This window comes from Sphingomonas jaspsi DSM 18422, assembly GCF_000585415.1.
GTDB lineage: Bacteria > Pseudomonadota > Alphaproteobacteria > Sphingomonadales > Sphingomonadaceae > Sphingomicrobium > Sphingomicrobium jaspsi.
On the sequence record NZ_KK073876.1, the window covers coordinates 1032444 to 1088573 of the forward strand.

Annotated in this window: 56 protein-coding genes, 1 tRNA gene and 1 other annotated feature (2 of these 58 running past the window's edge); of the genes, 36 read left to right on the forward strand and 21 right to left on the reverse strand. The window is 66.6% G+C overall.

What is annotated here, in order from left to right; genetic code table 11:
- The 3 genes in view from G570_RS05255 to aroF are tightly spaced (each overlapping or abutting the next) and all read right to left on the reverse strand, a layout consistent with a single transcriptional unit that may run on beyond the window.
- Positions 1-205, reverse strand: partial view of an anthranilate synthase component II gene (locus G570_RS05255; protein ID WP_037499859.1) — the 5' end (the start) only. The gene continues 410 nt to the left of window position 1, outside the view; 205 of the gene's 615 nt are visible here — the first part of the coding sequence; it begins with the start codon at positions 203-205; its stop codon lies off the left edge, out of view.
- Positions 202-1713, reverse strand: a complete 1512-nt coding sequence (locus G570_RS05260) for a chorismate-binding protein (protein ID WP_051504055.1) — start codon at positions 1711-1713, stop codon at positions 202-204. The genes G570_RS05255 and G570_RS05260 overlap by 4 nt, the downstream gene beginning before the upstream one ends.
- Positions 1710-2723, reverse strand: coding sequence for a 3-deoxy-7-phosphoheptulonate synthase (gene aroF / locus G570_RS05265; RefSeq protein ID WP_037499862.1), 1014 nt, complete (start codon positions 2721-2723; stop codon positions 1710-1712). Before aroF ends, G570_RS05260 begins: the two co-directional genes overlap by 4 nt.
- 28 nt (positions 2724-2751) lie before the next feature.
- Positions 2752-2856, reverse strand: a sequence feature (Trp leader region).
- Between the two features lie 161 nt (positions 2857-3017).
- Between aroF and G570_RS05270 the strand changes: the two genes are divergently transcribed.
- The 16 genes from G570_RS05270 to G570_RS05345 all read left to right on the forward strand — a co-directional run bounded on the left by G570_RS05270 (position 3018) and on the right by G570_RS05345 (position 22760).
- Positions 3018-3332, forward strand: coding sequence for a YerC/YecD family TrpR-related protein (locus G570_RS05270; RefSeq protein ID WP_037499866.1), 315 nt, complete (start codon positions 3018-3020; stop codon positions 3330-3332).
- Positions 3329-4222 (forward strand): ATP phosphoribosyltransferase, encoded by an 894-nt coding sequence (gene hisG, locus G570_RS05275; protein ID WP_037499869.1) that lies wholly within the window; start codon positions 3329-3331, stop codon positions 4220-4222. The genes G570_RS05270 and hisG overlap by 4 nt, the downstream gene beginning before the upstream one ends.
- On the forward strand, positions 4222-5484 hold the full coding sequence (gene hisD / locus G570_RS05280; RefSeq protein WP_037499872.1) for a histidinol dehydrogenase: 1263 nt from the start codon (positions 4222-4224) through the stop codon (positions 5482-5484). The genes hisG and hisD overlap by 1 nt, the downstream gene beginning before the upstream one ends.
- Positions 5481-7109 carry a histidinol-phosphate transaminase gene (gene hisC, locus G570_RS13925; protein WP_051504057.1) on the forward strand — a complete coding sequence of 543 codons (1629 nt, stop codon included), beginning with the start codon at positions 5481-5483 and terminating at the stop codon, positions 7107-7109. The genes hisD and hisC overlap by 4 nt, the downstream gene beginning before the upstream one ends.
- Positions 7106-7696, forward strand: coding sequence for an imidazole glycerol phosphate synthase subunit HisH (gene hisH, locus G570_RS05290; protein ID WP_037499875.1), 591 nt, complete (start codon positions 7106-7108; stop codon positions 7694-7696). Before hisC ends, hisH begins: the two co-directional genes overlap by 4 nt.
- Positions 7693-8421, forward strand: coding sequence for a 1-(5-phosphoribosyl)-5-[(5-phosphoribosylamino)methylideneamino]imidazole-4-carboxamide isomerase (locus G570_RS05295; protein ID WP_037499878.1), 729 nt, complete (start codon positions 7693-7695; stop codon positions 8419-8421). The genes hisH and G570_RS05295 overlap by 4 nt, the downstream gene beginning before the upstream one ends.
- Positions 8408-9175: an imidazole glycerol phosphate synthase subunit HisF gene (hisF, locus tag G570_RS05300; protein ID WP_037499881.1), complete on the forward strand. Its 768-nt coding sequence runs from the start codon at positions 8408-8410 to the stop codon at positions 9173-9175. Before G570_RS05295 ends, hisF begins: the two co-directional genes overlap by 14 nt.
- On the forward strand, positions 9172-9771 hold the full coding sequence (gene hisIE / locus G570_RS05305) for a bifunctional phosphoribosyl-AMP cyclohydrolase/phosphoribosyl-ATP diphosphatase HisIE (RefSeq protein WP_037499884.1): 600 nt from the start codon (positions 9172-9174) through the stop codon (positions 9769-9771). Before hisF ends, hisIE begins: the two co-directional genes overlap by 4 nt.
- A gap of 242 nt (positions 9772-10013) precedes the next feature.
- Positions 10014-10889: an AfsR/SARP family transcriptional regulator gene (locus tag G570_RS05310; RefSeq protein WP_084607536.1), complete on the forward strand. Its 876-nt coding sequence runs from the start codon at positions 10014-10016 to the stop codon at positions 10887-10889.
- A gap of 111 nt (positions 10890-11000) precedes the next feature.
- On the forward strand, positions 11001-11237 hold the full coding sequence (locus G570_RS05315; RefSeq protein WP_156930330.1) for a hypothetical protein: 237 nt from the start codon (positions 11001-11003) through the stop codon (positions 11235-11237).
- Positions 11238-11252: 15 nt separating this feature from the next.
- Positions 11253-12503 carry a hypothetical protein gene (locus G570_RS05320; protein WP_037499891.1) on the forward strand — a complete coding sequence of 417 codons (1251 nt, stop codon included), beginning with the start codon at positions 11253-11255 and terminating at the stop codon, positions 12501-12503.
- Complete coding sequence (locus G570_RS05325; RefSeq protein ID WP_037499892.1) at positions 12496-13083, forward strand: hypothetical protein; 588 nt, start codon at positions 12496-12498, stop codon at positions 13081-13083. The genes G570_RS05320 and G570_RS05325 overlap by 8 nt, the downstream gene beginning before the upstream one ends.
- Positions 13080-13664: a hypothetical protein gene (locus G570_RS05330; protein ID WP_037499893.1), complete on the forward strand. Its 585-nt coding sequence runs from the start codon at positions 13080-13082 to the stop codon at positions 13662-13664. Before G570_RS05325 ends, G570_RS05330 begins: the two co-directional genes overlap by 4 nt.
- A gap of 42 nt (positions 13665-13706) precedes the next feature.
- The gene (locus G570_RS05335) at positions 13707-14291 is read left to right on the forward strand and encodes a hypothetical protein (RefSeq protein ID WP_037499894.1); all 585 of its coding nucleotides are present in this window, start codon (positions 13707-13709) and stop codon (positions 14289-14291) included.
- Positions 14292-14303: 12 nt separating this feature from the next.
- The gene (locus G570_RS05340; RefSeq protein WP_037499896.1) at positions 14304-20411 is read left to right on the forward strand and encodes a S8 family serine peptidase; all 6108 of its coding nucleotides are present in this window, start codon (positions 14304-14306) and stop codon (positions 20409-20411) included.
- Between the two features lie 24 nt (positions 20412-20435).
- On the forward strand, positions 20436-22760 hold the full coding sequence (locus G570_RS05345; RefSeq protein ID WP_037499899.1) for a peptidoglycan-binding protein: 2325 nt from the start codon (positions 20436-20438) through the stop codon (positions 22758-22760).
- A 6-nt stretch (positions 22761-22766) separates the two neighbouring features.
- Here G570_RS05345 and acs read toward each other — a convergent pair whose 3' ends face one another.
- From acs to G570_RS05370, 5 genes are all read right to left on the reverse strand, one after another.
- Positions 22767-24731, reverse strand: a complete 1965-nt coding sequence (gene acs / locus G570_RS05350) for an acetate--CoA ligase (RefSeq protein WP_156930331.1) — start codon at positions 24729-24731, stop codon at positions 22767-22769.
- Between the two features lie 87 nt (positions 24732-24818).
- Positions 24819-24895 (reverse strand) — tRNA-Arg (locus tag G570_RS05355).
- A 46-nt stretch (positions 24896-24941) separates the two neighbouring features.
- Positions 24942-25583 carry an NrsF family protein gene (locus G570_RS05360; protein WP_037499904.1) on the reverse strand — a complete coding sequence of 214 codons (642 nt, stop codon included), beginning with the start codon at positions 25581-25583 and terminating at the stop codon, positions 24942-24944.
- Positions 25580-26101: a sigma-70 family RNA polymerase sigma factor gene (locus G570_RS05365; RefSeq protein WP_037499907.1), complete on the reverse strand. Its 522-nt coding sequence runs from the start codon at positions 26099-26101 to the stop codon at positions 25580-25582. The genes G570_RS05360 and G570_RS05365 overlap by 4 nt, the downstream gene beginning before the upstream one ends.
- Before the next feature lie 40 nt (positions 26102-26141).
- On the reverse strand, positions 26142-27314 hold the full coding sequence (locus G570_RS05370; protein ID WP_037499910.1) for an acetyl-CoA C-acetyltransferase: 1173 nt from the start codon (positions 27312-27314) through the stop codon (positions 26142-26144).
- Positions 27315-27443: 129 nt separating this feature from the next.
- Between G570_RS05370 and phaR the strand changes: the two genes are divergently transcribed.
- The 5 genes from phaR to glmS all read left to right on the forward strand — a co-directional run bounded on the left by phaR (position 27444) and on the right by glmS (position 32517).
- Entirely contained in the window at positions 27444-27968 is a 525-nt protein-coding gene (gene phaR, locus G570_RS05375; protein ID WP_037499913.1) for a polyhydroxyalkanoate synthesis repressor PhaR, read from the forward strand.
- Positions 27965-28381 (forward strand): hypothetical protein, encoded by a 417-nt coding sequence (locus G570_RS13140; protein ID WP_051504058.1) that lies wholly within the window; start codon positions 27965-27967, stop codon positions 28379-28381. Before phaR ends, G570_RS13140 begins: the two co-directional genes overlap by 4 nt.
- Before the next feature lie 308 nt (positions 28382-28689).
- Positions 28690-29247, forward strand: coding sequence for a hypothetical protein (locus G570_RS05385; protein WP_037503868.1), 558 nt, complete (start codon positions 28690-28692; stop codon positions 29245-29247).
- A gap of 89 nt (positions 29248-29336) precedes the next feature.
- Positions 29337-30692 carry a bifunctional UDP-N-acetylglucosamine diphosphorylase/glucosamine-1-phosphate N-acetyltransferase GlmU gene (glmU, locus tag G570_RS05390; protein WP_037499915.1) on the forward strand — a complete coding sequence of 452 codons (1356 nt, stop codon included), beginning with the start codon at positions 29337-29339 and terminating at the stop codon, positions 30690-30692.
- 1 nt (position 30693) lies between these two features.
- Positions 30694-32517, forward strand: coding sequence for a glutamine--fructose-6-phosphate transaminase (isomerizing) (glmS, locus tag G570_RS05395; protein ID WP_037499918.1), 1824 nt, complete (start codon positions 30694-30696; stop codon positions 32515-32517).
- On the opposite strand, the gene G570_RS05400 is transcribed toward glmS, so the two are convergent.
- Positions 32518-33417, reverse strand: coding sequence for a LysR family transcriptional regulator (locus tag G570_RS05400; protein WP_051504059.1), 900 nt, complete (start codon positions 33415-33417; stop codon positions 32518-32520).
- Between the two features lie 150 nt (positions 33418-33567).
- Between G570_RS05400 and G570_RS05405 the strand changes: the two genes are divergently transcribed.
- Genes G570_RS05405 through alr form a run of 3 tightly spaced genes read left to right on the forward strand, consistent with a single transcriptional unit; the run spans position 33568 to position 35343 of the window.
- The gene (locus G570_RS05405; protein ID WP_051504060.1) at positions 33568-33867 is read left to right on the forward strand and encodes a UrcA family protein; all 300 of its coding nucleotides are present in this window, start codon (positions 33568-33570) and stop codon (positions 33865-33867) included.
- Between the two features lie 48 nt (positions 33868-33915).
- On the forward strand, positions 33916-34302 hold the full coding sequence (locus G570_RS05410; RefSeq protein WP_051504061.1) for a GFA family protein: 387 nt from the start codon (positions 33916-33918) through the stop codon (positions 34300-34302).
- Positions 34303-34311: 9 nt separating this feature from the next.
- The gene (gene alr / locus G570_RS05415; protein ID WP_037499920.1) at positions 34312-35343 is read left to right on the forward strand and encodes an alanine racemase; all 1032 of its coding nucleotides are present in this window, start codon (positions 34312-34314) and stop codon (positions 35341-35343) included.
- On the opposite strand, the gene nth is transcribed toward alr, so the two are convergent.
- The 5 genes from nth to G570_RS05440 form a co-directional block, all read right to left on the reverse strand.
- Positions 35312-35977: an endonuclease III gene (nth, locus tag G570_RS05420; RefSeq protein ID WP_037499922.1), complete on the reverse strand. Its 666-nt coding sequence runs from the start codon at positions 35975-35977 to the stop codon at positions 35312-35314. The two genes, alr and nth, sit on opposite strands and share 32 nt — an antisense overlap.
- Positions 35974-36687, reverse strand: coding sequence for a 4-hydroxy-tetrahydrodipicolinate reductase (gene dapB / locus G570_RS05425; RefSeq protein ID WP_037499925.1), 714 nt, complete (start codon positions 36685-36687; stop codon positions 35974-35976). Before dapB ends, nth begins: the two co-directional genes overlap by 4 nt.
- Positions 36688-36768: 81 nt before the next feature.
- Entirely contained in the window at positions 36769-37209 is a 441-nt protein-coding gene (locus G570_RS05430; protein ID WP_037503876.1) for a hypothetical protein, read from the reverse strand.
- A 160-nt stretch (positions 37210-37369) separates the two neighbouring features.
- Positions 37370-37765 (reverse strand): acyl-CoA thioesterase, encoded by a 396-nt coding sequence (locus tag G570_RS05435; protein ID WP_037499927.1) that lies wholly within the window; start codon positions 37763-37765, stop codon positions 37370-37372.
- 76 nt (positions 37766-37841) lie between these two features.
- On the reverse strand, positions 37842-38099 hold the full coding sequence (locus G570_RS05440) for a hypothetical protein (RefSeq protein WP_037499929.1): 258 nt from the start codon (positions 38097-38099) through the stop codon (positions 37842-37844).
- 149 nt (positions 38100-38248) lie between these two features.
- On the opposite strand from G570_RS05440, the gene G570_RS05445 reads away from it, so the two are divergent.
- Positions 38249-38971, forward strand: coding sequence for an NAD-dependent deacylase (locus tag G570_RS05445; protein WP_037499931.1), 723 nt, complete (start codon positions 38249-38251; stop codon positions 38969-38971).
- Between the two features lie 145 nt (positions 38972-39116).
- On the opposite strand, the gene era is transcribed toward G570_RS05445, so the two are convergent.
- The 3 genes from era to lepB are packed head-to-tail and all read right to left on the reverse strand — an operon-like array spanning position 39117 to position 41505.
- Positions 39117-40010 carry a GTPase Era gene (era, locus tag G570_RS05450; RefSeq protein ID WP_037499933.1) on the reverse strand — a complete coding sequence of 298 codons (894 nt, stop codon included), beginning with the start codon at positions 40008-40010 and terminating at the stop codon, positions 39117-39119.
- Positions 40007-40669, reverse strand: coding sequence for a ribonuclease III (gene rnc, locus G570_RS05455; RefSeq protein WP_037499934.1), 663 nt, complete (start codon positions 40667-40669; stop codon positions 40007-40009). The genes era and rnc overlap by 4 nt, the downstream gene beginning before the upstream one ends.
- On the reverse strand, positions 40666-41505 hold the full coding sequence (lepB, locus tag G570_RS05460) for a signal peptidase I (RefSeq protein WP_084607739.1): 840 nt from the start codon (positions 41503-41505) through the stop codon (positions 40666-40668). Before lepB ends, rnc begins: the two co-directional genes overlap by 4 nt.
- A 79-nt stretch (positions 41506-41584) precedes the next feature.
- Between lepB and pgi the strand changes: the two genes are divergently transcribed.
- The 5 genes from pgi (at position 41585) to G570_RS05485 (ending at position 48180) form a co-directional block, all read left to right on the forward strand.
- Complete coding sequence (pgi, locus tag G570_RS05465; RefSeq protein WP_037499936.1) at positions 41585-43096, forward strand: glucose-6-phosphate isomerase; 1512 nt, start codon at positions 41585-41587, stop codon at positions 43094-43096.
- Positions 43093-43929 (forward strand): retropepsin-like aspartic protease, encoded by an 837-nt coding sequence (locus tag G570_RS05470; RefSeq protein WP_037499939.1) that lies wholly within the window; start codon positions 43093-43095, stop codon positions 43927-43929. The genes pgi and G570_RS05470 overlap by 4 nt, the downstream gene beginning before the upstream one ends.
- A gap of 49 nt (positions 43930-43978) precedes the next feature.
- A complete protein-coding gene (gene gor / locus G570_RS05475; RefSeq protein ID WP_037499941.1) occupies positions 43979-45319 on the forward strand; it encodes a glutathione-disulfide reductase in 1341 nt (446 codons plus the stop codon).
- 63 nt (positions 45320-45382) lie between these two features.
- The gene (locus G570_RS05480; RefSeq protein ID WP_037499944.1) at positions 45383-46975 is read left to right on the forward strand and encodes a phytoene desaturase family protein; all 1593 of its coding nucleotides are present in this window, start codon (positions 45383-45385) and stop codon (positions 46973-46975) included.
- Positions 46972-48180, forward strand: coding sequence for a CaiB/BaiF CoA transferase family protein (locus G570_RS05485; RefSeq protein WP_037499946.1), 1209 nt, complete (start codon positions 46972-46974; stop codon positions 48178-48180). Before G570_RS05480 ends, G570_RS05485 begins: the two co-directional genes overlap by 4 nt.
- Here G570_RS05485 and G570_RS05490 read toward each other — a convergent pair.
- Both G570_RS05490 and G570_RS05495 read right to left on the reverse strand, forming a co-directional pair.
- Positions 48177-48902 carry a hypothetical protein gene (locus G570_RS05490; protein ID WP_037499948.1) on the reverse strand — a complete coding sequence of 242 codons (726 nt, stop codon included), beginning with the start codon at positions 48900-48902 and terminating at the stop codon, positions 48177-48179. The genes G570_RS05485 and G570_RS05490 overlap by 4 nt on opposite strands.
- 11 nt (positions 48903-48913) lie before the next feature.
- Positions 48914-50128 carry a toxic anion resistance protein gene (locus G570_RS05495; protein ID WP_037499950.1) on the reverse strand — a complete coding sequence of 405 codons (1215 nt, stop codon included), beginning with the start codon at positions 50126-50128 and terminating at the stop codon, positions 48914-48916.
- A gap of 219 nt (positions 50129-50347) precedes the next feature.
- Here G570_RS05495 and G570_RS05500 point away from each other — a divergent pair, with 219 nt between their 5' ends.
- The 3 genes from G570_RS05500 to G570_RS05510 are packed head-to-tail and all read left to right on the forward strand — an operon-like array spanning position 50348 to position 52634.
- Positions 50348-51688: a pilus assembly protein TadG-related protein gene (locus G570_RS05500; RefSeq protein ID WP_037499952.1), complete on the forward strand. Its 1341-nt coding sequence runs from the start codon at positions 50348-50350 to the stop codon at positions 51686-51688.
- Complete coding sequence (locus tag G570_RS13600; RefSeq protein ID WP_037499955.1) at positions 51688-52212, forward strand: TadE/TadG family type IV pilus assembly protein; 525 nt, start codon at positions 51688-51690, stop codon at positions 52210-52212. Before G570_RS05500 ends, G570_RS13600 begins: the two co-directional genes overlap by 1 nt.
- Complete coding sequence (locus tag G570_RS05510; RefSeq protein ID WP_037499958.1) at positions 52209-52634, forward strand: TadE/TadG family type IV pilus assembly protein; 426 nt, start codon at positions 52209-52211, stop codon at positions 52632-52634. Before G570_RS13600 ends, G570_RS05510 begins: the two co-directional genes overlap by 4 nt.
- Here the strand turns inward: G570_RS05510 and G570_RS05515 are convergent.
- A complete protein-coding gene (locus G570_RS05515) occupies positions 52631-53404 on the reverse strand; it encodes an enoyl-CoA hydratase-related protein (RefSeq protein ID WP_037503881.1) in 774 nt (257 codons plus the stop codon). The genes G570_RS05510 and G570_RS05515 overlap by 4 nt on opposite strands.
- Before the next feature lie 96 nt (positions 53405-53500).
- Here G570_RS05515 and fsa point away from each other — a divergent pair, with 96 nt between their 5' ends.
- The 3 genes from fsa to G570_RS05530 are packed head-to-tail and all read left to right on the forward strand — an operon-like array spanning position 53501 to position 55677.
- Complete coding sequence (fsa, locus tag G570_RS05520) at positions 53501-54151, forward strand: fructose-6-phosphate aldolase (RefSeq protein WP_037499961.1); 651 nt, start codon at positions 53501-53503, stop codon at positions 54149-54151.
- A gap of 48 nt (positions 54152-54199) precedes the next feature.
- Entirely contained in the window at positions 54200-54763 is a 564-nt protein-coding gene (locus G570_RS05525; protein ID WP_037499965.1) for a DUF484 family protein, read from the forward strand.
- Positions 54745-55677, forward strand: a complete 933-nt coding sequence (locus G570_RS05530) for a tyrosine recombinase XerC (protein WP_037499968.1) — start codon at positions 54745-54747, stop codon at positions 55675-55677. Before G570_RS05525 ends, G570_RS05530 begins: the two co-directional genes overlap by 19 nt.
- On the opposite strand, the gene G570_RS05535 is transcribed toward G570_RS05530, so the two are convergent.
- A protein-coding gene (locus G570_RS05535; RefSeq protein WP_037499971.1) for a DedA family protein crosses the window boundary here: on the reverse strand, positions 55678-56130 show its 3' portion. It continues 159 nt past the right edge of the window; only the last 453 of its 612 coding nucleotides appear in the window; its start codon lies off the right edge, out of view; the stop codon is at positions 55678-55680. It lies immediately after the preceding gene.

A 56130-nucleotide genomic window follows, 5' to 3' on the forward strand; every position in this document is an offset into this window, starting at 1 on the left:
TGAGGTCGAGGCAGCATCCGGCGTCTTGCGGCGCACCGGGGCCGGGGGAGAGCAGCAGCGCGGCGCGATGGTCGATCGCCCGTTCCAGCGCAGCGGCGGCGGCGATGTCGTTGCGCACCACGTTGACCGTGGCCCCCGCCGTGCGGAACGCGTCGGCAAGGTTGAAGGTGAAGCTGTCGCGATTGTCGATCAGCAGGACGTTCATGCCGCGGCTCCCAGCGCGGCCAGCACCGCGCTCGCCTTGGCGCGCGTTTCGGCGGCTTCGCTCAGCGGATCGCTGTCGGCGACGACCCCGGCCCCGGCGCGAACCTCGGCGACCCCGTCGCGTACCAGCGCCGAACGGATGACGACGGCGGTGTCCATCGTCCCGTCGCCGGTAAGATAGCCGATCGCGCCGCCGTACGGCCCGCGCGCGCTCGGCTCGACAGAGCGGATCAGTTCGATCGCCTTCAGCTTGGGTGCGCCGGACAGGGTCCCGACATTCATGCAGGTGCGGATGACGTCGACCGCGTCGGTGTCGTCGGCAAGCTCGCCCTCGACGGTCGATTCAAGGTGCATGACCCGGGCGAAGCGCAGCGTGTCGAGCAGGCGCGCGACGCGGCGGGTGCCCGGCTTGGCGACCCGCGCGACGTCGTTCCGCGCCAGGTCGACCAGCATCATATGTTCGGCGACTTCCTTGCGGTCGAGGCGCAGGTCCGCCTCGTTACGGTCGTCTTCGTCCGCTGTCGCACCGCGCGGCCGGGTGCCGGCGATCGGCCGGACGACGGCAAAGCGCTTCGATCCGTCGCGGCGGATTTCGACCGCGGTTTCTGGCGATGCACCGAACAGCACGCCATGACCGCTGTCGAAGCGGAAATTATAGGCGCTGGGGTCGGCGGCCATAAGTCGCCGGAACGCCGCACCGCTGTCGTCGCACGGCGCGGTGAAGCGGCGGCTGGGCACGGCCTGGAAGATATCGCCCGCGGCCACATGCTCCTTCAGCCGCGCGACCGTGGCGGCGAACGCATCGTCGTCGAGGTCGGTGCTCGCCGATACCGGCCTCGCCGCTTCGATGATCCGGGCATCGCGGCGGGATTCGCAGCGTTCGACCGCCTTGACCAGCCGTTCGGCCGCCAGATGGTGCTGGCGATGGGCGAGGGACGGGTCGTCGCTCCCCACTGCCATCGCCAGCACCCGCGCCGACCCGTTGGGTTCGACCACGACCATGGTCTCAGGCAGCTGGAACAGGAGGTCGGGGAAATGACCGCCCGGGCGAGGGGGCAGCGCCTCCAGCATGTCCACATGGTCGAAGCCGATGACCCCCATCAGGGTCAGCGCGAAAGGTTCGTCGCCGTCCTGCGGGCGAAACGTCGCAAGGACGCCGCGCAGCAGGTCGAGCGCGGTCGACGAGGCCGCGCGCACCGCCTCGTCCGGGTCGGTGCAAAGATCGAAGGTGAAGGTCGCGCCCGTTGCGGTGTCGCTGGCGACATGGCCGGACAGGCGTTCGGCCAAGGCCGCGAGGAGGAGCGCGCCGCCTTCGCTGATCGCATCCACCCGGGCGGCTTGTCCGGTCGCTTCGATCGTCAGCGCGGTGTCGACCAGGATCAGGCTGCGGCCGCCCATGCGCCGGAAGAAGGAGGGCGATTCGAGCGCGCCCGCCAGTTCGACCGGATCGAACTGGCCGGTCAGGCGCCGCGCGACGACCGCGACCTCACCCTTGCCGGCGTGGCTCACAGCGAGCGGCCTACCACCGGCAGCAGGGCTTCGAGCTGCTTTCCAAGCGCCAGCAACTGTTCGGGATAGAGCGATTGCGGGCCATCGCTCAGCGCCTTGGCGGGGTCGATATGGACCTCGATCATCAAGCCGTCGGCGCCCGCCGCCGCGCCCGCCAACGCCATCGGCGCAACCAGGTCGCGCTTACCCGTGCCGTGGCTGGGGTCGACGACGACCGGCAGGTGGCTCTTCTGTTTCAGCACCGGGACGGCGGCGAGGTCGAGCGTGTTGCGGGTCGCGGTTTCGAAGGTACGGATACCGCGTTCGCACAGGATCACCTGGTCGTTGCCGGCGGCTAGAATATACTCGGCTGCCAGCAGCAGGTCCTCGACCTTGGCCGACATGCCGCGCTTCAGCACGACCGGCTTGCCTGCCCGTCCGACCGCCTTCAGCAGCGCGAAATTCTGCATGTTGCGCGCCCCGACCTGCAGTGCATCGGCATGGCGCGCGACCAGTTCCACATCGCCGGTTTCGATCACTTCGGTGACCACCGGCAGGCCGACTTCGCGCCCGACTTCTTCGAGCAGGACAAGGCCATCGGGCCCATGCCCCTGAAAGCTGTAGGGGGAGGTGCGCGGCTTGTACGCCCCGGCGCGCAGCACCCTCGCGCCGGCGGCCTTGGCGGCCTTGGCGCTGGCCAGAAGTTGGGTTTCATTCTCGACCGCGCAGGGACCGGCGATGAGGCCGAAGCGGCCGCCGCCGAAACTGGCATCACCGATCTTCACGATGGTGTCGTGGGGGTGCATGTCGCGGCTGACCAGCTTGTAGGGCGACAGGATCGGCTTCACCGATTCCACCTGCGGATCGGCCTCGAGCTGCAGTTCCGCCAGCACCCGCTCGTCGCCTAGCGCGCCGAGCACAACCCGCTCGCTACCCGGCATGTGCAGCGGCGTCAGCCCCTTGTCGGCGATGCGGGCGAGCAGGGCGTCGACATGGTCCTTGCTGGCCTCGGGCTTCATCACGATGATCATTTTCTGAACTTTCGAAAGGGGTGGAAAAACAAAAAGGCCCGCTCGGATGGCGGGCCCTTGGGTCAGATTTGCCTGGTATCAGGAATCAGCCGCGCGCGCGCCATCGTTCGGGCGAGCGCCACCACCAACCCTGCGACGCGGTCGCATGGTTCGGGGTCAGGGCAAGGCGCTGAAGGTCACGCATGGCCTTTAGGGGACCAAAAGGGCGGGGGACTGTCAAGCGGGAAAATTTGGCTTGCCAACCGGACGGGTGGAACCTAGAGGCGTTCCATTGTTTTATCACGCTGTAACAAAATGACCGACGCACCCACACTTTCCGCGGCCCGAGCCGCCCTTGCCGACGAGCTGGCCGAGGCGCTCGTCCGGCTCAACGACAAGGCCGAAGCCCGCGCCCTGCTGGCCGACCTTTGCACCCCGGCAGAGATCCACACGCTCGCCGAACGCTGGCATGTCGCCAAGCTGCTCGATGCGGGCGAACTCACCTATCGCGAGATCCACGATGCCACGGGGGTCAGCACGACGACGATCGTCCGCGTGGCCCGCTTCCTGCGGCAGGAAGAAAATGGCGGATATCGCATCCTGCTCGACCGCATGGGAGCGGCGCGATGAGCCCTGACCGCAACCGCCTGCACATGGCGATCCAGAAGTCGGGGCGGCTCAGCGACCAGTCGCGCCAGCTGCTCAAGGACGCCGGCCTGCGGCTGGCGCAAGGCGGGAAGAACAACCTCAGCGCGCGCGCCGAGAATTTCCCGCTCGACCTGATGTTCGTGCGTGATGACGACATCCCCACCTTCGTGGCGGACGGGGTGTGCGAACTAGGCGTCGTCGGCCAGAATGTGCTCGAGGAATATACGCTCGGCCTCACCGAACCCCGGATCGAGGAGGTCGCGCGGCTCGGCTTCGGCAAGTGCAGCCTCAAGATCGCCGCACCCGACAGCCTTACCTACTTCAACCTGAAGATGCTCGCTGGCCAGCGCATCGCCACCAGCTACCCGCGCCTCCTTGCGCGCTTCCTCGACAACAATGGCATCGAGGCGGACATCGTCACCATGCGCGGCGCGGTCGAACTGGCGCCGCGACTGGGGATCGCCCGCTTCATCTGCGACCTCGTTTCGACCGGGGCGACGCTCGAAGCCAACGGGCTGGCGCCGGTTGCCGACGTGTTCGACAGCGAGGCGGTGCTCGTGCGCACGCTGAAGCCGGTCGACGGGCCGCACAGCGAAAAGGTCGCCGCCTTGCTGACCCGCATCGACGGCGTCATCGCGACCGCGGAAAGCAAATATATCGTCCTCAACGCGCCCGAAGAGGCGTTGCCGGCCATCACCGAAATCCTGCCGGGCGCCGAAGCGCCCACCGTCGTGCCGCTGATCGGCCGGCCCGGTCACGTCGCGGTCCAGGCGGTATGCCAGGAATCGGTGTTCTGGGAGACGCTGGAAAAGCTGAAGCGCGCCGGTGCGTCGGCGATCCTCGTCATGCCGATCGAAAAGATGATGATGTGATGCGGTACGATTGGTCCGACGACGATCGCCGCGCGGAGGCGCTGGCACGACCGCGTGGCCGCGACGATGGGGCCATGCTGGCTTCGGTACGTGACATCGTCAACGACGTCCGTGTCCGCGGCTGGGACGGCCTCGTCGATCAGGCGCGGCGGATCGACCGAGCCGAGCCGCGGCGGCTGGCGGTCGCCCCCTTTGCCGCATTGGCCCGCGACATGATGCCCGCCGCGACCCAGGCCGCCATCCGGCTCGCGGCCCGGCACATCGAGACGTTCCACCGCCAGACCATGCCGACCGATACCGAGGTCATCACCTACCCGGGCCTTAGCGTCGCCAAGGAATGGCGGCCGATCCGGCGCGCCGGCCTCTATGTGCCGGGCGGCAAGGCACCGCTTTTTTCCACCTTGCTGATGCTGGCGATCCCGGCGCGCGTGGCGGGGGTTGACGAACTGGTGGTGGTGACGCCGCCGCGGCCGGATTGCACGCTCGATCCCGCCATCGCGCTGGCGGCGGAGATTTGCGGGATAGAGCATATCTGGATCTTGGGCGGTGCGCAGGCGATCGCTGCCTTGGCGTTCGGCGCGGGCGACATTCCTGCCGTCGACCGCATCTGCGGGCCGGGCAACGCCTGGGTGGCGGCGGCCAAGGCACTGGTGTCCGCCATGCCCGGCGGCCCCGGGATCGACCTGCCTGCAGGGCCGAGCGAGTTGCTGGTGATCGCCGACGACAGCGCCGACCCCGCGACCGTCGCTGCCGACCTGCTCAGCCAAGCCGAGCATGATATGGAGGCGCAGGTGCTGCTGGTGTCGCCGTCGGCCGCGCTGATCGATACGGTCGATCGCGAAGTGACGGCGCAGTCCACGGCGATGGGCGGGAACCATGCGCCGACGCGGTTCATCCGCTGCCGCGACTTGGCAGAGGCGACCGAGATCGCCAATGCCTATGCGCCGGAACATCTGACGCTGGCGTGCGAGAACGCATCGGCGATGGTCCGTGACATCCGCAACGCCGGGGCGATCTTCGTCGGCCACAAAGCCGCGGAAAGCTTCGGGGATTACCTTGCCGGGTCGAGCCATGTTTTGCCGACCGACGGCGCTGCGCGGTTTACCGGCGGCGTGTCGACATTGACCTTCATGAAGGCGGTAACCGTGCAGCGGATCACCCCGCGCGCTGCCGCCGCGCTGGCCGCGCCGGCCGCCGCGCTCGCGCGGTTGGAGGGGCTGGAAGCCCATGCCCGCGCGGCCGAGGCGAGGGCGGAGGCATGAGTATCGTCCAACGCCTTGCGCGCCCTGCGATCCTTGCGCTGCCGCCGGTCGACATCGCCGGTGCACCCGTGCCCGGCACCGTCCGGCTCGACGCCAACGAAAATCCCTACCTGCCGCTGGTCCAGGGGCAGCCGGGGATCAATCGCTATCCCGATCCGCAACCCCTGTCGCTGCGTCGCCGGATGGCCGACCTTTATGGCGTGACCGCCGACCGGCTGTGGGTGACGCGTGGCAGCGATGACGCGATCGACCTGCTCATCCGCGCATTTTGCGAAGCGGGGCGGGACAGCATCGCCATCGTCGAGCCGACCTTTTCCGCCTATGCCCAGTTCGCACGGGTGCAGGGGGCGGACGTTGTGAGGGCGCGCCTCACCGACGACTTCCGCTTCGATGCCGATGCGGTGATCGCGGCGTGCCGGGACGCTAGGCCGAAGCTGCTGTTCCTGTGCACGCCCAACAACCCGACCGGCACGCCGGTCGATCCGGCCGACGTTCGCCGCATCGCGGGCGCACTGCCCGATACGCTGGTCATCGCCGACGAGGCCTATGGCGAATTTTCGGACCAGCCCAGCCTGGCTGCCGAAGCCGAGGGCAATGTGGCCGTGCTGCGCACCCTGTCCAAGGCCTATGGCCTCGCCGGCGCGCGCATCGGATGCCTCATCGGATCGCCCGAACTGGTCGACCTGGTATCGCGCGTGTCGCCGCCTTATCCGCTGCCCGGCCCGAGCATCGCCGCGGCCCTCGACGCGCTGGGCCCCGAACGGATGCCGATCCACCGCCAGCGGGTCGCCGATCTGTTGGCCGAGCGCGCGCGACTGGCCGGGGCGCTGCGCGGGGTCGATGAGATCCGGAGCGTTCGCGAGGGCGGCAATTTTCTTTTCCTTGAGGTGGCCGATCCGGAGGATTTGGCGCGACGGCTGGCTGCCGCCGCCGTCCGCGTCCGCTTCCGCCCCAACGCGGCGCCGGGCGGCGTCCGGATTACGGTCGGTACAGCGGAGGAAAATGCAGCCGTCCTCGGCGTGTTCGGTCTTGCCGCCGACCGGCCCGGCCGCCGAGCGTCCGTCGTTCGCGATACCAAGGAAACGCGGATCGCGCTTGCCATCGACCTCGACCGCGACGGGCCGCGGCAGATCGACAGCGGCGTTCCCTTCTTCGACCATATGCTCGACCAGGTCGCGGCGCATGGCGGGTTCGCGCTGACGCTGGCCTGCGACGGCGACACCGACATCGACCCACACCACAGCGTCGAAGATGTCGCGATCGCGTTGGGCACCGCGCTGAACCGGGCGCTTGGCGACAAGCGCGGCATCGGCCGCTTCGGCTTCGCCCTGCCGATGGACGAAACCGAAGCGCAGGTGCTTATCGACTTGTCGGGCCGACCCTTTGCCCGGTTCGACGGCAGCTTCGCGACCCCTGCCGTCGGCGACCTGCCGACGCAAATGGTGCCGCATATATTCCGTAGCATCGCCGACAGCCTTGGTGCGGCGATCCACGTTCGCGTGTCCGGCGAGAATGATCATCACAAGGTCGAAGCCTGCTTCAAGGCGTTCGGCCGCGCGCTTCGGCAAGGGCTGGCGATCGAAGGCAGGGGCGACGCGCTCCCATCGACCAAGGGCATGCTGTGACCGCGCTTGCCATCCTCGACCTTGGCTATGGCAATACGCGTTCGATCGCGCTGGCGTTCGAACGACTGGGAGCCGATCCCCGGCTGACCGACGACCCGGCCGTAGCTGCGGGGGCAGGGCGGCTGGTGCTGCCGGGTGTCGGAGCGGCAGGAACGGCGATGCAACGGCTGCGCGAGACCGGTCTCGACGAGACCCTGGCGACGCGAACCCGGCCGACGCTCGGCATCTGCCTAGGGATGCAATTGCTGTTTGAGCGCAGCGAGGAAGATGGCGGGATCGATCTGCTCGGCATTCTTCCGGGCGAGGTTCGCGCACTTGCGCCAAAGCCCGGCTTTCCCGTTCCGCACATGGGCTGGAGCCGGATCGAAGCCGCCACCGACGGTACCGGCGTCGATGCGGGCGACTATGTCTATTTCGCCCACGGCTATGTCTGCCCCGACGGGACGGCGACGTCGGCAACAAGCATGTATGGCGACGCGACGGTGCCGGCCGCGATCCGGCTGGGCCACCTCTGGGCCGCGCAGTTCCACCCTGAACGCTCGTCGTCGCCGGGCGCCAATTTCCTGAAAGCTTTCTTGCGCTCATGAAACTCCTTCCCGCCATCGACCTTATCGGCGGCCGCTGCGTGCGGCTCGAACAGGGCGACTTCGATCGTGAGACGACCTACGACGACGACCCCGCGGCCGCGCTTGCCGGGTTCGTCGAGGGCGGCGCGGAGGAAGCCCATCTCGTCGATCTGGACGGCGCGAAGGCGCGCGAGCCGCGCCAGCATGGCCTGTTCGTCGACCTCGCCATGGCCTCGCCGCTGAAGCTGCAGGTCGCGGGCGGCTTCCGCACCCATGCGCAGGTCGAACGGGTGCTGCTGAACGGCGTCAACCGCGTGGTCATCGGCAGTCTCGCGCTCGACGATCCCGCGCTGTTCAGCGCGATGCTGGCCGATTTCGGGCCCGACCGGCTGACACTCGCGCTCGACGTGCGGGTTGAAAACGGTGTCCCGATGGTCGCGACCCATGGCTGGCTGACGGGGTCCGGGCGTACGCTGGATGCGGTGCTGAAAGACTTTCCGCTGGTCCGCCACCTGCTGGTCACCGACATCGCCCGCGACGGCATGCTGTCAGGGCCCAACGCCCACCTGATGCAGGATATCGCCGAGCGCTTCCCGACCATCGAACTGCAGGCATCGGGCGGGGTCGGCGGTCTCGACGATCTCACCGTGCTGCGCGCGACCGGCGCGCGTCGGGCGATCGTCGGCAAGGCCATCTGGGAGCGACGGTTCAGTGTCGCCGAAGGGATAGCACATGCCCGCGGCTAGGATCATTCCCTGCCTGGACGTGGCCGACGGGCAGGTGGTGAAGGGTGTCCAGTTTCGCGACCATCGCGTCATCGGCGATATCGTCGAACACGCACTACGTTACCGCGACGAAGGGGCCGACGAGCTGGTCTTCTACGACATCACGGCCAGCGCCGACCGGCGCAGCGTCGATCCGGCCTGGGTCGAGCGCGTCGCGGCGGTGATCGACATTCCCTTCAGCGTCGCCGGCGGGATCGGCGATGTCGATACCGCCCGCACCATCCTGTCGGCCGGTGCCGACAAGGTCAGCGTCAACTCGCCCGCGCTCGACCGGCCCGACCTCCTCGCAGAACTCGCCGCCGCCTTCGGCCGCCAATGCGTCGTGCTGGGAATCGACAGCTTGGTCGGCGACGACGGGACGCTACAGGTCAAGCAATTTACCGGTCGCCCCGACGCAACCCGCGACAGCGGTCGCGACACGATCGGTTGGGCGCGGCAGGCCGTCACGCTGGGCGCAGGAGAAATCGTGCTGAACTGCATGGATCGCGACGGCGTGCGCCGCGGCTACGACCTCGACCAGCTCGGCGCCTTGGTCGCGGCGGTGGACGTACCGGTCATCATCTCGGGCGGCGCGGGCGAACCGCAGCACTTTGCCGACGCCTTCCGCGCTGGGGCGAGCGGCGCGCTCGCGGCGTCGGTCTTTCACGACCGCCGCATCGCGATCGCCGACCTCAAGGACTATCTCGCGAGCCAGGGACTGGAGGTTCGGCCATGATCGATCCCGACACGCTGGCTTGGGACAAGATGGGCGGCCTCATCCCCGTTATCGTTCAGGACCGCAGCGACGGCGCGGTGAGGATGGTTGGCTATGTGAACCGCGATGCGCTGGCGGCGACGATCGACAGCGGGTTCGTGACATTTTTCAGCCGATCCAAGCAGCGGCTCTGGACCAAGGGCGAAATCAGCGGCAACCGGCTGCGGCTGGTGGCGGCGCGCGCCGATTGCGACGGTGACGCACTATTGCTGACCGTTGATGCCGAAGGTCCGACCTGCCACTTGGGCACGCCCAGCTGTTTCGGCGATATCGAAGCGAATCCGCACTTCCTCGACGCTCTTGCTGACCGCGTGCGCGACCGGGCGTCGGCCGACCCAAGCGACAGCTATACTGCAAGGCTGCTGTCACAAGGGGTGAAACGCATTGCCCAGAAAGTCGGGGAAGAGGGCGTCGAAACCGCCCTCGCTGCCACGGCCGGCGACCGTGACGAGCTCATCAGCGAAGCTGCCGATCTCATCTATCATCTCACCGTTCTGCTGCAGGCAAAGGATATCGGCTGGGACTCGGTCGCGGCGGAACTTGAGCAGCGTAAGTAATGTCGTTTAGAGACCGTTATGTTGCGCCTTAATAACAGCTAATTACTTGATGTAAGTTGATAATTTTCGCAATTGTGGGTAAGTCCATTTTGCGACTCGCTTCATTGGCGAGGTATCGGGGATCATGACAGTTTTTCGATAGCGTGGCGTCGGCCGCGCCTCTTTTAGCTGTGCTATTCGATCTCCGCCTCCCGCCGTCTTGCGCAGTCCGCGACGCTGCTCGGGGAGGAGGCTGCCGCAAGATGCCGGCATGGAGCGTTCGCCTGTTTGGTGCGGAAGAATTGCGCTTCCACCAACACCCCATCCAGTCCTTGCCAGATATATGGTGGCCGATGTTCTCGGCATTGCTGGCGGCCCCGCGCGCCTCATTATCCCGCTCGCGGTTGGCTGGCGGCTTGTGGCCCGAGCGCGATGAAGGTGCGGCGCGACACTGCCTGTCCACGGCCCTGTGGCGGATCCGAAGCAAGCTGCCGCCGGACCAGGCGTTGATCGACGTCCACGACGAAACCATCAGCCTCAACCTCGCCCATTGCTGGATCGATGCGCCGGTGATGGTCCGACGGGCGCAGCGCATTACGATCGAACCCGCGTTGCTCGATGTCGCCAATGAGCGGGACCGGCTGGGTCGCGCGCTGGCGCTTTATCGCGGCAGTTTCATGCCCGAGCGCAACTATGAGTGGATCGCCCTAGAGCGCGAACGGATGCGGACCCTGTTCCTCGATGCCATGTATCAGCTTGCCGTGGCGGAACTGGCGGCTGGCCGCATCGACCGCGCCCGCAACAGTGCGCAGCGGCTGTGCGAGGTCGAACCCTTCCGCGAAGATGCGCAGCGGTTGCTGATGACGGCGCACGACCGGTCCGGCAGTCGCGGCATGGCACTGGCGCAATATCGCGACCTGCGCGAGCTGCTGAAGTGCGAATTGGGGATCGAACCGATGCCGGAGACAGTCCGGCTGGCGGAACGCATCGCGTCCGGTCGACCTGATATGTTCGACCCTGCGCCGGCAGCGCGGCCGGTGCCGAAGCGCCGACCCGATCGCGATCGCGCGCTCCTTCTCGCTGCGCGCGACCTGCTGTCGCAATCGCTCGCGCTGATCGACCAGACGATCGATCGCTAGAAAATTTTTTCATCGGTGATGGCACGGTGATGGCCGTGTGACGCTCCGGTGGCGGACGGCTGCCACTCCCCTCCGGTGCGCATGATCGTGCGACCGGAGGAGAGCGTGAATGTGGCTGCCACCGACAAGAAAGACAGGCCGGCCCGTCCAAGCCGGACCAGCACGATCATCATCCGCTGGCTGCGCGAAGACTGCGCCGATGCCGATCCCGACACGTCCCCGCTGCGCGGCACCGTCCTCGACCTCGCGGGTCATACGCTGGGCCATTTTGCCGGCCGCGATGCCCTGTTCGATCTCGTCGGATCGATCGTCGATCCGCCTGAACGCCATTCCCAACGCTCGGTCTGAAACCCGGAGGCTGTCATGAATTACCCGCTCCAGTCGGATCCCTACGCCCATCTTCGTCAGATCGTCGATCCGCGGTTCGCCATGCTCCCGGCGGCGCAGCTTCGCGCACAGATCGACGGCAGTTTCGGTGAAGGATCCGCCGACGCGATGGAGGCCGATTTCGAAAATATCTTCGGCAGCATCGGCCATGCGATCTCGTCGGCCGCGCGCGACGTCGGCCACTTCGCCCAGCGCAACGCGGGCGGCCTCGCCCAGATCGGCGGCGGCGTGATCCAGGGCGCTATGGCGGGTTCGGCCGCGGGCTTGCCAGGCATCATTGCGGGCGCGGCGCTAGGCGGTACCGGCGCGGGACTGCGAACCTATGGCAGCGGCGCGGCGCGCGACGTCGGCAATGCCCTCGGCACCGTCACCAACCTTGCCGGACAATTCTCGCCGCTCGGACGCGTCGGCGCGACGCTCGGCCCGGCAGTCGGGAATATCGGCGGCGCGTTCGCTACCGGCGGCGGCCGTGGCGGCGTCGCAGCGCTCGGCCAGGCACTGCCCGGCCTCGTGTCGGGCATCGCCGGCGGGATCGGCGGCGGCGGAATGGGCGGACGTCTCGGGTCGGGCCTGGGTGCGCTCGGCGGATTGATGGGTGGCGGTCAGCAAGGCCGTGCACCCGGCGGAATGGGCGGTGTCGCTTCCGGTCTGCTCGGCGCAGCTCCGCAAATCGCAGGCGCATTGTCCGGGCTGTTCGGCGGCAACAGCGCGGCCGGGCAACTCGCCAGCGCCATGAACCGACCCGAAATCCAGCAGGCGCTGGGGGCGATGCGGCTGGGCCCGATGGGTCGTCCGACCATCCCCGTCGGATCGGCCCAGACGCCTGTCCCGACCGGCCAGTTCGCCCAGCTGCTGAGCCAATTGATGGGCGTAGCGGCGCACGAATGGGCCGAAAGCGCGGGCGCCGAGGCGGAGGCTGCAGAAGTCAGCTTCATGACCGACAGTGCCGACAATTTCTTCGGCGATCCCGCCAACCCGGCGGACCGCGCCGCGCATCTGTGGGCGCTCCTCAATGCGGCCCAGAGCGAACGGTTCGCCGACGCGATAGAAGCGGTAGGCTGGGAGGCGCAGTACGATGGCGCAGTTAGCGACTTTTACGCCGCGTCCGAAGCGGACAGCTACGACGCCGACGCGCTTTACTGGGACAGCATCGACCAGGCCGAAGCCGATGCGCTGAACGAACAACTCGACAGCGACTATGCGCTGGAAGGCATGGAATATGCCTGAGCGCGATCTCGACGACGAGCCCGTGCTCGATCTCGGCCTCGACCCGCAGCCGGCCAAGGCAGCGATGTCGGCCAATACCATCCTCGACCTCGTCACCGGCGGCGGGTCACCCCAGTCGCTGCTTGGCGCGCTGTCGGGGCAGCTGGGCGGAGGACCCGAACTCGACATGCTGGTCAAGCTGATGAAGGACAATGGCGCCAACGAAGAGCAGATGCGCCAGCAGATCCGCGAGGAAATGGCGGCCCAGCATCGTGAGATCGTCGACGAACTCGGCGACCTGTCGGAGCGGCTGCTCGAAGAGAATCGCGCGCATTGCCGCCGCCTGGAACGGCTCGCGGCGGCGCTGGGGGCCTGTCCGAACTGCTTCGGCGAGGACCTTCTCTGTGACCAATGCGACGGTCGCGGCCGACCCGGCTCGGACCTGCCCGACCCCGCAGAATTCAATCAGTTCGTCAGCCCCGCGCTCGACCGGGTGAAAGCGGAAATCTTCCGCCCGACCCGCGGCAGGCCGGTGCCTCGAACCCGCTCGGCCGGGATCGCCGAGACTTTTCGTTCAAGCATTGCAGGAGTGAGACCATGAGCATCTATGACGTAGACGTCGGCGAACTGGAAAGCGTCGACAGCTTCCTGTTCCGCGACGGTGAATCGAGCGATTACGACAGTGCCGACGCGTGGGAACGCAATCGTCCGCGCCCGCGCCCGGTACCGACGGCCCAAGGGCGGCCGCTGTCGCCGTCGCGGCCCGGTGGGGGCGGTGCGACCGGCAATTATGTGACCCAGGCCCAGCTCGACGCCGCGCTGGCGCGGGCGCGCAGCGAAATCAGCGCCAATGCCAAGGCGATCAAGACCGTCGACGGCCGCGTCCGCACCTCCATCGCCGACATGCAGCGGCTGCAGTCGATCACCCGCAAGGACATGGACAAGCTGCAGGGCGACCTTCGCACCACGCAGACGCTGTCGGCGCTGGTGCCGATGCTGACCGCCAACGCCAGTCCGAAGGTGCAGAAGCTGGCGCCGCTGGTCCACCTGCTTCCGTCCGGGACGCTCGGCGGGACGGGATCCTCCTCCGGCGGCAGCAGCACCAACTCGCTTCTCGGCGGCAGCAACAACAACCTGATCGCGATCGCCGCGATCGCCTTCGCTGCCAAGGCCTTCGACTAGGCCAGGCGCCGATCATGACGTCCTCCAACGGGGAGACTTACGATGTCCACCAATCCCAATGACTTGTTGCGCGACCCCGCGGTGAGGGCACTGATTGCCACCGCGATGGTCAGCGACGCACGTGACGATCTGCGCGTGCCCTGCGTCGTGGCCGCATGGGCGCTCGAAGGTCCGCTGTCGATCGTGCCCGCGGCAGTGGCTTCGGCGCAGCCGGACGATCGGCCGACGTTCGTGGGGAAAGAGCGGTCGACGCTCGCCGACCGGCAGCGCCGGGACCGTGAAGACTTCGAGCAGATGCAGGCCGACGAGCGCGAGGCCGAGCGGATGGCCGAAGGAAAGTTGCGCGCGCAGGACCGCCTCAATCGCTGTGCCGAGGCCTTCCTCGACGCGGTCAAGCAGTTCGAGCCAGCCGAAGAAGAGGAGGACCGCGACCTCAAGGCCAATCTGACGGCGATCGCCGCCTGGCTGCGGGAACAGGGTTCGTCCAGCGCGAAGGAGGCGGCAACGGCGGCGGCCGATGCCGCGGCGGCGGTGCCCGACACACCGACCCAATCGAGCCAGGCCAGTCAATCCGTCGAGCAGACCGGCGCAGCGGCGGTGAAGCCGTCCACCAAGAAGCCGACATAATGGGGGCGGGCCGTGGAAAGCGCTCTGGTCGAACTGTTCCATGAAGGCGCACCGGATGATGTCGTACCGGTCATCATCCGGCTGCACCCGGGACAGCAGATGCCGGCGGCGGTTCGCGCCGTCGCCAGCTTCGGCCTGATCCACACGGCCCGCATCCTGCGCAGCGACATTTTCGCGGTCCGCGACCTCGTCGCCAGCATGAAAAAGCCGCAGGATTATACGGCCGCCACGGCGGGCGATGAGGAAGAAGTCGGGTTCGACGACCTGACGGTGCTGACGTCCGACCACCGCCGATCGCCCGACATGCCGACCGGGCGCGGGGTGGTGCTCTGCCATCTCGACTGGGGCCTGGACTTCACCCACCCTGCCTTTCGCAACTCGGACGGCAGCACCCGCCTCGTCGCCTTGTGGGACCAGGCGGGTCGATACGATCCGGCGCGGCCCAACATTTACGGCTTCGGGCGGATCCACAGCCGCGCCGACATCAACGCGGCGCTGGCGACGCCCGATCCGTTTCGCGCGCTCGGCTATCGCTGGTGGAGTTCGGACAGCGGTCGCGGCAGCCACGGCACCCACACGCTCGGCATCGCCGGCGGCTCGGCGCTGCCCGACATCCCGGCAGGCTACGCGCCCGGCGCCGACCTGTTGTTCGTCGACCTGTCGACCCGCACCCCGGCCGGCCCGCAGCCGCTGGGCAACTCCACCGACCTGCTGGAAGGCATCGATTTCGCCGACCGGTGTGCCGGCGATCGCTGCCTCGTGGTCAATGCCAGCCTGGGCCGCCAGGCCGGCCAGCATGACGGGCTGACGCTGACCGAACAGGCGCTGGACTATTTCCTCACCCGCCGCACAGGCCGGGCGATGACGATGAGTTGCGGCAACTACCGCAACAAGCATGCCCACACCCACCTGCTCATGACGCCGGGCGAACGGCGCAGCCTCACCCTCCAGCTGGCAGCAGGGCAGCGCAAGGCGGAACTCGACATCTGGTATTCGCGCAATGACCGGTTGCGGATCGGCTGCACGGGGCCTGACGGGCTGGCGACGACACCGCTTGACCCGGGCGGAACGTCCGACCTCACCAATGGCCATCGAATCGTTGGCCGGCTGTACCATCGCGGCGACGACCCCAACAACGGCGACCGGCAAGTGTCGCTGTTCCTTCATGGCGATGCGCCCGCCGGAGCCTACACCATGACGTTCGAAGCGCTGTCGATCGGCGATGGCCGGGTCCACGCCTGGGTAGAACGCGATCCCGCGGGGGCCGCGCGGCTGCGCTTTTCCGATTCCGACGACGACCCCCGCAGCACGGTCGGCACGATCTGCAACGGGTTCGCGACGATTGCGGTTGCGGCCTATGACGCGCACCAGCCGGACCGGCCTCCCGGGCCTTTTTCCAGCCAGAGCCCGACGCGCGACGGGCGCACGTCGACGCCGCGCGTGGCGGCACCCGGCGTCAAGGTGCTCGGCCCCCGATCGACACCGCACAGCGGCGGCGCAGCGCCTTCGGCGACACGCATGTCGGGAACCAGCATGGCCGCACCGGCCGTCGCCGGGACCATCGCCATGCTGTTCGATTGCGCGGGCCGACCGCTCAGCATCGATGATGTCAGTGCGCTGGTGGTCGAGACCGCCGATCCGGTCGCGGAATCCGACCGCGAACGGCTCGGCGCCGGATATCTCAATCCCGCGGCCGCCATCGCCGCCTGCCGGTCGCTGCCGGTCCGCGCGGCCCTTCCCATCCCGCGGCAGCCGCCGCTCAGTCCCCGCCCGCAATTCCGGGTGCCCCACATGCAGGAGGCCATCATGTCCAGCCAGGAAGAATTCGAGCAGACCGGCGAAGGCCATGTTTGCGACAGCGACAGCGAACTGGAGATGGCCGACGACGAACAATTCGCCACCGACGAAGAATTTTTCGCGACCATGGAGGGAGACGAAGCCGAACTCGACGAAGCGGAATCGCTCGCCGAAGGCAGTGACGCGTTAGGCGACGGCTACCGCCGACGGGGCGGGTGGGGCGGCGGCCTGCCGTTCCAGTTCCAGATCCCCATCGGCGGATCGGGCGGCCTGGGCATCGGCGTCCCCATCGGCGGGCGCAACAGCCCCTTCTCGATCGGCATACCGCTCGGCGGAACCACCCCGCCCGCGCCGGCGGCAGGGCCCACCACGATCGTCAACCCCGGCCAGGTGGTCGTCCAGCCCGGCGCACCGGGAACCGTCGTGACCATGCCGACGCCTCTCGACCAGCCGATCGTGACCGCGCTCGACCTGCCGCAGGACCCCGTGTCGACCGCCACCGAACTGGCCGTCGCCGAGGCCGAGCTGGGCGAGGATGCGGATTTCGACACCGATGCAGAACAAGCCGATGCCGAAGCCGACGCGGCAATGCTGGAAGAGGCCGGGCGGATCGCGGCGCTGCAGCAGGAATGGGCACTCGACGACTATCGCGAGGTCGACGCGCGCTACGAGGCCGAACAGCTGATCCAGGCGGCGGAAAGCCTGGAGGCCGTGCCCGAAGGCAGCGATGCGCTCTGCCGCATGCTGGGCGAGCGTGTCGGCACCGGCAATGCCGAGAGCGAGGGCGAAGCGTCGACCTCGCTTTACGAGCTCTTCTCGCGCGTTCGGCACGGCGAGGAATCCGGCCTGCGCCTGCTCGGCCGGGCGGCGCGGATCATCCTGTCGCCGGGCGCGGCGCTCGACGAACGTCGCCCGCGGCGCGGCGACATCATGCTGCGCATGTTCCCGGGGCAACGCTTCGTCCAGCTATCGGTGGTGGCTAGCCCCGAACTGATCAGTCTCGACCGACTCGGCCAGCGTGGCTTGCAGCCTGAAGGCCGGGGCGACCCGCTACCGGGACGCTACGTCCAGGTGGTCGAGGCGTGGCCGATGCGGCGGACCCAGGACGAAGGATTTGCCCGGCGGCTGACCAATGCCGCTGACATCGTGTCGCTCGACACGATGATCCTGCGGCTGATGCCGGAAGGCTATGTCGGCGGGGACAGCGACGGCGAAGACGACCCGGCCCACCCCCGCCTCGCGCCCGGAGCGCACGGGCCCGACGTCGTCGCGCTGCAACGGCGACTGAACGAACTTCACCAGCGGCGCGAAGCGGCCGGCATGCCCGGCCTTGCCAACATGCCGCTGGCCGAGGACGGCCAATATGGCCCGCGGCTGCAGGCGGCGGTCCAGTCGATGCAGCGGCTTGCGCCGCCGGCAATGGTGCCAAGCCCGAGCGGGATCATGGACGAAGGAAGCTGGCGCGCGCTGGCCTTCCTGGAGGCCGCCCAGTCGATCGCCAGCGTTGCGGGACAGGTCCGCAGCCAGGCAAGGAATGTGGCTCGTGCGGTCGGCATCCCGACCGGGACCAGCGCCGGACAGGAAACGGTCGAACATGTGCCGCTGCTGGCATCGCACCGGGGAACGTCGCCCGACCTGCTGTTGCGCTGGAACGACATGCCGGCGGGCACCAGCCGGGTCGACGTGGTGGTGCACCTCCATGGCTTTTCGGGTCATGGCGCGGCGATGCGGATCGACCGCGACAAGTTGCCGATCAGCGGACTCGATTTCTTCGATCCCGATCACCCTGGCTCTACCGGGCGCACGGCGCCGACGCTCTGCATCATGCCGCGCGGCAATTATTACGGCGGGCGAACCCACATGGGCTATGATTTTCCCGCGCTGTTCGCGAGCGGGGCGTTCAATGCGCTGATCCGCTTCGCGCTCGAACGGTTCGCGGCGTCCGCAGGTATCGCCAATGCACAGCCGGGGCGGGTGATCCTGACCGGGCATTCGGGCGGCGGCGCGGCGATCATGCGGCTGCTGGCCGAGAATGACCCGGACGAGATTTACTGCTTCGACGCGCTCTACAACAATCCCGCGCCGCTGATCCGCTGGGCGCAGGATCGGCTGTCGTCCGGGCGGGGCGCGACGTCGGCGTTGCGCATCATGTTCCGCGAAGGCGAAGGCACCGCGCGAAACAGTCACGCGGTGGCGGCGGCGATTGCGCCGGCGCTGGCCGGACACCCCGATCTCGCGGCGCGTTTCCGTGCTGAGCCGGTGCCGGTCCAGCACAACGACATTCCGCGCCGGTTCGGCTGGCGATTGTTGGCCGATGCTACCGCCGATCTCGGCCTCGGCCAGCCTCGCGCGCCGCGCCGCCAGACGCCGCATGACGCGGCCGACGGCGGGTTCGAATTTGACATGGATACGGACGGCCCCTCGGAAGGCCTGGCCCAGGCCGAGGTCGACCGGCTGGCGCGCTGCACCTTCAGCGACAGCGCGGGTCTGGAGCGATTTTTCACACAGGCCGGCGGCTTTGCCGACTGGTTCAACCGCACCTTGTCCGGCCATGGACCGTTCGTGCGGCCGGGCCGGGGCGGCGTCCTGCGCGTGCCGACCGGGGACGAGGCGAGGGAGCGCTTCCGCCGCTTCTGGGACCGGCTCGACCTCGCCTATCGCCAGCCGTCGATCAGCCTGCTCGAGTTCGCATCCCTGATGGCGATCGTGCTGAACGAGACCGACGGTAACTTCGCCGGCCGCACCGAATCCAGCGGGCGCGGTGGCGGGGGGCGAACCGATTCACGCGGCCATCATCGCGGACTGGCCTATTTCTTCGATCGCATCGAACTGCGTCCGGGCCACTTCAAGGCCAGCTACAATCGGCTGAGCGGCGGGCGCACCGCGGGGTCGTTGTTCAACGATCCGGTCTACATCCGCGCCCATGGCTCGCTCGGCGGCGCAGATCGCTTCGCGCATCACGGCGACGACGACAACGGCGTGTGGAACGGCGACCAATATCCGGCCGACCATGTGCCGACCGACGAGCATGTTGCCGACACCGCCTTCATCCGCGAAGCCGACTTCTACAAGTTCCGCGGCCGCGGGATCATCCAGACGACCGGCAGGCCGGCCTATCTGCGGCTGGTCCAGACGGTGAAGACCTACCGTGGCAGCAATCCCGTGCTGACGGCGCTGGCGTCGGCGTGGGCCGCTATGTCCGATCAGGACGCCTGCACCGCCAGCACCAATGCCCAGTGGGAACAGTTGTTCGCGCTGCCCGAAACGCTGGGCATGGCTTTTGCCCTCCATTCCCCCGGCTACCGCATCATGAGCCGGCAGGCCGACATCCTCAATGCCGTCCCAGCGCCCGGCCATCGCGGGCAGGCCGGTTCGATCTTCCTCATGGGGCGGCGGATCAGCGGTAGCGCCGACTATGGCGCACACCTCTATCGCGACCGGGTAGTCGGCCTGCTCCGCGGGATGCTGCAGCTACCGCTCGACGCGTCGGCAAGCGCCGCGCCGCCGACGGTTCCTGCCCGGCCCTCGTCTCAGGAAAGGCCGAGGCAGGAAACCGATCCGCAGCCCGCAACGAGTGCTGCGCGACCGGGACATCGCCTCGCCAGCGTCAGGCCGCAAGGACGTGCGACACCGCCCGACGAAGCGACAGCACGCAGCCAATGGGATGCCCATCCGCGGGTCCATCACCATTTCCACAACCAGTTCGACACCTATTTCGACATGGCGCCGAAATTCGCCGCGCGCGGGGTGGCGGATGCCGCGGCCTACCTCGCCGACAATATGACAGAACTGAATTTCATGGGGCATCGGACGCCGGGCCACCGTGGCTTCGTCGCGCCGCTTGCCGAGGCGGAGGCGATGCTGCGCGGACATCAGGTGACGCCGCCCGTGACCTCCTTCTGGTCATTGAACGTGCGCACCATGCGCGACAACGCCTCGCTCAGCCTGCATTCGTTGGGCTTGGCGTTCGACATCAACCCTCGCACCAACCCGCACATCCAAAGGGCGTGGCACGACGAATTCGCCGTCATCCATGCGGTGACCGGCGTCGACCTGTTGCGCACCCGCGATCCGGCGCGACTGCGCGCGGCAAGCGACCAGTTCAGCCGCGACTTCAACAGCCAGTGGGTAGCGACGCAGACCGATCCCGCGATCGTCCGCGCCCTGCGCAACCGTCGCACGCTCGAACGGCTGCAGGGCTGGGCCACCACCGGCCTGTGCACGCTCGACCTTGCCCTGATCGAAGCCTTCCTCGCGGTCGGGCTTCGGTGGGGCGGTCAGTGGAACCAGTCGAAAGACTTCATGCACTTCGAACTGCCTTGATCGCCCATCCGAGGAGGAACAACCATGGCCATGATTAGCGAAATCCTCCGCCCCTATCTGACGCCGCTGGCGCAGACGGGCCAAGGCGGCGATGCGGCGGCGAACATTCGCTGGCTGCAGAGCGCGCTCAACCGGGTCAGCAATGCCGGGTTGACCGTCGACGGCGTCGCCGGACCGCGCACGCGTGCCGCGGTACAGGCCTTTCAGCGCGAACAGGGGCTGACCCCCGACGGTGTTGCCGGTCCTTTGACGATGGCGGCATTACGCAGGGCCTTGGAAGGACAGCCGCAGGACCGTCCGCCGTCGCTGCCGGACGGTGGCCCACCGGCCTGCCGCGGCCTGCCGAAGCGTCAGGAACTGGACGGCTTCGCTTTCGGCCAGGCGCGCCTTGAACCGCAGCACCTGCCGGTGATCGACCAGATTGCGGCCTGCCTGGTCGCAAGCCTTGCGAGCTCGACCCCGGTAACCCGGCTGACCGTGATCGGTCATACCGATCCGGTCGGCGACGACCAGGCCAACGACGCGCTGGGCCTGCGCCGGGCGACGGCGGTCGCCGACGCGATCAGGGCGCGCATGACGCAATGGGGCGCACCCGCGACGGCCGTCGCGTTCGAGGTTTCAAGTCGGGGCGAGCGTGAGCAGGTGCCGGGCGATCCCGCGCACAACCGCCGGGTCGAGGTCGTCGCCCCGTTTGCTTATCCGCAAGTCCAGCCGATCCCGCCAATTCCACCGATCTGGCCGATCCCGCCGATCCCGCCGGTTCCGCCGTTCCGATCGCTGCTCGATCCGCCGCGCTGGGGGCCGCTGCTGGCCCGCGCCTTCGACGCCAGTACCGTCATCCGCACCGGCAATGCCGTTCGCCACCTGGTCGACGCGGAAAATCCGGCGCACGCCGCGCTGGCCGGCTACGACGCGATGGTCGCCGCGATCCGATCGGCAAGCGGGGGCGACGCGTTCATCTACCTCTTGGGTTGGATCTGCATCGACGACTTCGACATGATCACCTGCGACCCGACCAGCAAGCTGGCGGTCCTGCTGTCCGACGCCGCGCGCCGCGGCGTGCAGGTGCGGGCTATCTTCTGGGACCCGGCGGTGCACATGCGCACGCACATCGCGCAGAACAATGCCTCGGCCCGCCGCATCCGATCGCTTCCTGGCGGCGCGGCGATTATCGACGGCGAGCACCTCAGCCTTGGCACCCACCACCAGAAATTGCTGGTAGTCGGCGGGGGCGAGGGCGGCCTCGTCGGCTTCACCGGCGGGCTGGACGTCAACAGCGACCGTATCCTGCCGTCGACCATCGTCTGTTCGGCCACGGGCGGGCGGCCGCCGGTCATGGACATGCTCGACGCCGATCCGGAAAGCATGAGCGGCGGGGGCGGCAATCCGCTGCACGACGTCCACTGCCGGGTCGAAGGCCCGGGCGCGTTCGACCTGCTGCACACCTTCATCCGCCGCTGGGACCATCATCCCGACAGCCGCGCGATCGAAGCCCGCATGCCGCTGCGCGGGCGTAGCCAAGGCGTGCCTGCAGCCATTGCCGAACCGATCCCGCCAACCAAGAGCTCGACGGGAAAAAGCTGTTCGGTTGCGGTCGGGCGGACCTTCAACCCGCGGCGCGGGTCGGGGATGCCGTGCGAGCGCAATATCCAGCGCGGGCTGATCGCCGCGATCGATCATGCGCAGCGCTTCATCTATATGGAGGACCAATATCTCATCAATCCGGACGCGGCCCGCCACCTCAGGGCGGCGCTGGCGCGGATCGACCATTTGACGATCGTGCTGTCGGCCAGCGACATCAACAGCGATACGCCCTGCATCTGGACCTATCGACGCGATTTCGTCGATGAGCTGACGTCGGGCCTGTCGCCGGCGCAGGCGGCCAAGGTGAGGTTGTTCCAGCTGGTCAGCCCGCCGGTTCCCGCTGCCCCGCCGCCTTGTTCGACCAGCGGCCGTAGCTTCACGCCGACCTTCGGGCGGCACACCTACGTCCATGCCAAATGCTGGGTGTTCGACGACGAACTGGCGGTTATCGGGTCGGCCAACTGCAATCGGCGCGGCTGGCAGCATGACAGCGAAATCGACGCCTTCATCTTCGACGACAGCGCACCGCGCCGCCGGGGTGAACTCACCTTCGCGCAGAAGATGCGGATGGACTTGTGGTCCGAACATCTCGACCGCCCCGCCAGCACATTCGAAGACGGCGTCGCCAGCGCGTCGGCCTGGCTGTCGCCGGGCACCAGCGCGCGCGTCCTTCGCTATTGCCCCAACGACGGAAGCGACATCGGCGAATTCAAGTGCGGGCTCATCCGCGACCGCGTCGTCGACCCGCCCGCTGCCTGCGGCTGATCCGACTCAGGCCGCGCCGTTCGTGGGGCGATTGGCGAGCAGGTGATCGACCACGGAAGGATCGGCCAGCGTCGACGTGTCGCCGAGACTGGCGGTGTCGTTCTCCGCGATCTTGCGCAGGATGCGCCGCATGATCTTGCCGCTGCGCGTCTTGGGCAGGCCCGGGGCGAACTGGATGACGTCTGGTGACGCGATCGGGCCGATTTCCTTGCGCACCCATTGCACCAGTTCGCGCCGCAGCGCGTCGTCGCCGTCGAGGCCGGCGTTCAGCGTGACATAGGCGTAGATGCCCTGGCCCTTGATGTCGTGCGGCATGCCGACGACCGCGGCCTCGGCCACATCCTTGTGCGCCACCAGCGCGCTTTCGATCTCGGCGGTGCCCATGCGGTGACCGCTGACGTTGATGACGTCGTCGATGCGCCCCGTGATCCAGTAATAGCCGTCCTCGTCCCGGCGGCATCCGTCGCCCGTGAAATAATAGCCGGGGAAGGTCGAGAAATAGGTCTGGAAGAAGCGTTCGTGGTCGCCGTAGACCGTGCGCATCTGGCCCGGCCAGCTGTCGGCGATGACCAGGCAGCCGTCGGCCGCGCCGTCCAGCACCTCCCCCTCACCGGTGAGCAGCATCGGCCTGACGCCGAACATCGGCAGCGTCGCGCTGCCCGGCTTGGTGGCGATCGCGCCGGGCAGGGGGGAGATCATCACCCCGCCGGTTTCGGTCTGCCACCAGGTGTCGACGATCGGGCAGCGCTCTTCCCCGACGACGCGGTGATACCATTCCCACGCTTCGGGATTGATCGGCTCGCCCACGGTGCCCAGCAGCTTGAGCGACGTGCGACTGCTGCGCGTCACATAATCGTCGCCTTCTCGCATCAGCGCGCGCAGGGCCGTCGGCGCAGTGTAGAAAATCTCGACCTGGTGCTTGTCGATCACCTGCCAGAAGCGCGAGGCGTCGGGGTAGTTGGGCACGCCTTCGAACATCAAGGTCGTCGCGCCATTCGCGAGCGGCCCGTAGACGATATAGCTGTGCCCCGTAACCCAACCGACGTCGGCGGTGCACCAGTAGACCGGGGCGCTGCCGTCCGCCTTTCGCCGGTAATCGAACACATATTCGTGGGTCATGCTGGCCCAGACGGCATAGCCGCCGGTGGTATGCAGCACCCCCTTGGGCTTGCCGGTCGATCCCGAGGTGTAGAGGATGAACAGCGGGTCCTCCGCGTTCATTTCCTCGGCCGGGCAATCGTCGGAAACGGCGGCGATCGCGTCCGACCAGCGCACGTCGCGACCCGCCGTCATCGGCACGTCGCTGCCCGTCCGTTCGAGCATGATCACCCGCGAAACCGACGTGCAGTGGTGAAGCGCGGCGTCGACATTGGCCTTCAATGGAACCGCCTTGCCGCCGCGCAGCCCCTCGTCGGCGGTGACCACGATGGTGGAATCGCAGTCGACGATCCGCCCAGCGAGGGCTTCGGGCGAAAAGCCGCCGAATACCACCGAATGGATCGCGCCGATGCGGGCGCAGGCGAGCATGGCCACCGCCGCTTCCGGCACCATCGGCAGGTAAAGGGTGATACGGTCGCCCTTCTTCGCACCCGCGGCCTTCAAGGCATTGGCGAAGCGGCAGACGTCGCGGTGCAATTCGCGATAACTGATCCGCCGGACTTCGTCCGCTGGATCGTCAGGTTCCCAGATGATGGCGGTGGCGTCGCCCCACTCGGCAAGGTGACGGTCGAGGCAATTGGCGCTGAGGTTGAGCGTTCCGTCGCCGAACCAGCGGATGCCGAAATCAGCCTCGTCGAAACTCGTCTGCTTGACCGTCGTGAAGGGGCGGATCCAGTCGATCCGCCGCGCTTCGTCGCGCCAGAAGGAGTCGGGATCGCCGATCGAGCGCGCATACATGTCGGCGTAGCGGTCGGCATTGATCAGCGCCTCTTCAGACCAGCGCTGCGGAACCGGATAAACCGCGGCCATCACCCTCTCCTCATGCTTTTCGAGGACATAGACTAGCGCTTGCGCGCCGCGTGCAAAGCGCAGAGTTGGTCGTGACGAAAAAGGAGGAAGTGGCGCACCCGACAGGATTCGAACCTGTGGCCTCTGCCTTCGGAGGGCAGCGCTCTATCCAGCTGAGCTACGGGTGCGTGGAGGCCCGCTTAGCCGCAGCAGGCGCAGCCCGCAAGCGGCGGATTACCAGCGCACCAGCGGCGGCAGGATCAGGCGGCCGATCAGCCCGCCCACGATAACCTCGCTGACATGCCAGATGCCCAGATGGGTAATGGCGTCGACCGGGCATTCCAGCGAATTGGCGATCGCGCCGACGGCGCCGGCGGCGAGACCCGCGAACCATGCCGATCGTTCGACCGCGACCGGGGCGCCATTACGCAGCCACAGGCCGAGCATCACCAGCGTCCCGCTACCGGCGACCAAACCGGTGGTCAGGCAACGAACGCCCTGATGCGGTTCCAGCCCGGAAATCAGCGCCGGATTGGCGGCAAGCGCGATGATCGCGGCAAGCGGCAGCAACAACATCGTAGCGAGTGCCCAGGGCGCCCCGCTCTGCATCGCCCCGACCTGCGGGCGGGCCATCCGGACCGCGCTGGTCCCGGCGGCGATGGCGAGGATGGCAAACAGGCCGAGCGATACCGCCAGCATCGGCTGCGGCGACATGGCGGCGACATCGGTGCGCAGGCCCTTGGCCCATTCGACCGACACGATGGTCGCAGCCGCGACCGCAGCCAGCATCGCTCGGCCGGTGCCCGTGCGCATCGGCTTCACGGCGACGGCATCGGCCGCCAGCTGGTCGATCAGGTCGTCGAACTCACGCATCATTCGCTCTCCACCAGCGCGGCCAGCCTCTTAAGGCCGCGATGGACATTCACTTTGACGAGGCTTTCCGACTGGCCGGTGATGCGCGCCGCCTCGGCCACGCTGCGCCCTTCGATGCGGGTCAGCGTGATGGCGTGCGCCTGCCCGGCCGGCAGGTGCCCGAGCAGGCTGTCGAGGCTGAGCCGCGACAACACCGCATCTTCTTCATGATCGACCGCCGCATCGGCTTCGCCCAGCTCGTCGGTCGCGGTCAGCTTTCTTAGCGCGTCGATCCAGCGGTAGCGGGCAATCGCCGCTAGCCACGGATAGAAGGGCCGCGCCGGATCGTAGCTGGCGCGCTTCGAATGCAGCGACAGCAGCGTGTCCTGCACCAGATCGTCGACCTGGTGCGGGGCAATCCGCCGCGCATAATAGCGCCCCAGCCACTGGCTGCAGCTGCCCAGCAGGGCGCGATAGGCGGCCTTGTCGCCCCCTTGCGCCAACCCCATCAGGTGGCGCGCATCGTCGTCCCGCAAGATCATGATCCGCTTATACGCGGAAGCCTGGTCCGCGGTTACAGCCTTATCGTTCGACGCAGAGCGCGATGCCCATGCCGCCGCCGATGCACAGGGTGGCGAGACCCTTCCTGGCGTCGCGGCGGCCCATTTCGTGGAGAAGGGTCGTCAGCACGCGCGCGCCGCTGGCGCCGATCGGGTGGCCGATGGCGATGGCGCCGCCGTTGACGTTGACCTTGTCCGCGTCCCAGCCCAGCTCCTTGCCGACGCTCAGCGCCTGGGCGGCGAAGGCTTCATTGGCTTCGATGAGGTCGAGGTCGGCGACGCTCCAGCCTGCTTTTTCGAGCGCGCGGCGGGTCGCAGGGACCGGGCCGATGCCCATGATCGACGGGTCGACGCCCGCTGAAGCCCAGCTGGCGACACGGGCGAGGACCGGCGCGCCGCGACGGGCGGCTTCGTCAGCGGACATCAGCACCAGCGCAGCCGCGCCGTCGTTGAGGCCGCTGGCATTGGCGGCGGTGACGCTGCCGTCCTTCTTGAAGGCCGGGCGCAGGCCAGCGACGCCGTCGATGGTCGCACCGGCGCGGATATATTCGTCGGCGTCGACGATGGTGTCGCCCTTGCGGCCCTTGATCGTGACCGGGGCAATTTCGTCGACGAACTTGCCGGCGGCGCGGGCGGCCTCGGCAAGGTTCTGGCTACGCACGGCAAAGGCGTCCTGTTCCTCACGGCCGATCTGATATTGCTCGGCCAGGTTTTCGGCGGTGATGCCCATGTGATAGCCGTTGAAGACGTCGGTCAGGCCGTCCTTGATCATCGTGTCGATCAGGCTGACGTCGCCCATCTTCGCGCCCTGGCGCAGCGCCTGGGCATGCATCGCCATCGACATATTTTCCTGGCCGCCCGCCACAACGATCGCGCTGTCGCCAAGCGCAATCGCCTGGGCCGCAAGCGCAACGGCGCGCAGGCCGGATCCGCACACCTGGTTGACGCCCCAAGCGGGCACTTCCTTCGGCACGCCCGCCGCCATCGACGCCTGCCGCGCCGGGTTCTGGCCATGACCGGCGGTTAGCACCTGGCCGAGGATCACCTCGCTGACGTCCGCCGCGTCGACTCCGGCGCTGGTCAGCGCGGCTTCGATCGCGACGCGGCCCAGCTCGTGCGCCGGGGTGCCGGCGAAGCTGCCGAGGAAGCTGCCAACGGGCGTGCGGCGCGCGGCGGTGATGACGACGTCGGTCATGGCGAAAGGACTCCAAGGGTTGATCGGTTGGCCCTGTCCTAGCACCGCCTTCGCAGGTGCGGAACAGCCATGATGTTGCGGTGCAAGAGGGACGGGTCTAGGCTGCCGCATATTTTTCGGGAGTGCAGCATGGCCAAGGCGACGGACAAGGTAACGATCAAGAAATACGCCAACCGCCGACTCTACGATACCGAAAGCAGCAGCTACATCACGCTCGACCGACTGGCGCAGATGATCCGCGAAGGGCGCGATTTCGAAGTTGTCGATGCCAAGACCGGCGAAGACATCACCCACACCGTGCTGACCCAGATCATCGTCGACGAAGAAGCGCGCGGGTCGACCATGTTGCCGGTCAATTTCCTGCGCCAGCTGATCGGCCTTTACGGCGGCAACATGCAGTCGGCCGTCCCGCAATATCTGGAAGCGGCGATGGCCGAATTCCAGAAGAACAGCCAGGCGATGGCCGGTGCCTTCGGTCCCAACATGTTCGCCGACCTTGCCAAGCGCAACATGGCGATGTTCGAGGAAGCGGCGCAAAGCTTCACCGGTGCGGCAAAGAAGAAAACGGATGGGGAAAGCTCCGCCGACGAACTGGCCAAGGTGAAGGCCGAGCTCGCCGCGCTGCAGGCCAAGGTCGACAAGCTCGGCAAGTGAAGCTGCTGTCGGTCCTGATAGCGTTAGCCGCGGTTCCGGCGACGGCGCAGGTCGCGCCGCTGTCGTTCGACGCGGGCAAATCGCTGCCGATCGCCGTCGGCGACTGGCGCTATGCCACGACGACCACGGGCAGCGAATCGCGCTATGGCAATGTGCTGGTCCTCCGCTGCAATCGGGGGAGCCGGACGGTGCAGATCGAGCGGGTCGGCAGTTCCGGCCAGCCGCTCACCATCGCGACCAGCGCCATGACCCGCAGCGTTCCCGCCGGCGGCACGATTTACGCAAGTGACAAGCTGCTCGACGCGATCGCCTTCAGTCGCGGACGGTTTCTGGTGGCGGGGGGTGCGGGACCTGTTCTGGCCATCCCAAGCTGGCCGGAAGCGGCGCGGGCGGTAGAGGATTGTCGAATTTAAACACAAATACAAGTCTTGTTTCGTAGCTCGATCCACAACATCTTGTGTGTGCAATCAAGCAGCGAAAGGAGGTGATCCGATGTCTCATGGTTCAGCTAAGAGGTCGGAACTGTTCGCTTGGAAGGTGATGGCCTAACCAGCCATCCAGGTCCTTCCAGGCTCGAGCGCCTGATCGCTGACCATGTAATAAGGGAGCCGTGGTGTGGTACCGCGGCTCCCTTTGCATTTGTGCGCGCGCTGCCATATTCCGGAACCGTTCCGACCCTGAACCGTCTTTGACACCATAGTTCGAACGAGGGAGGCCTGTGATGGCGCGAAGGACGACCAAGACCGGCGGTGCCGGTACTTCCAAGAAATCGACCGCGGAAAAAATCGCCAAGGCGGCGATGAGCCGCGAAATGCTGGCGGCAGGTCTTACCGCCGCTGCGGCTGCGATCGCTGCGAGCCCCAAGGCGCGCAAGGCGATCAAGGACGCGGGCATGGACGCGGCGGACAGCGCCAGCCAGGCCGCGACCAACATGATGACCAGCGCCTCCAAGCTCGGTGCGCTGATTGCCGAAGCCGTGGCCGACGCAGCCCAGCGCGTCCTGTCGGGCAAGTGGGTTGACGACGTCGTACCCGCCGCGGCCAAGCCGCAAGCCGCCAAGTCGTCAACCGCGAGCAAGCCGGCCGCGAAAACCGCTGCCGCGAAAAAGCCGGCCGCCAAGCGTGCGGCACCGGCGAAGGCCGCTACGGCTCGCAAGGCGCCTGCCGCCAAGGCTGCAACCGGCACCACGGCTGCGAAAAAGGCACCGGCGAAGCGCCGGTCGTCGAGTGCCGCCCGCAAGCGCGCGCCGGCCAAGCCGAAGACGACGCCCGCCAGCTAAGGCGAAGCGTGACAAAGGCGAGGGCTCCGGAGCGATTCCGGGGCCCTTCCTGTATGGAAATGGTCGCGTGACCGTGCGATGGCGGTGAGATGAACCAGGGGAATTTCTCGGTCGTGATCCTTGCCGCGGGGCAGGGCACGCGCATGCGCTCCGACACGCACAAGGTGCTTCACCCGATCGCGGGCAAGCCGATGCTGATGCATCTGCTCGATACGGTGGAATCGCTCGGTGTCGAACGGCGCGTGGTGGTCGTCGGCAAGGGCCGCGAGCAGATCGAAAAGGCGCTGGAAGGCCATGACGTCGCGACCGCGGTGCAGGCAGAGCAGAAGGGCACCGGCCACGCCGTCGCCATGGCGGCCGACGCGCTGGCCGGGTTCGAAGGGGCGGTGGTGGTGCTGTTCGGCGACGTGCCGTTCGTCCAGCCCGACACGATTGCGGCGATGATCGAGCGCCTCAACGCCGCGGACGATCCCGGCGTGGTCGTGCTGGCCAGCGAACCGGCCGACGGCAAGGCCTATGGCCGCGTCATCCTGGAAAGCGGCGACCGCATCGCCAAGATGGTCGAATATAAGGATGCTAACGAGGAAGAGCGCGCCTGCAAGCTGACCAATTCGGGCATGCTGGCGGCGAAGGCGTCCGACCTGTTCGGCTGGCTGACCCGCGTCGGCAATGCCAATGCGGCGGGCGAATATTACTTGCCCGACGTAGTGATGATCGCCAAGGCCGATGGCCGCAACCCGGTCGCGATCGTCGGCGACGAATATGAAACCACCGGCGTCAACAGCCGCGCCGAACTCGCCCACCTCGAACTGGAATGGCAGCGGCGGCGGCGCGAGGAAGCGCTCGACGGCGGCGCGACGCTGATCGACCCGGAAAGCGTCTGGTTTTCCGCCGACACAAAGCTCGGGCGCGATTGCACCATCGAACCCCATGTCGTGTTCGGCCCCGGCGTCGAGATCGCCGACGGTGCGGTGATCCGCGCGTTCAGCCACATCGAAGGCGCCAAGATCGCCACCGGCTGCGAAGTCGGTCCCTTCGCCCGCCTCCGCCCCGGCGCGGTGATGGAGCGCGGCTCCAAGATCGGCAATTTCGTCGAGATGAAGAAGGCGGTGCTCGGCGAAGGCGCCAAGGCCAACCACTTGACCTACCTGGGCGACGCCGACGTGGGCGCCAAGGCCAACATCGGCGCGGGCACCATCACCTGCAATTACGATGGCTTCTTCAAATATAAAACGACGGTCGGCGCGGGGGCCTTCATCGGCTCCAACAGTGCACTGGTCGCGCCGGTCCGCATCGGCGATGGCGCGATCGTCGGCGCGGGCAGCGTCATCACCAAGGACATCGAAGCCGACGAACTCGCCGTCGCGCGCGGCGAACAACGCGGCATGAAGGGCTGGGCCCACCGCTTCCGCGTGACGCAAATGAAGAAGAAGGAAGACAAATAGAATGTGCGGAATTGTCGGGATCGTCGGACGCGAACGGGCGACGCGGGACCTTTATCACGGTCTCAAGCGGCTCGAATATCGCGGCTATGACAGCTCGGGGATCTGTACCGTCGACGGCGGCGAATTCCACCGACGCCGCGCCGAAGGCAAGCTCGAGAACCTGCGCCGCGAACTCGACGAGCATCCGCTGCCCGGCACCATCGGCATCGCCCACACCCGCTGGGCGACGCATGGTGCGCCGACCACCAGCAATGCCCATCCGCACATCGCCGGCAATGTGGCGCTGGTCCACAACGGCATCATCGAAAATTTCAAGCCGCTGCGCGACGAGCTGATCGCCGATGGCCGCACCTTCCTCAGCGAAACCGACAGCGAAGTGGTGGCACACTTGGTTGCGCGCGAAGTCGAAAAGGGCGCGTCGCCGACCGAAGCCGTCGCCGCCGTCCTGCCGCGCCTGCACGGTGCCTTCGCCATCGCCTTCCTGTTCAAGGATCACCCCGACACGATCATCGGCGCGCGCATGGGCGCACCGCTGACGGTCGGCTTTGGCGAGGGCGAGAACTACCTCGGCTCCGACGCGCTGGCGCTGGCGCCGCTGACGCAGCAGATCGCCTATCTCGAAGAAGGCGACTGGGCCGTCATCCGCCGCGACAGTGTCGAGATTTTCGACCGCACCAACCGGCCCGTCACCCGCACGATCGTCGAAAGCGGCGCGCAGGCGGTGACCATCGACAAGGGCAACCATGCCCATTTCATGCTCAAGGAAATCTATGAGCAGCCGGTGGTCGTCGGCGACACGCTGCACAGCTATTTGCGCCCGTTCGAAGGCAAGGTGGCGCTGCCCGATTTCGGGTTCGACCTCGCCACCGTGAAGCGCGTCACCATCGTCGCCTGCGGCACCAGCTATTACGCCGGGCTGGTCGCCAAATATTGGTTCGAACAGTTCGCGCGCGTGCCCGTCGACATCGATGTCGCGAGCGAGTTTCGCTACCGCGACCCGGTGCTCGAAGCGGGCGGGCTGGCGCTGTTCATTTCGCAGAGCGGCGAGACTGCCGACACGCTTGCCGCGCTGCGCCATGCGCGCGAGCAGGGGCAGACCATCGCGGTCGTGTGCAACGTGCCCACCAGTTCGATGGCGCGCGAGGCCGACCTGCTGCTGCCGACCCATGCCGGGCCGGAAATCGGCGTCGCTTCGACCAAGGCCTTCACTTGTCAGCTGGCGGTGCTGGCCGCCTTCGCCGCCAACCTTGCCCGCGCCAAGGGGCGGCTGACCGACGAGGACGAAAAGGACATCGTCGACCATCTGCAGGAAGCGCCCGAAGCCATGTCGGCAGCGCTGGCGCATGATGCGGATATTGCGGCTATGGCGCACCTCGTCGCGCCGGCGCGCGACGTGCTCTACCTCGGCCGCGGACCCGACTATCCGATGGCGCTCGAAGGCGCGCTGAAGCTCAAGGAAATCAGCTACATTCACGCCGAAGGCTATGCCGCGGGCGAGATGAAGCATGGGCCGATCGCGCTGATCGACGACCTGGTGCCGGTCATCGTCCTCGCCCCCAGTGGCCCGCTGTTCGAAAAGACCGTAAGCAACATGCAGGAAGTCCGCGCGCGCGGCGGCAAGATCGTCCTCATCAGCGACGCCGAAGGGCTCGCGCAGGCAGGCGAGGGGTGCATGGCAACGATCGAAATGCCGAGCGTCCACCCGCTGATTGCGCCTTTGGTCTATGCCGTGCCGATCCAGCTGCTCGCCTACCATGTCGCCGTGCTGAAAGGCACCGACGTCGACCAGCCGCGTAACCTGGCGAAGAGCGTGACGGTGGAGTGATCAGCCGTCGAGGTTGAGCGCCGAGGCCTTGGTTCGCAACCGCTCGTACAGGAAATCGATCACCGTCCTCACCTTCGCGCTGCGCTTCACCCGGTCGTGGGTCAGCAGCCACAGGTCGCGGCGATTATCCTTCATCGGCGGCAAAATGCGCATCAGCGACGGGTCACCCTCGGCGACGATGGAGGGCAGGACGCCGATGCCGAATCCGGAGCGGATGCTGGTCAATAGGCCGGTCGACGTCGCCTGGTGGATCGCCACACTGTCTTCGAGGTCATAGCGCTGCAGGAACGCCTGGTAATGGCGCCACAGGCTGCCGCCGCCGCCGCCGACGATGGCATGGCGGCGCAACTCGTCCTTGTTGCGCGGCACCCCATGGCGATCGGCGTAGGTCTTGCTGCAATAGAGCGTCCAGTCGTCGCGGCAGATGCGCCGCCCGACCACGCCAGCCGGTGCTTCGGACGATGTCGCGCGCAGTGCGATGTCGGCCTCACCCGCGCCAAGATCGCGAAGCGCGCGATTGGCGTCGATCTGGATGACGATGTCCGGGTGCAACTCGTGAAGCTCGGCGAAGAGGGCGGACAACAGGCCGTCGGCATAGACGTCCTCGGTCGTGACCCGCACCGCCCCGCCAGCGTCCCGCGCCTCGGCCGCGGCGGACTGTTCGAAAGCCCGGGCCGTTTCCGCAACGGTTCGCGCTTGGTCGATCAACATCGCGCCGGCGGGGGTGATTTCATAGCCGCTCTGCCGCCGATCGAAGAGCGCAAGGCCCAGCGCCTCTTCCAGCGCAGCGATGCGGCGGGCAACGGTGGTTTGGCTGACGCGGAGCGCCTTGCCGGCCGCCAGCGTGCTGCCGCCATCGGCAACGGCGAGGAAGTAGCGCAGGTCGTTCCAGTCAAGCATCGGCCGAACCTATAGCTGCGGCGGTGGAAGGCTCATTCTGCAATCTTGCAGAACCTTACCACAAACTCGTTGCTGTTCGAAACCGAATTACGCGCATAGATGGACAGTCGTTTCCGGCGATCGGGCCGGACCCGAAAAAGGGGAAACGACATGTTGAAGACCATCCTCATCAGCCTGGCGCTTGCCGCTGTTCCTGCCTTGGCAGCGGCGGAGCCGGTCACCGAAGCGCGCACCGTCAAGGTCGCCGACCTCGACCTCAGCAGCACCAACGGCAAGGCCGCGCTCGGCCAGCGGATTATCGACGCCTGCGGTGAGGCCGCCGAAGTCGACCTTGCCGGTCGCAACGCGGTCCGCGCCTGCCGTGCCGACGCCCATGCGAAGGTCGCCGCGCAGGAACAACTGCGCCTCGCCCGCCGCGCGGGGACGCCCATCGCGAGCGGTCAGCAGTGACGCGATCATCTCGACCCGCTAGCATCGCCGCCATTCAAGGAGGCGGCGATGCTGGTGGTTCGGGGCGGATGTCATTGCAAGGCGGTGCGGTTCACCGCGAAATTGCCCGACCCGCCGGTGCCCGCGCTCGACTGCAACTGCTCGATCTGCGCGGCGACCGGCTTCCTCCACATCATCGTCCCGCATGAGGATTTCACGCTGGAAAGCGGTGAATCGGCGCTGACCCACTATCGCTTCGGCACGGGGGCGGCCGACCATCTCTTCTGCAAGATCTGCGGCATCAAGAGCTTCTACCAGCCGCGCAGCCATCCCGACGCGTGGAGCGTCAACGCCAATGCGCTGGATGAGCCGGTCGACCTTTCGATCGAACAGTTCGACGGAAAAAACTGGGAGCGGGCGAAGGCCAATCTCGACGGCGCGAACGGGGCCGACTAGGGCAGGGGCGTGACTCATCGCGCGCTCCGCCTCCGCCTCGATACCGACGCTCTCCAGTCCAACTGGCGCTGGCTCGACCGCGTCAGCGGCTCGCGCGCGGGCGCGGCGGTCAAGGCGGACGGCTACGGCCTTGGCGCGGTCGAGGTGACGACACGCCTGTCCGGCGTGGGTTGCCGCAACTTTTTCGTGTCGACCTGGGCCGAGGCCGAAGCGCTGGGCAAGCTGCCCGAGGGCGTGTCGCTCGCCGTCCTCCACGGCGTCGGCCCCGACGATGCCGATGCGGCGCTGTCCGGCATCGCGCGGCCCGTGCTCAACACGCCGCAGCAAGTCGCGCGCTGGAAGGAAATCGCGCCGGGGAAAGCCTGCGACGTGATGGTCGACACCGGCATGAACCGCCTCGGCATTCGCACCGACGAGCTGGAGGTGCTGGACAGCCTGGCGATCGATACGCTGATGAGCCACCTTGCGTCGGCGGACGAAGACAGCGCGCTCAACCGGATCCAGCTCGACCGGTTTCGCGGCGTGAAGGCTGCGGTGGCGGCCAAGCGCTACAGCCTCGCCAACAGCGCGGGTATCTGCCTTGGCCCCGACTACGGCTTCGACTTGGTACGCCCCGGCCTCGCGCTCTATGGTGGGCTGCCGCGCGAGGAAGCGTGGGGACATATAAGGCAAGTCGCGACGCCCGAGGCCGAGGTGATCCAGCGCCGCACCGTCAGGGCGGGCGAGAGCATCGGCTATGGCGCGACCTGGGTCGCAGACGCCGACACCGAAGCGGCGATCCTCAATGTGGGCTATGCCGACGGCTACCTGCGCTGCTTCGCGGGCAAGGGGGCGGCGATCGTCGACGGCCAGCGCCTGCCGCTGATCGGGCGGGTCAGCATGGACCTTGTCGCGATCGATTGTTCGGCCGCGCCGGACTTGGCGGAAGGCGATTGGGCGGCTCTCGAATACAGCCTGCCCGAAGCGGCGGACGCGTCGGGCCTGTCGCAATATGAGTTGCTGACCGGCCTCAGCGATCGCTTCGAGCGGCTTTGGTCTTAGGCTCAGGCGTTTTCGGCTTGTAGGCGCAAAGGTCCGCGACCGGGCAGCGCCAGCACTCGGGCGTCCGCGCCTTGCAGATGTATCGGCCGTGCAGGATCAGCCAGTGATGCGCGCCCAGGCGGAAGGGCTGCGGCACCACTTTCTCCAGCTTCAGCTCGACCGCCAGCGGCGTCTTGCCCTTGGCCAGCCCGGTGCGGTTGCCGACGCGGAAGACGTGGGTGTCGACCGCGAAGGTTTCCTGCCCGAATGCGCAGTTGAGCACGACGTTGGCGGTCTTGCGCCCGACCCCCGGAAGCCGTTCGAGCGCGTCGCGGTCTTGCGGCACTTCGCCGCCAAACTCGTCGACCAGTATCTGCGCGGCAGCGATGACGTTCTTGGCCTTGGTGTTGAACAGGCCAATCGTCTTGATGTGCTCTTTCAGGCCGTCTTCACCCAGAGCGAGCATCTGCCGCGGCGTCTTTACCGTCGCGAACAGCGCCCGCGTCGCCTTGTTGACGCCCACGTCGGTCGATTGCGCCGAAAGGGCGACCGCGACCACGAGCTGGTATGGGTTGCCGAATTCAAGTTCGGTCTCTGGCGACGGATTGGCCTCCGCCAGCCGTCGGAAGAATTCGAAAATATCTTCCTTCTTCATGCCGCGTCGATGACGTCCCGCATCGAATACAGCCCGGCCGGCTTGCCGACGAGGAAGCGCGCGGCGGCCAGCGCGCCCTTGGCGAAGATACTGCGGTTTTCGGCGCGGTGGGAGAGGATCAGCCGCTCGTCGGGGCCGAGGAACATCACGTCATGGTCGCCCGCCACCGTGCCGCCGCGGATCGCGGCGTAGCCGATGCTGCCGGCCTCGCGCGTGAGGCCGGTGCCGCAGCGGCCGAGCTCTTCCTCCGCATCGAAGCCGCGCCCGCGCTCGACCGCCAGGCCGAGGTGCAGTGCCGTGCCCGACGGCGCGTCGGCTTTCTTCTTGTGGTGCGCTTCGACGATCTCGATGTCCCACGCATCGGGGCCCAAGACGCGCGCAGCCCGTTCGACTAGGTCGGTCAGCAGCGCGACGCCCAGCGACGTGTTGGCTGCCTTGAGCATCGGCACCGTCCGTGCTGCATCGGCGATCAGGCTGTCGTGGCCCTCGTCGAGGCTGGTGGTCCCGACCAGCAGCGGGATGCCGCCGCTGATCGCCCGGTCGAGGCTGCCGCGAAGGCCGTCGGGCGCGGAAAAGTCGATCAGGACGTCGCCGCGATCCTGGTCCCATTCGAATCCCGCGTCGGCGTCGATCGCATCGCGGATCGCGCGGCCCATGCGGCCCTCGGGTGCGTAAAGGCTGATGCGGATGGGGTCGTCGGTGCTGCGCATGGTGCGGTGATGGCCCAGTGGGGCCGAAGTCGCAACTAGGTTGGCGGTACGGCCCGTCCGGCAACGGGCCGTCACCCACCATTATCGGGTGAAGATCAGTTCCCGAAGCATCGAGGTGCCGCCGATGTGGCGATACTTGGCCCTTACGCCGCTTTCGGCGTCGCGGCGGCGGCTGTCCTTTTGCATGTAGGCGTCGAATTCCTTTTCGCGCGCCTTGGACTCGGCGGCCGTCGGGACGCGGTCATAGACGACGACCAGATAAAGGTCGGGTTCGTTGGCGCGCTTGTAGCTGTTTTCGAAGACGTGATAGCCCTTGATCCAGCCCTTCGACTTGGCAAATTCCTGGTTGGGCTTCCACTGCGAAGCAAGGAAGTCGGCATATTCGGCACCATGCCCGTCATCGACGGTAACTTCGGTCACATCCCAATAATCGCCGGGATCAAGCGGAATGGCCTGGCCGAAACCAGGCGCCGCAAACGCCAGCGCAACGCCGCCAAGGGCGGCGAGGATCGTCTTCTTCATGGTCATGCTCCCTCTGTCCGCACCACCGAGTTGGTGCGGCCCCATCGGGGAACGGCGTCATAATAACCCCCGAACGCAACAGGCCCGGTGGCCTGGCGTCGTTCCATTTGGGGCATTAACCCAAATTAAACGGAAAGTCGAATCGTTGGCGGTTTTCCGCCTATTCCGGAAGGAAGCGCTTGGCGACATCCATCGCCAGCCGTGCCGGCCGCTTGCTGACGGCGTCGAGGCAGCACCAGGTCGACTTCACTTCGGCGAGCACGGTCTCGCCGCGCTTGATGACGGTGGTGAACATCGCCTTGGCGCCGGCCACGCGTTCGGCCACCACGTCGGCGACGACGACATCGTCGAGGAAGGTCGGGCGGCGATATTTGATTTCATGCGCCAGCGCGATCCACAGGTGACGGGCGACGGCTTCCGGCGGGGCGACGGTTTCCCAGAACTTGACCACCGCGTCCTGAACCCATTTCAGGTACACGCTGTTGTTGACATGACCCATGTGGTCGATGTCGTCGGGCCTGATGCCGACCGGATAGTGGAACGCTTCACCCGCCATGATCACAAGATGGCATAACTGACAAAAGTGTCAATGGGATGACGGGCCGATCCGAAAGACCGGCCCGCCGAGGCGATCAGCCGCGAGTCCGGCGCTTGCGAAATTCGACCTTGGTGTCGCCGACGTAGCCGGTAACCTTGCCGTCGGGCGACACGACGAACTCGAAGCGTTCGCCGTCGCTCAGCCGCTCGCCATAAAGGCGGCGCGTGCCGTCGGGCGCGGTGGCGCTGGCATAGCTGACCTTCTGGCCGTCGAAGTCGATGACGCGCGCCGGCAGGTTGGTGGTGGGGGTGGCGACGGTGGCGGCGGCCACGAACGCGAGCAACATGGTCATTCTCCCTTTCTAACTGGCCGGCTTCGTGCCGGCGGACAGGAGCGACGTTTCAAGGACCGTGCCAAATTAGCCTTTTCTAGCTGTCTCAGTGATTTAGTAAAGCAACACGGTCGGCTTGATCGGTCGGACTTGGCAAACCGCCCCAAATCATGGCTGATATGCCCATGCGAAATATCGTCATCCTGACCGGCGCGGGGATCAGTGCCGAAAGCGGCCTTGCCACCTTCCGGGCATCCGACGGACTGTGGGAGGATCACCGGGTCGAGGATGTGGCGACGCCAGAAGCCTATGCGCGCGATCCGGCGCTGGTGCACCGTTTCTATGACGCGCGGCGCGCGCGGTTGCACGAGGTCGAGCCCAATGCAGCGCATCTCGCGCTGGCCCGGCTGGACGCGGAATGGCCGGGCGAATTGCTGATCGTCACCCAGAATGTCGACGACCTGCACGAGCGGGCGGGGGCGAAGCGGCTGCTCCACATGCATGGCGAGCTCAACAGCGGCTGGTGCCTCGCCTGCGACGGCCGCTTCGCCTGGGTCGGGCCGATGGGCGAGGAGGCCGAGTGCAAGGTCTGCGCCGCCCATGGCATGGTCCGCCCCGATATCGTCTGGTTCGGCGAGATGCCCTACGACATGGACCGCATCGACGAGGCGCTGATGAACGCCGACCTGTTCGTGTCGATCGGCACGTCAGGCGCAGTCTACCCCGCGGCGGGCTTCGTCCAGACCGCCAAGTATCGCGGCGCGCAGACGCTGGAAATCAACCTCGAACCCAGCCAGGGCAGCATCTTCTTCGGCGAGCGGCGCTACGGGCCGGCGGGTTTAGAGGTGCCGAAGTGGGTCGATGAGATGTTGGCGGGCGCCGACGCGGAGTAAATCAGCAGCCGTTCCGACATGCTGGGGGCATGTCGGCATGCGGCTGCTCGTCGATCCGGCTCGCTGGCGCGACCGGTCGGCCGGCGGGTGACCTCTCTCCGCGCTGCTCAGGCGGCGCGATGCGCCGGCTTCGCTACGCTCGGGGTCACTCGCTCCAATCCAATCCGATATCCTCGTAGAGCCCCTTATCCTCGGCCCAGCGCGGGTTGACCTTGACGTGGAGGTAGAGGTGGACCTTGCGGCCGAGATGTTCGCTGATCGCTTCGCGCGCGGCGCTGCCGATGGCCTTGAGACGTGAGCCGCCCTTGCCGACGACGATCGCTTTCTGGCTGTCGCGTTCGACCACGATCTGCTGGTTGATCACGGCCGATCCGTTGGGCTGGTCCTCCCATTTTTCGGTGACCACCGCGGCGGCATACGGCAGTTCCTTGTGGAGCTGCAGGTAGAGCTGCTCGCGCGTCAGTTCGGCCGCGACCATGCGGTCGGTGGCGTCGGTCAGCTGGTCTTCGGGGTAGTGCCACGGACCGTCGGGCATGGCGGCGGCGAGATGCGCCTTGAGGTCCGCAACACCGTCGCCTGACGACGCCGAGATCATGAAAATCTGTTCGGGGCTCAGCCGTTCCGCCAGCTTGGCGGCGAGGACGAGCAGATCGTCCTTCTTGGCGATGTCGACCTTGTTGAGCACCAGGATCTTGGGCTCGCTCCGCGCCTCGACGCCTTCGATCACTTGCTCGACCTTGTTGCTGATCTTGGCCGCGGCGTCGATCACCAGTACCACGCGGTCGGCGTCGTCGGCGCCTTCCCAAGCCGCCTTGACCATCGCCCGGTCAAGCCGGCGCGAGGGGTTGAAGATGCCCGGCGTGTCGACCAGCAGCATCTGCGCTTCACCTTCCAGCGCGATGCCCATCAGGCGGGCGCGGGTGGTTTGCGCCTTTGGGCTGACGATGGCGACCTTCTGGCCGACCAGCGCGTTGACGAGGGTGGACTTGCCCGCATTGGGCGCGCCCAGCACGGCGACGACGCCGCAACGAGTGCTCACTTCAATTTCTCCAGCAGCGCCGCGGCGGCGGCAGTTTCGGCTTCCTGTTTCGAAGACCCCTCGGCCTCGGCTTCGCCATGGCGGCCCAACGCGACCTTTACCTTGAACCGCGGCGCATGATGCGGGCCGAAGCGGCTCACCATCTTATAGGCCGGGGTGCCGAGGTTCTTCGCGGCGGCATGTTCCTGCAGCGCCGATTTGGGGTGCTGGGGCGCCTTCTTTTGTTCGTCGAGGAAGGGCGCCCAATGCGTGCGGATGAAGGCTTCGGCCGGGTCGATGCCGGCGTCGAGGTAAATTGCGCCCAGCAGCGCCTCGACCACGTCGCCGACGACATTGTCGCTAAGGTTCGCATGGTCCTCGCGCGCCTGGCGGCCAAGGCGAATGTGCGGCGGGATGCCCAGCGCGCGGCCGACCTCGGCGCAGGTCTCGCGTGCCACCAGCGCATTGTACCGGCGGCTCATCTTGCCTTCGGGCTCGCTCGGGAAACGCTCGTACAGCCAGCGTGCGACGATCAGGCCGAGCACGCGATCGCCGAGGAATTCGAGCCGTTCATAGGTGTCGCCGCCGTGGCTGCCATGGGTCATGGCGCGGACGAACAATTTGGCGTCGGTCGGCTGGCGGCCCAGCGCCTCGCCGACGAAGGAGGGAAGTTGCGTCACCCGCGGAAACTCGTGCCGATGCGATCGGGGCGAAGCGCGGTGAACCAGCTTATCGGATTGAGCCAGTTGGCCGACCCGTCGGTCGACCAGAAAACGAATTCGGCGCGTCCGACGACATTTTCGATCGGAACGAAGCCCATGCCGTACGGCGCGGCGAAGCGGCTATCTAGGCTGTCGTCGCGATTGTCGCCCATCAGGAAGACGTGTCCTTCGGGGACCGTCACCGGCCCGAAATTGTCGCCGTCGCCGCCGTCGATCTGGTCGTAGCTGACGTAGGACACGCCGTTGGGCAGCGTTTCTCTATAGGCCCGGTATCGGCAGGTCTGGCCTTCGCCAACGCTGCCGTCGATGACCGGGCCGTTCATGGTGATGCGGCGGCAGGGGGTGTTGGGTTCGACGGTCGCCGCGACGTCTTCGACTTGGCTGCGCTCGACCGGCTTGCCGTTGATGCTGAGCACGCCGCCCACGACCGCGATGCTGTCGCCCGGCTGGCCGATGACCCGCTTGACCACGTCGTTGCCCTGCGGCCCGACGAACACCACGATGTCGCCGGTCCGCGGCACGCTGGCGAAAATGCGGCCGGGGAAGGGCGGGATGCCGAAGGTCATCGACGCCTTGGAATAGCCATAGGGCCATTTCGACACGAACAGATAGTCGCCGATCTGCATCGTCGGCTGCATCGACCCCGACGGGATCGAGAAGGACGCGACGATGAAGCTGCGCAGGAACCACGCCGCGACCGCGAACAGCAGCAGCGAGCGCAGTGTGCTCGGTTTCTTTTCGACGGCGGTTTCGGGCGCGGACGCTGAAACTTCAGTAACTTGGGGCGTGGTCATGGTCCGGCGCTTCAACGCGTTCGGCGCGCGAAGGTCAAGCGGGGATGGAAAAGCGGCGCTCCGCCACTATGTCTGGCGCATGGCGAATCCCGACCGCAGCGCCGCATGGGCGGCCATCGCAGCGCAGCCGCGCGTTCCTCTCCTCCAATCGTTCGAACAGGATAGCGAAAGGGTGGCCCGCTTCTCCCGCTATGTCGCCACCATCCATTTTGACTGGTCGAAGACCTACCTGACGCCAGGCCTCGTCGAGGCATTCGATGCGCTGGCCGAAGCGGCGGACTATCGCGGCAAGCGCGCCGCGCTGTTCGCGGGCGACATCGTCAATCCGACCGAACAGCGCCCGGCGACCCACGTCGCAGAGCGCGGCGAGGGTAATCCCGAAGATAATGCGCTGGCACTTGCCAGGCACAAGCGGATGCGCAGCCTGATCGATGCGATCGAGGGCGGGGCGTTCGGCGACATCGAATCGATCCTGCACATCGGCATCGGCGGGTCGGCGCTGGGGCCGGACCTGATCATCGACGCGCTGGGCCGCGACGCCGACCGCTATGATGTACGCGTGCTGTCGAACATCGACGGCGAGGCGTTCGACCAGGCGACCTGGGGCCTCGACCCGGCCTCGACGCTGGTCGTCGGGGTCAGCAAGACCTTCACCACCACCGAAACGCTGACCAACATGGCCGCGGCGATCGAATGGCTCAGCGAGGCCGGGGTGGCCGATCCCTACGGCCACCTGATCGCGGTCACCGCCGCGCCCGACAAGGCCGTCGAATATGGCATCGACGAAAGCCGTGTCCTGCCCTTCGGCGAAGGCGTCGGCGGGCGCTATTCGCTATGGTCGTCGGTCGGCTTTTCGATCGCCATGGCCTTGGGCTGGGGTGCGTTCGAAGAATTGCTCGAAGGCGCGGCGGAAATGGACCGCCATGTGAAGCTTAACGACGGCGCGGCCAACATCGCGCTGCTCGCGGCCTATGCCGACCTCACCGAAACCCAGCTTCGCGGCGCGCAGAGCCGGGCCCTTTTCGCCTATGACGAACGACTGCGGCTGCTGCCCGATTACCTGCAGCAGTTGGAGATGGAATCGAACGGCAAGTCGGTCACCGCCGACGGCCAGCCGCTCGGCCGCCCGAGCGCGCCCGTCACCTGGGGCGGGGTTGGGACCGATGCCCAACATGCCGTGTTCCAGCTGCTCCACCAGGGCACGACCGCCATCCCAGTCGAATTCGTTGCGGTCATTGAAAATGAAGACAGCATGGACGCGCGCCATCATCACCTTCTGCTCGGCAATGCCTTCGCGCAGGGCGCCGCGCTGATGGCCGGTCGCAAGCACGAAGACGGCGCGCGCGCATATCCCGGCGACCGTCCGTCGGCGACGGTACTGCTCGAACGCCTCGACCCGCGCAGCCTCGGCGCGCTGGTCGCCTTTTACGAGCATCGCACCTTCGCCAATGCGACGCTTCTGGGCATCAACCCGTTCGATCAGTTCGGGGTCGAGCTGGGCAAGGAAATGGCCAAAAAGCTCGACGATCCCGAAGGCCGGGCGGCGCTCGACCCCTCGACCCGCGACCTCATCGCGCGAGCTGGGCTTTGAGGGCCATCGCGCTCCTGGCCTCCATCGCGGCCACGCCTGCCGCGGCGGTGCCGTTCGACCTGACCAACGACCGAATGTACATCCCGGTCGAGGTCAATGGTCATGCCACCACCGCGCTGCTCGACAGCGGGGCCGAAGCGACCATCCTCGACCCGGCGACGTCGAAGGCGGCGGGACTGGGTGAGGGCGAAGCGGTCGAGCTCAAAGGATCGGGCGGAACGCAGGTTGCGCATTTCCTGAGCGGCGTCACCGTCAGCGCTCTAGGGGTGGAGCTCAAGGATCGCGAGATGGTCGTGTCTGACCTTGGAGATGTGTCGAAGCGTCTCGCTGGCCGCCCCATCCCGATGATATTGGGACGCGAGATGTTCGACGCTGCGCGCATCCGGATCGACTATGCGGGCCGCGACGTGACCGCTCTTCCCGCCGATGCCGTGCCTGAGGGCAACCGCTTCGCATTGACCACCGCCCATGGGATCGAAGCCTTTCCGCTGACGCTGCAGGGCCGCACCGTGATGGTCGAGGTCGATACCGGCAACGGCAGCGGACCCATGATCTCGCGCACGCTCGCGGATGCGCTGAAGCTAAAACCGATTGGAAAGAAATCGGGCGGCGGGCTCGGTGGCCAGATTGAACGGCAGTTGGTCGAGTTGCCGCCCTTTACATTGGCCGGGCGCGAATATCGTAACCTGGTCGCGGCGGTCGACGAACTGCCCAACGCCGCCGAGCTCAATTTCGGTACCTCGATCCTCAAGGATTTCATCGTCACGGCCGATTTTGCGGGCCATGCGCTCTATCTCGCGCCCGCGCCGCATCGGAACCATGACCATAAGTGATTGGCGCCCGGCCCGCTGATCGGGTCAAAAGGGGACGCAACGGAGATGCATGATGGACTATGACCTGTTCGTGATCGGCGCCGGTTCGGGCGGGGTGCGCGCGTCGCGCATCGCGGCCAGCCATGGCGCCAAGGTGGCGGTGGCCGAGGAATATCGCGTCGGCGGCACCTGCGTCATCCGCGGCTGCGTGCCCAAGAAGCTGCTGATCTACGGCGCGCATTTCGCCGAGGACCTCGACGATGCCGCCATGTTCGGATGGGACGTGCCCGAAAAGCGATTCGACTGGGCGGTGCTGCGCGACAATGTCGCGGCCGAGGTCAATCGGCTGGAAGGCCTCTACGGACAGACGCTTGGCAACCACAAGGTCGAGATTTTCCACGAGCGCGCGACGCTGGTCGGCCCCAATGAGGTGAAGTTGGCGAGCGGCAAGACCGTCACCGCGGACAAGATCCTGATCGCGACCGGCGCCCGGCCGTTCCTCCCCGACCTCCCGGGCATCGAACATGCCATCACGTCGAACGAGGTCTTCCTGCTGGAGGAATTGCCCAAGCGGGTCGTGATCGCGGGCGCGGGCTATATCGCCAACGAGTTCGCCGGCATCTTCAACGAATTCGGCAGTCAGGTGACGGTGGTCAACCGCAGCGAAACGATCCTGCGCGGCTATGACGAGCAGATGCGCGATCGCCTGCTGCAGATTTCGATGGCCAAGGGTATCCAGTACCGCTTCAATTCGACGTTCGAGCGGATCGAAAAGCAGGACGACGGATCGCTGAAGCTGGTGATGAAGGGCTGCGACGACATCATCGCCGACGCGGTGATGTTCGCCACCGGCCGCGTACCCAACGTCGAAGGGCTGGGCCTCGAGCATGCCGGGGTCGAACTCGGCGACAAGGGCCAGATCAAGGTCGACGAAAACAGCCGCACCAATGTCCCCAATATCTTTGCCGTGGGCGACGTCACCGACCGGGTCCAGCTGACCCCGGTCGCGATCCGCGAGGGCCATGCCTTTGCCGACAGCCAGTTCGGCGGCAATCCCTGGACGGTCGAATATGACGCCATCCCCAACGCCGTCTTCTCGCACCCGCCGATCGCGGGCGTCGGCCTCACCGAAGCGCAGGCCAGGAACAAGCTGGGGTCGGTCAAGACCTTCACCAGCGATTTCCGCGCCATGAAGAATGTCCTTGCCGGCCGCAACGAGCGCTCGCTCTACAAGCTGGTGGTGGACAGCAGCACCGACGAGGTGGTCGGCATCCACATGATCGGGCCCGACGCACCCGAAATCCTGCAGGCGGCAGCGATCGCGGTGAAGGCGCGGCTGAAGAAGGCCGATTTCGACCGCACCATGGCGCTTCACCCGACCATGTCGGAAGAGTTGGTGCTGATGCGCTGACGCCCCTTTCGCCGAATCGTGCCGCTGGCTAGGACAGTCGGCGAGCACGAAGGGGTTTAAGATTTGCACGACGTCGTCATCATCGGGGCCGGCCACAACGGCCTCACCTGCGCCTATTATCTCGCCAAGAAGGGCCTGAAGGTCGTCATCGTCGAAGCGGCCGACAAGGTCGGCGGCGCGGCGGTCACCGACGAATTCCACAAGGGCTACAAAAACAGCGCGGCGAGCTACACCGTCTCGCTGCTCAATCCGACCGTCATCCGCGATATGGAATTGGAACGGCACGGGTTGAAGGTCGTGCTGCGCAAAATCGACAATTTCCTGCCCGGGCCGAAGCGCAGTTATTTGCTCGCCGGTCGCGGCGGCCTGACCCGCAGCGAAATCGCGCGGCATGTTCCCGCCGACGGTGCCGCCTACGACCGCTACAATGCAGAGCTTGAAACCGTCGTGCCGCTGATCCGCAAATGGCTGCTCCGCGCACCGCCGCAGTCGGGCAAGGGCCTGCGCGGACTGGGCGCGCTGGCCTCGCTTGGCAAGGACCTGATCGGCCTCAACAGCGACGAAGTCCGCACCGTCCATGAATTCGCAACCAAGAGCGCGGGCGACATCCTCGACCGTTTCTTCGAAGGCGATCTCACCAAGGCGTTGTTCGCGTTCGACGGCATCGTCGGCAACTTCGCCTCGCCCTACACGCCCGGCACCGCCTATGTCCTGCTGCACCATCTGTTCGGCGAAGCGGCGGGTGTTGCGGGGGCGTGGGGTCATGCCATCGGCGGGATGGGATCGATCACACAGGCCATGGCCAAGGCTTGCCGCGAAGCCGGCGTCGACATCGTGCTCAACTCCGCGGTCAGCGAAGTGATCGTCGAAAAGGGGCGCGCCGTCGGGATTGTTGCAGAGGGCAAGAGTTATCGCGCGCCAACCGTTGTGGCCGGCGTCAATCCGAAATTGCTGTTCGATTACTTGGTGCCGAAGGGCGCGGTGACCCCGCAGGTCGAAACCCATTTCCACCATTGGGGCTGCGAAAGCGCGACCTTCCGCATGAACGTTGCGCTCGACAAGCTGCCCAACTTCCCGGCTTACCCGGGCCGCGGCGATCATCTGACTGCCGGCATCATCATCGCGCCGTCGATGGCTTATATGGACCATGCCTATGCCGATGCGGCGCTCAATGGCTGGACCAAGAAGCCGGTGGTCGAGATGTTGATCCCCTCGACGCTCGACCCGAGCCTCGCGCCCAAGGGCAAGCATGTCGCGTCGCTGTTCTGCCAGCATTTCCGCTACAAGCTGCCCGACGGTCGCTCGTGGGATGACGAGCGCGAAGCGGCGGCGGACGCGATCATCGCCACGGTCGACGAACAGGCACCGGGTTTCGCCAAGTCGGTCGTCGCCCGGCAGATTCACTCGCCGCTCGACCTCGAACGGCGCTTCGGCCTGATCGGCGGCGACATCTTCCATGGCAAGATGGGTAGCGACCAATTGTTCAGCGCGCGGCCGATGCTGGGCTATGCCGATTACCGCATGCCGCTGAAGGGGCTGTACCTCTGCGGATCGGGTTCGCATCCGGGCGGCGGGGTCACCGGCGCGCCGGGGCACAACGCGGCCCACGCCATTCTCTCCGACCTCAAGGGCGGCTTCTTCCGCAAGTCGGCATGACCAAGCCGCTCGCAGGCATCCGTGTCCTCGACCTCAGCCGCGTGCTGGCGGGTCCTTGGGCAACGCAACTGCTCGCCGACCTGGGCGCCGAGGTGATCAAGGTCGAAAAGCCCGGGGTAGGGGACGACACCCGCCATTGGGGTCCGCCGTGGCACGAGCATGATGGGGAAAAGGTCGCGGCCTATTTCCTCGCCGCCAACCGCGGCAAGCGCTCGGTCGCCATCGATTTCGGGACGGAGGAAGGCGCGGCGTTGGTCCGGAAAATGGCAGCCGATGCCGACGTCGTGGTGGAGAATTTCAAGGTCGGTGGGCTCAAGAAGTTCGGCCTCGACGCGGAAAGCCTTCGCGCCGCGCATCCGCGCCTGATCTATGCATCGATTACCGGCTTCGGGCAGGACGGCCCTTATGCTCCGCGCGCGGGTTACGACTATATCATCCAGGGCATGGGCGGGCTGATGAGCCTCACCGGCCTGCCCGATGGCGAGCCGGGCGGCGGGCCGATGCGGGTCGGGGTCGCGGTCGCTGACCTGTTCACCGGCATGTACACCGCCAACGCCATCCTCGCCGCGCTGGTGCGCCGCGCGGAGACGGGCGAGGGCGCGACGATCGACATGGCGCTGTTCGATACGCAGCTGGCGATGCTCGCCAACCAGGCCTCGAACGCGCTGGTCAGCGGCAAGGACCCGGTGCGCCAGGGCGTCGGCCACCCCAACATCGTGCCTTACCAGCCCTTTCAAGCCGAGGATCAGCCGATCATCATTGCCGTCGGCAATGACAGCCAATTCGCCAAGTTGGCCAAGATCGTCGGCCGTCCGCACTGGGCCGAGGACGAACGCTATGCTACCAACGCCGCGCGCGTCGCGCATCGCGACGAACTGGTGCCCAAGATCGCCGCGATCATCGCCAGCGAACCGGCCAGCTTCTGGCTCGACCGGCTGGAGGAGGGCGGCATTCCCGCCGGGCCGATCAACACGATTTCGCAGGCGCTGGCCGACCCGCAGGCGGTTCACCGCGGTGCGAAGCTCAAGGCCGGCGGCGGCGCATTGGGCGATGTGCCGATGGTCGGCTGCCCGATCCGCCTCGACGGGAAGCGCATCGACGCGCCCTTGCCGCCGCCCGCACTGGGCGAACATGGCGACATCCTGTCGGAATGGATCGGCGGCGACGAACTCGACGCGCTGCGCGCCAAGGGGATCGTCGGCTAGCTGTCGATCGTCTGGTCGTTGTAGCGCGACTGGATAAACCGACCCTGCGTTTCGAACGCGAGCAGGTCCTGCTTGGCGAGGTTTTCGCCGATGTCGTCGAGCGCCTGTCGTCCGGCGGCGAGCGCTTCGACCAGCCGCTGGTCGACCGTCTTGCCTTCGCCGTCGGTTTCGCCGCGATAGGCCTGAGGCACGTTGAGATAGCGGTCGACGAGACCCGGTATGTGGCGGCTCATAAGCCTACGCGCGTCCTGCGCCGCCGGGTCGAGCGTGGGGACCCGCTCCAGCGTTTGCTTGAGCCCGCCGATCATGCTCGAAATCCGGTCCATTTCGGCCTGCGCGGGCTTGGGCAGCGCCTTACGCGCGCGGAAAACATAGCTGTCGAACTGGGCGACCATCTGGGCGTTCGACACATCTTCCTCGACCTGGGGCAAGGTTGCGGCAGGCTGGCTGCCGAACCCGATCAGCGCGGCGACGCCGATGGCAAGGCCGACCGCCGCGAGGAAGCCGAACATGCCGATCGGGACGATCAGCCCGATGATGATGGTGACGAGGCTGATGACGCCAACCGCCACCGCGATCCGCGCCAGCGCCTGGCCAAGACTGCGGTTGAGCCGCTGGCGCTCGCGCCGCGCGGCGTCGCGGGCGGCGCCGTCGCGGCTGTCGAGCTGGTTCGTAATCCGCTCGAACCGTTCGAGGGTCTGGTTGACGCGGGGGTCGGTCATTTAACGGTCGGTCACTTGCTCTCGATGGCTTCGAACGGCGAGCTTGCCGCTTCCAGCTTGGCCTGCGCCACGCCTTCGGCGCGGGCGATATAACCCTTCGACCGCTCGACTTCCTTGCCCAGCGTGTCGACTGTCGCCTTCATGTTGGTGAGCGCGGCGAGCTTGAACGCGTCGATCTGGTCCATCGTGTCGTAGATGTTCTGGAACGCGCGCTGCAGCGTTTCGAGCGGGATGGTGCTCGACGCCGCCTGCTCGTGGATCGCGCCCGACTGCTGCTTCAGCATTTCGCCGGTGGTGTCGATCATGTTCGCGGTGGTGGTGTTGAGCGCGTTGACCTGTTCCAGAACCAGCTTCTGGTTCGACATGGCGGACGCGACGGTCACTGCGGTGCGCAGCGCTGACACGGTGGTGGTCGACGCGCGGTCGACGCCCTTCACCAGTTCGACATTGTTCTTCTTGACCAGGTCGAGCGCGAGATAGCCCTGAACCGTCACCGCCATCTGCGTCAGCAGGTCGGTGGTCCGCTGGCGGGTGTAGAACAGCGCGCTTTCGCGGATCGCCTTGGCCTTGGCCGGCTCGGTCGCGTCGAGTTCGTTTGCCTTGTCCTCGAGCTGCTTGTCGAGCGTCTTGGAGATGTGGATCATCTGCTCGAGCTTGTGCATCGTCTTCCACAGCTGCGCGCGCTCGGTGTCGATCGCAGCATTGTCCATCAGCAGCTCGTCCTTGCCGTTGCCAAGGCGGGTGAGGATCGCGCTGATGTGGCTCTGGCTCGACCGATATTTATCGAAATAGCGGTTCACACGGTTGCCGAAGGGGATGATGCCCAGGAATTTGCGGGTCGTCATTCCGCCCGCGGCTTCCTTGGGGTCGAGCGATTCCACGGTGCGGCGCAGTTCGCTAAGGTCGGCGCCGATCCCGGTGTCGCTGTCGATCGCCTTGACCGGCCGGTCGAGGAAGCGGTTCGACGCGCCCGCCGCTTCGGCGATTTCCTTGCGGCCCATCGCGGTCAGCTGGTCGACCTTCTTGCCGAATTCGGGGCTGTTGCTGTCGAGCGCGGCGAGCTCATTGACGAACTGCTCGACCTTCTGGTCCAGCTCGCTCGTCTCTTCGGTCTTGAGCGGGACGAGGCCGGCGGCTTCGTGCACGGCGATTTCCTGGAGCGCTGCGGGCGGCTCCAGCGTGATCTTGGTGGCGGTCGCAGTCGTCGTCGACGGGTCGCTGGCCATAAAACTTCCTCTCACTCCCACTTTGTTTGCGCGAAGCTGGACGCACCATCGCCCTCGCGCAAGAGTCCATCGCTGTATTATAGGTGTAACACGCGAGGCTTCAAGGGGCGGGCTCGCGGAATCGCGGTTAGCATTTCGTCAACCATGGTTCGGAACGACTTGCTTACCTTGAAGCGACTATTGCTCGTCCGGAACTCTTATCCACTGGCGGGGAAAGTCATGCGCAATCTGTTTAAAGACCTGTGGAATGACCGGCGCGGCAACGTGCTGATCATCATCGGGGCGGCGCTGCCGGTCCTGATCGGCGCCGCGGGCCTCGCGACCGACACGATCCAGTGGACGCTGTGGAAGCGCCAGCTGCAGCGGGCAGCGGATTCGGCCGCCATGGCCGGCGCTTACGACCGGGCGAAGGCGAACGGTGCCACCACGGGCATTGCGACCTCCGTGTCGCACGACCTGACCCTGAACCTCCACACTGCGATGGCGCTTCAGACCGGTTACCCGCAAGTGACGTTCCCGGCCAATTCGGGCAGCATGAAGAACCAGGTCAAAGTGACCCTGGCGGTCCAGCAGCGGCTGCCCTTCAGCTCGATGTTCGTGCCCAATCCGCCGGTGATCATCGCCAACGCGACGGCGGCCAACATCGAACTTGGCGGCGACGCCTGCGTCGAGGCGCTGGAAAACAGCGCCACCAAATCGGGCATCCAGATTAGCGGCAACGCCGGCATCTACATGCCCGACTGCACCTTCCATTCCAACTCGAAGGCGTCGAACGCGGCCTATGCGAAGGGCAGTTCGGCCGTGACGGTCGACGCCGTGTCGGCGGTCGGCGGCATCGCCCAGTCGAACAATTGGACCGTCAATGCCTATCGCCCCTATTCGCCGGCGATGGCCGACCCGTTCGCCAACATCAATCCGGTCGCCAGCAACATGAAGTGCGCGCAGGTTTCGACGACCAAGAACGGCAAGACGACGACCACCTATCCCGCGCTCGACGAGACCACCGATCTCAACAACTCGAAGGACGCCGGCGGGAACAAGGCCAATTGCTTCTCGTCGCTGTCGGTCGGCGCCAACAAGACCCTGACCCTGCCTGCGGGCACATATTACATCAATGGCGGCGACGCCTTCATCCAGGGCAATTTGACCTGCAACGATTGCACCATCGTGCTGACCAATACCAGCACCGCGACCAACGCAACGATCGGCCAGTTCAAGGTCAATGCCTCGTCGAACATCAACATCACCGCGCCGACCAGCGGCACCTATCAGGGAATCGCGATCTTCCAGGATCGGCGCGCGGTCGACAGCACCCAGACGAACAAGATCAACGGCAATTCGGCCTCGGTCATCACTGGCGCGCTCTATTTCCCGAGCCAGGAGCTGCAGTATAACGGCACCGGCAACACCACGGCGACCTGCACCCAGATCGTCGCTCGCCGCGTCGATTTCTCGGGCAACAGCACGGTCAGCAATCGCTTCAAGCGGATGACCGACTGCACCGCCTATGGCCTCAAATCGAGCGGTGGGACCATCACCATCGTGCGCCTGGTGGCCTGATGCTGCGGCGCCTCGCCTCCCTCCGCGACGACAAGAGCGGCGTCGCCATTATCGAACTGGCGCTGGCCGCCCCGGTGCTGGCGCTGATGTCGATCGGCATCGTCGACATGAGCAACGCGATGGGCAAGAAGCTCGCGCTTGAACAGGGCGCCCACCGCGCGATCGAAAAGATCATGCAGACCACCGAGGACAGCACGGTGCAGGGCACGCTGGCGACCGAGGCGGTCTGCCAGGTCAACGGGGTGAACGCCAACGGGACGTGCAAGACCAGCCCGATCACGGCATCGAACGTGACCGTCAAATGGCGCATCGAATGCGTCAACGGCAGCACGGTCCTGTCGCAGGAAAGCACCGACTATGCGACGATCGACGCGGCGACCTGCGCCACCGGATATACCGAGGCACACTACATCCGGGTGACGGTCACCGACACATATACGCCGATGTTCCCGATCCACTTTGCAGGCCTCAACGCCGACGGCACATACCATGTGTCGGCGACGGCCGGGATGCGGACCGAATGACGCTGTTCCGCCGCCTCGCCCGCAACCAGGATGGCGCGACGATCGTCGAAATGGCGTTCGCCCTGCCGATCATGATCATGATGATCTGGATGATCCTGCAATTTGCGCTGGTCTATCGCGCGGTTGCGGGCATCCAGCAGGCGCTGGGCGAAGGTGCGCGCTATGCGACGCTGTGCCTTACACCGACGTCGACGGGATGTGTGGCACCCACCGCGACGGCCATCCGCACCAAGATCAACGATCACGTCTTTGGTATCGGGCCGGGCACCTTTACCGTGCCGGTGCCGACGCTGGTGACCGCTGGCACAAGTCGATATTACGACCTTACGGTCAACTATTCGCAGTCCACCGACATGCTGATCTTCCCCGGACCGACGGTGACGGTCAGTCGCTCCAAGCGCGTCTGGGTGGCGGGGACCTAAGCCGCCGGTGCCTTGGCCCGCGCCGCGAAGAAGGCTGCAATCGCCTGTTTCACCTCGTCCGAAGCAAGGCGTTCGGCGAAGTGGCCGTTCTCGAGCTCCATGCGTTCCAAAATCTCCTCCGTCGCCTCGCGCCGGAGGAGTTTTTGCGTCTGGCGCATCGCTTCGGGCGGCTTGGCGAGCAGCGCACCGACGACCTTGGCGAAGGCTGCGTCGAGCGTGCCCTTCGGCGTTACATGGCTGGCCAGGCCCATCGCCAGCGCCTCGTCCGCACCGAACGGCTGGCCGAGCAGGATCGCCTTGGCCGCCGCGCGGCGACCGGCCAGGCGCGGCAGGATCAGCGAGCTCGCCGCTTCGGGCACCAGCCCCAGATCGACGAAAGGCATGACGAAGCGGCAACCTTCCTCGGCGACCACCAGGTCGCAGTGAAACAGCATCGTGGTGCCGATGCCGACCGCATTGCCGTGCACCGCCGCGACCACCGGCACCTGGTTTTTGGCCATCGCGCGCAGGAAGCGCCAGACCGGGATGTCGGCGCCGCTGTTGGGGTCCGGCATATCGGCCAGGAAATCCATCAGGTCGTTACCGGCGGTAAAATCCTCGCCTTGCCCGCGGATGGTGATGACCCGCACGTCCGCATCGCTCGCAGCGCTTTCGACCGCATCGGCCATGGCGGCATACATGGCGACGGTGATGGCATTGCGCTGCTTGGGACGCGCTAGCGTGATCGCCAGTACGCCATTTGCCTTTTCGACTTGCACATGCTCGGTCATTTTCGTCGCCCTTTTGCCGTCAAAGCGGGTGACCTTCATGCCCCGAAGGGCTAGGACGAATCAAATTTCCCGCAATCCGTAAGGACAGGCCGACCCATGAAATTCTTCGCCGACACCGCCGAGATCGAGGACATCCGCAAGCTGGCCGATACCGGCCTGCTCGACGGGGTCACCACCAATCCCTCGCTGATCAAGAAGTCGGGCCGCGATTTTATCGAAGTGGTCAAGGAAATCGTGAAGGTGGTGCCGGGTCCGGTGTCGGCCGAAGTGGTCGCGCTCGACCATGACGGCATGATGAAGGAAGCCGAAGTGCTGCGGAAGATCGCGGACAACATCACCATCAAGGTGCCGCTGACCCCCGACGGCCTCAAGACCTGCAAGGCGCTGAGCAGCGACGGCACGATGGTCAATGTGACGCTGTGCTTTTCGGCCAACCAGGCGCTGCTCGCGGCCAAGGCGGGCGCGACCTTCATTTCGCCCTTCGTCGGCCGCCTCGACGACATCAGCCAGTCGGGGATCGACCTCATCGCCGACATTCGCATGATCTACGACAACTACGACTTCGGCACCGAAATCCTGGTCGCCAGCGTCCGCAACCCGGTCCACATCCTCGAAAGCGCCAAGATCGGCGCCGATGTCATGACCGCGCCGCCGTCGGTGATCTGGCAGCTGTTCAAGCATCCGCTGACCGACAATGGGATCGCCGCCTTCCTCAAGGACTGGGAAGCGACCGGCCAGCAGATTTAAGGCAACTCGCGCACCGTAAATTAACCCTGTCGCGGTACGAATCGCGGCATGGCGCAGGTGATTCCATTTGAAGAACGGGCGGTCGCGACGCTTCGCGACCGGCTCGGCGCTGCGGAAAGCGCGAAGCAGGACCTCATCGCCTATGCGCGCGGGCATAGCGGCGCGACCGCGGCCATTCACGGCGCCGTGCTGGCACTGATGGACGCCGGCAGCCTGGAAGCGATGTTCGAAACCGTGACCGTGCGCTGGCCCATGATGCTCGGCATCGACGAAGTCACGCTGGCGCTGGTCGCCGATGGCAAGGGCTTCCGCGTGGGCAGGAACGGCACCTGGACCGTCGAACCGCGCATCGTCGATCGCGCGATCGAACGGGTCGAGCCGGCCACCATGCGCAGCGTCGGCTGCGGCCATCCGCTATTCGGCAGCGCGGCCAAGGGAATTCGCTCCGAAGTGCTGGTGATCCTCGACGCCGATGCGCCGCTGCCTTACGGCCTGCTGCTGCTCGGCCAGTCGAAGGAAGCGGTGATCGACGGCAAGCATGGCACCGAACTGATGGGATTCCTCGGCGCGGCGCTTGGCGCTATGCTGCGCCGGTGGCTAGTGAACCCCTAAGCGAAAACGGACATCCCGCCCGCGACCTGGCCGCGCGCTGGGGCGGCTACCTCGCCCATGATCGCCGCCGCTCGCCGCATACCGTGCGCGCCTATGTCGCCACCGCTCATCGCTTCATCGATTTCCTCGGCCGCTACCGCGGTGAGGAGATCGGCCGCTTCGGCCTGCTCAGCATGCATGCCGCAGACCTTCGCGCTTTCCTTGCCGACCGGCGTGGTGAGGGGCTGGGCGCTTCGTCCGCGGCGCGCGAAATGTCGGCGGTGCGCGCCTTCCTGACCTATGCGGCGGAACAGGCCGACAGCCCGGCCCAGCTTCCCCGCACCCGCGCCCCCAAGCGCCCGCGCACCCTGCCGCGCCCCGCCAGCCCGGACGATGCGATGGCGCTGGCGAAAGAGGCCGGAGACGGCGCGGCCAACGACTGGCTCGGCGCGCGCGACATGGCGATCCTGCTTCTGCTCTATGGCGCGGGCCTCCGCGTCGCGGAAGCGATGAGCCTCACCGCCAAATGCTTGCCGTTGGGCCAGGCAATCCGTGTCACCGGCAAGCGCGCCAAAACCCGCATCGTGCCGATCGTCCCCGCCGTGAAGCAGGCGATCGAAGACTATGTAGCACTGTGTCCCTATCCGATTTCCGGCGACAGCCCGCTGTTCGTCGGTGCCAAGGGCGGCCCGCTCAATCCCGACCTCGTCCGCCGTGCGGTTAGTGGTGCGCGCCATCGGCTCGGCCTGCCCGACAGCCTGACGCCGCACGCGCTGCGCCACAGCTTCGCCACGCACCTTTTGGCGCGCGGGGCGGACCTCAGGTCGCTGCAGGAATTGCTCGGCCACGCCAGCTTGTCGTCGACCCAGATCTACACCGACGTCGATGCCGCGCGTCTGCTCGACGTCTACCGTCACGCCCACCCGCGCGCCTGATCAATAGGAGCTGCTGTCGAGGTCCTTGTGGGTCCACACCCGGTAAATATAGCCGGCGACCAGGATGACCATGATGGCGGTCGAGGCGGGGCCGAGGATCTTGTCGACCTCCCCATAACGTTCGCCCAATTCATAACCCGCGCCGGCCAGCAAGGCGGTCCACCCGGCCGTTCCCAGCGTCGATGCCCACAGGAAGCGGCGGAAGCTCATCTTCAGCAGGCCGGCCGGGACCGACACGAGGCTGCGCACCGTCGGCAGCAGGCGGCCAAGGAACACGAAAAAAGTGCCGTGCCGGTCGAACCATTTCTGCGAGCGCTGCACCTCGGCCCAGGTCATCGTGATCCAGCGGCCATAGCGGTGGATGAAGGGTTCCAGCCGCTGGATACCGAGCGCGCGGGCGGCAAGATACCAGAAGATGTTGCCGAGCATTGCGCCGGCGGTGCCGCTGGCGAC

Bases quoted from the DNA above. Each gene is read 5' to 3' on its own strand.
- lepB (WP_084607739.1), bottom strand. From the start codon at position 41,505: ATGACCACGCCCCAAGTTACTGAAGTTTCAGCGTCCGCGCCCGAAACC.
- G570_RS05335 (WP_037499894.1), top strand. From the start codon at position 13,707: ATGTCCACCAATCCCAATGACTTGTTGCGCGACCCCGCGGTGAGGGCA.
- G570_RS05270 (WP_037499866.1), top strand. From the start codon at position 3,018: ATGACCGACGCACCCACACTTTCCGCGGCCCGAGCCGCCCTTGCCGAC.
- G570_RS05490 (WP_037499948.1), bottom strand. From the start codon at position 48,902: ATGACCGACCCCCGCGTCAACCAGACCCTCGAACGGTTCGAGCGGATT.
- G570_RS05360 (WP_037499904.1), bottom strand. From the start codon at position 25,583: ATGATGCGTGAGTTCGACGACCTGATCGACCAGCTGGCGGCCGATGCC.
- G570_RS05330 (WP_037499893.1), top strand. From the start codon at position 13,080: ATGAGCATCTATGACGTAGACGTCGGCGAACTGGAAAGCGTCGACAGC.
- G570_RS05365 (WP_037499907.1), bottom strand. From the start codon at position 26,101: ATGATCTTGCGGGACGACGATGCGCGCCACCTGATGGGGTTGGCGCAA.
- G570_RS05405 (WP_051504060.1), top strand. From the start codon at position 33,568: ATGTTGAAGACCATCCTCATCAGCCTGGCGCTTGCCGCTGTTCCTGCC.
- G570_RS05500 (WP_037499952.1), top strand. From the start codon at position 50,348: ATGCGCAATCTGTTTAAAGACCTGTGGAATGACCGGCGCGGCAACGTG.
- nth (WP_037499922.1), bottom strand. From the start codon at position 35,977: ATGAAGAAGGAAGATATTTTCGAATTCTTCCGACGGCTGGCGGAGGCC.
- glmS (WP_037499918.1), top strand. From the start codon at position 30,694: ATGTGCGGAATTGTCGGGATCGTCGGACGCGAACGGGCGACGCGGGAC.
- pgi (WP_037499936.1), top strand. From the start codon at position 41,585: ATGGCGAATCCCGACCGCAGCGCCGCATGGGCGGCCATCGCAGCGCAG.
- G570_RS05325 (WP_037499892.1), top strand. From the start codon at position 12,496: ATGCCTGAGCGCGATCTCGACGACGAGCCCGTGCTCGATCTCGGCCTC.
- hisD (WP_037499872.1), top strand. From the start codon at position 4,222: ATGCGGTACGATTGGTCCGACGACGATCGCCGCGCGGAGGCGCTGGCA.
- fsa (WP_037499961.1), top strand. From the start codon at position 53,501: ATGAAATTCTTCGCCGACACCGCCGAGATCGAGGACATCCGCAAGCTG.
- gor (WP_037499941.1), top strand. From the start codon at position 43,979: ATGATGGACTATGACCTGTTCGTGATCGGCGCCGGTTCGGGCGGGGTG.
- G570_RS05310 (WP_084607536.1), top strand. From the start codon at position 10,014: ATGCCGGCATGGAGCGTTCGCCTGTTTGGTGCGGAAGAATTGCGCTTC.
- G570_RS05440 (WP_037499929.1), bottom strand. From the start codon at position 38,099: ATGACCATGTTGCTCGCGTTCGTGGCCGCCGCCACCGTCGCCACCCCC.
- G570_RS05410 (WP_051504061.1), top strand. From the start codon at position 33,916: ATGCTGGTGGTTCGGGGCGGATGTCATTGCAAGGCGGTGCGGTTCACC.
- G570_RS05400 (WP_051504059.1), bottom strand. From the start codon at position 33,417: ATGCTTGACTGGAACGACCTGCGCTACTTCCTCGCCGTTGCCGATGGC.
- phaR (WP_037499913.1), top strand. From the start codon at position 27,444: ATGGCCAAGGCGACGGACAAGGTAACGATCAAGAAATACGCCAACCGC.
- G570_RS13600 (WP_037499955.1), top strand. From the start codon at position 51,688: ATGCTGCGGCGCCTCGCCTCCCTCCGCGACGACAAGAGCGGCGTCGCC.
- G570_RS05495 (WP_037499950.1), bottom strand. From the start codon at position 50,128: ATGGCCAGCGACCCGTCGACGACGACTGCGACCGCCACCAAGATCACG.
- G570_RS05345 (WP_037499899.1), top strand. From the start codon at position 20,436: ATGGCCATGATTAGCGAAATCCTCCGCCCCTATCTGACGCCGCTGGCG.
- hisIE (WP_037499884.1), top strand. From the start codon at position 9,172: ATGATCGATCCCGACACGCTGGCTTGGGACAAGATGGGCGGCCTCATC.
- G570_RS05510 (WP_037499958.1), top strand. From the start codon at position 52,209: ATGACGCTGTTCCGCCGCCTCGCCCGCAACCAGGATGGCGCGACGATC.
- aroF (WP_037499862.1), bottom strand. From the start codon at position 2,723: ATGATCATCGTGATGAAGCCCGAGGCCAGCAAGGACCATGTCGACGCC.
- G570_RS05525 (WP_037499965.1), top strand. From the start codon at position 54,200: ATGGCGCAGGTGATTCCATTTGAAGAACGGGCGGTCGCGACGCTTCGC.
- dapB (WP_037499925.1), bottom strand. From the start codon at position 36,687: ATGCGCAGCACCGACGACCCCATCCGCATCAGCCTTTACGCACCCGAG.
- hisG (WP_037499869.1), top strand. From the start codon at position 3,329: ATGAGCCCTGACCGCAACCGCCTGCACATGGCGATCCAGAAGTCGGGG.
- hisF (WP_037499881.1), top strand. From the start codon at position 8,408: ATGCCCGCGGCTAGGATCATTCCCTGCCTGGACGTGGCCGACGGGCAG.
- G570_RS05320 (WP_037499891.1), top strand. From the start codon at position 11,253: ATGAATTACCCGCTCCAGTCGGATCCCTACGCCCATCTTCGTCAGATC.
- hisC (WP_051504057.1), top strand. From the start codon at position 5,481: ATGAGTATCGTCCAACGCCTTGCGCGCCCTGCGATCCTTGCGCTGCCG.
- G570_RS05295 (WP_037499878.1), top strand. From the start codon at position 7,693: ATGAAACTCCTTCCCGCCATCGACCTTATCGGCGGCCGCTGCGTGCGG.
- G570_RS05370 (WP_037499910.1), bottom strand. From the start codon at position 27,314: ATGACCGACGTCGTCATCACCGCCGCGCGCCGCACGCCCGTTGGCAGC.
- G570_RS05430 (WP_037503876.1), bottom strand. From the start codon at position 37,209: ATGAAGAAGACGATCCTCGCCGCCCTTGGCGGCGTTGCGCTGGCGTTT.
- glmU (WP_037499915.1), top strand. From the start codon at position 29,337: ATGAACCAGGGGAATTTCTCGGTCGTGATCCTTGCCGCGGGGCAGGGC.
- G570_RS05435 (WP_037499927.1), bottom strand. From the start codon at position 37,765: ATGGCGGGTGAAGCGTTCCACTATCCGGTCGGCATCAGGCCCGACGAC.
- G570_RS05485 (WP_037499946.1), top strand. From the start codon at position 46,972: ATGACCAAGCCGCTCGCAGGCATCCGTGTCCTCGACCTCAGCCGCGTG.
- G570_RS05445 (WP_037499931.1), top strand. From the start codon at position 38,249: ATGGCTGATATGCCCATGCGAAATATCGTCATCCTGACCGGCGCGGGG.
- G570_RS05515 (WP_037503881.1), bottom strand. From the start codon at position 53,404: ATGACCGAGCATGTGCAAGTCGAAAAGGCAAATGGCGTACTGGCGATC.
- G570_RS05385 (WP_037503868.1), top strand. From the start codon at position 28,690: ATGGCGCGAAGGACGACCAAGACCGGCGGTGCCGGTACTTCCAAGAAA.